The sequence below is a fragment of the Paenibacillus planticolens genome (genome assembly GCF_013141725.1).
Taxonomy (GTDB): domain Bacteria; phylum Bacillota; class Bacilli; order Paenibacillales; family NBRC-103111; genus Paenibacillus_E; species Paenibacillus_E planticolens.
The window spans coordinates 1-57,671 of sequence record NZ_WHNZ01000018.1; the positions used below are offsets into that span (position 1 = coordinate 1).

Annotated in this window: 45 protein-coding genes (1 of these 45 running past the window's edge); 16 read left to right on the forward strand and 29 right to left on the reverse strand. The window is 49.5% G+C overall.

Annotated features, from left to right (window positions below; translation table 11 throughout):
• A partial coding sequence (locus GC097_RS33870) for a hypothetical protein (protein ID WP_216625723.1) occupies positions 1–259 on the forward strand: 259 nt, incomplete at its 5' end.
• 106 nt (positions 260–365) lie between these two features.
• On the opposite strand, the gene ligA is transcribed toward GC097_RS33870, so the two are convergent.
• The 11 genes from ligA to GC097_RS10500 all read right to left on the reverse strand — a co-directional run bounded on the left by ligA (position 366) and on the right by GC097_RS10500 (position 15,712).
• The gene (ligA, locus tag GC097_RS10450) at positions 366–2,387 is read right to left on the reverse strand and encodes an NAD-dependent DNA ligase LigA (RefSeq protein ID WP_171683280.1); all 2,022 of its coding nucleotides are present in this window, start codon (positions 2,385–2,387) and stop codon (positions 366–368) included.
• A gap of 57 nt (positions 2,388–2,444) precedes the next feature.
• Positions 2,445–4,799, reverse strand: coding sequence for a DNA helicase PcrA (gene pcrA / locus GC097_RS10455; RefSeq protein ID WP_171683281.1), 2,355 nt, complete (start codon positions 4,797–4,799; stop codon positions 2,445–2,447).
• 4 nt (positions 4,800–4,803) lie between these two features.
• Positions 4,804–5,505, reverse strand: a complete 702-nt coding sequence (pcrB, locus tag GC097_RS10460; protein WP_171683282.1) for a heptaprenylglyceryl phosphate synthase — start codon at positions 5,503–5,505, stop codon at positions 4,804–4,806.
• A 182-nt stretch (positions 5,506–5,687) separates the two neighbouring features.
• Complete coding sequence (locus GC097_RS10465; protein ID WP_171683283.1) at positions 5,688–6,152, reverse strand: DUF6130 family protein; 465 nt, start codon at positions 6,150–6,152, stop codon at positions 5,688–5,690.
• A 192-nt stretch (positions 6,153–6,344) separates the two neighbouring features.
• Entirely contained in the window at positions 6,345–7,130 is a 786-nt protein-coding gene (locus GC097_RS10470) for a spore coat protein (protein ID WP_171683284.1), read from the reverse strand.
• Between the two features lie 26 nt (positions 7,131–7,156).
• A complete protein-coding gene (locus GC097_RS10475; RefSeq protein WP_171683285.1) occupies positions 7,157–7,381 on the reverse strand; it encodes a hypothetical protein in 225 nt (74 codons plus the stop codon).
• Between the two features lie 753 nt (positions 7,382–8,134).
• Positions 8,135–9,067, reverse strand: a complete 933-nt coding sequence (locus tag GC097_RS10480) for a DUF4340 domain-containing protein (RefSeq protein WP_171683286.1) — start codon at positions 9,065–9,067, stop codon at positions 8,135–8,137.
• Positions 9,064–10,452, reverse strand: coding sequence for a GldG family protein (locus GC097_RS10485; protein ID WP_171683287.1), 1,389 nt, complete (start codon positions 10,450–10,452; stop codon positions 9,064–9,066). Before GC097_RS10485 ends, GC097_RS10480 begins: the two co-directional genes overlap by 4 nt.
• 5 nt (positions 10,453–10,457) lie before the next feature.
• Positions 10,458–11,174 (reverse strand): ABC transporter permease subunit, encoded by a 717-nt coding sequence (locus GC097_RS10490; protein WP_171683288.1) that lies wholly within the window; start codon positions 11,172–11,174, stop codon positions 10,458–10,460.
• A complete protein-coding gene (locus GC097_RS10495; protein ID WP_171683289.1) occupies positions 11,167–12,213 on the reverse strand; it encodes an ABC transporter ATP-binding protein in 1,047 nt (348 codons plus the stop codon). The genes GC097_RS10490 and GC097_RS10495 overlap by 8 nt, the downstream gene beginning before the upstream one ends.
• Before the next feature lie 955 nt (positions 12,214–13,168).
• Complete coding sequence (locus GC097_RS10500) at positions 13,169–15,712, reverse strand: U32 family peptidase (protein WP_171683290.1); 2,544 nt, start codon at positions 15,710–15,712, stop codon at positions 13,169–13,171.
• 272 nt (positions 15,713–15,984) lie between these two features.
• Between GC097_RS10500 and GC097_RS10505 the strand changes: the two genes are divergently transcribed.
• The 6 genes from GC097_RS10505 (at position 15,985) to GC097_RS10530 (ending at position 24,008) form a co-directional block, all read left to right on the forward strand.
• A complete protein-coding gene (locus GC097_RS10505) occupies positions 15,985–19,191 on the forward strand; it encodes an FG-GAP repeat domain-containing protein (RefSeq protein WP_171683291.1) in 3,207 nt (1,068 codons plus the stop codon).
• A 55-nt stretch (positions 19,192–19,246) separates the two neighbouring features.
• Entirely contained in the window at positions 19,247–19,504 is a 258-nt protein-coding gene (locus GC097_RS10510) for an acyl carrier protein (protein WP_145668275.1), read from the forward strand.
• Between the two features lie 6 nt (positions 19,505–19,510).
• A complete protein-coding gene (locus GC097_RS10515) occupies positions 19,511–20,710 on the forward strand; it encodes a class-II aminoacyl-tRNA synthetase family protein (RefSeq protein WP_246294130.1) in 1,200 nt (399 codons plus the stop codon).
• A 109-nt stretch (positions 20,711–20,819) separates the two neighbouring features.
• Positions 20,820–21,743: a hypothetical protein gene (locus GC097_RS10520; RefSeq protein ID WP_312875646.1), complete on the forward strand. Its 924-nt coding sequence runs from the start codon at positions 20,820–20,822 to the stop codon at positions 21,741–21,743.
• A gap of 93 nt (positions 21,744–21,836) precedes the next feature.
• Positions 21,837–22,991 carry an MBOAT family O-acyltransferase gene (locus GC097_RS10525; RefSeq protein WP_171683292.1) on the forward strand — a complete coding sequence of 385 codons (1,155 nt, stop codon included), beginning with the start codon at positions 21,837–21,839 and terminating at the stop codon, positions 22,989–22,991.
• A gap of 48 nt (positions 22,992–23,039) precedes the next feature.
• On the forward strand, positions 23,040–24,008 hold the full coding sequence (locus GC097_RS10530) for a sugar phosphate isomerase/epimerase family protein (RefSeq protein ID WP_171683293.1): 969 nt from the start codon (positions 23,040–23,042) through the stop codon (positions 24,006–24,008).
• Positions 24,009–24,117: 109 nt separating this feature from the next.
• Here GC097_RS10530 and GC097_RS10535 read toward each other — a convergent pair whose 3' ends face one another.
• From GC097_RS10535 to uvrB, 4 genes are all read right to left on the reverse strand, one after another.
• On the reverse strand, positions 24,118–24,321 hold the full coding sequence (locus tag GC097_RS10535) for a DUF2759 family protein (protein WP_171683294.1): 204 nt from the start codon (positions 24,319–24,321) through the stop codon (positions 24,118–24,120).
• A 296-nt stretch (positions 24,322–24,617) separates the two neighbouring features.
• Complete coding sequence (locus tag GC097_RS10540; protein ID WP_171683295.1) at positions 24,618–24,779, reverse strand: hypothetical protein; 162 nt, start codon at positions 24,777–24,779, stop codon at positions 24,618–24,620.
• 566 nt (positions 24,780–25,345) lie between these two features.
• Positions 25,346–28,228: an excinuclease ABC subunit UvrA gene (uvrA, locus tag GC097_RS10545; protein WP_171683296.1), complete on the reverse strand. Its 2,883-nt coding sequence runs from the start codon at positions 28,226–28,228 to the stop codon at positions 25,346–25,348.
• 37 nt (positions 28,229–28,265) lie between these two features.
• Positions 28,266–30,263, reverse strand: coding sequence for an excinuclease ABC subunit UvrB (gene uvrB / locus GC097_RS10550; protein WP_171683297.1), 1,998 nt, complete (start codon positions 30,261–30,263; stop codon positions 28,266–28,268).
• Positions 30,264–30,554: 291 nt separating this feature from the next.
• On the opposite strand from uvrB, the gene GC097_RS10555 reads away from it, so the two are divergent.
• Together GC097_RS10555 and GC097_RS10560 are read left to right on the forward strand one after the other, a co-directional pair.
• Positions 30,555–31,355 (forward strand): flagellar motor protein, encoded by an 801-nt coding sequence (locus GC097_RS10555; RefSeq protein ID WP_171683298.1) that lies wholly within the window; start codon positions 30,555–30,557, stop codon positions 31,353–31,355.
• Positions 31,339–32,160, forward strand: coding sequence for an OmpA/MotB family protein (locus GC097_RS10560; protein WP_171683299.1), 822 nt, complete (start codon positions 31,339–31,341; stop codon positions 32,158–32,160). The genes GC097_RS10555 and GC097_RS10560 overlap by 17 nt, the downstream gene beginning before the upstream one ends.
• Positions 32,161–32,206: 46 nt before the next feature.
• On the opposite strand, the gene GC097_RS10565 is transcribed toward GC097_RS10560, so the two are convergent.
• The 6 genes from GC097_RS10565 to GC097_RS10590 all read right to left on the reverse strand — a co-directional run bounded on the left by GC097_RS10565 (position 32,207) and on the right by GC097_RS10590 (position 39,472).
• Positions 32,207–33,490, reverse strand: a complete 1,284-nt coding sequence (locus GC097_RS10565) for a PDZ domain-containing protein (RefSeq protein ID WP_171683300.1) — start codon at positions 33,488–33,490, stop codon at positions 32,207–32,209.
• A gap of 128 nt (positions 33,491–33,618) precedes the next feature.
• Complete coding sequence (locus GC097_RS10570; protein ID WP_171683353.1) at positions 33,619–35,082, reverse strand: S41 family peptidase; 1,464 nt, start codon at positions 35,080–35,082, stop codon at positions 33,619–33,621.
• Between the two features lie 91 nt (positions 35,083–35,173).
• Positions 35,174–36,364, reverse strand: coding sequence for a murein hydrolase activator EnvC family protein (locus GC097_RS10575; protein WP_171683301.1), 1,191 nt, complete (start codon positions 36,362–36,364; stop codon positions 35,174–35,176).
• A 274-nt stretch (positions 36,365–36,638) separates the two neighbouring features.
• Complete coding sequence (ftsX, locus tag GC097_RS10580) at positions 36,639–37,556, reverse strand: permease-like cell division protein FtsX (protein ID WP_171683302.1); 918 nt, start codon at positions 37,554–37,556, stop codon at positions 36,639–36,641.
• A complete protein-coding gene (gene ftsE / locus GC097_RS10585; protein ID WP_171683303.1) occupies positions 37,546–38,232 on the reverse strand; it encodes a cell division ATP-binding protein FtsE in 687 nt (228 codons plus the stop codon). Before ftsE ends, ftsX begins: the two co-directional genes overlap by 11 nt.
• Positions 38,233–38,434: 202 nt before the next feature.
• Complete coding sequence (locus GC097_RS10590; RefSeq protein ID WP_171683304.1) at positions 38,435–39,472, reverse strand: LacI family DNA-binding transcriptional regulator; 1,038 nt, start codon at positions 39,470–39,472, stop codon at positions 38,435–38,437.
• Between the two features lie 363 nt (positions 39,473–39,835).
• Between GC097_RS10590 and GC097_RS10595 the strand changes: the two genes are divergently transcribed.
• From GC097_RS10595 to GC097_RS10625, 7 genes are all read left to right on the forward strand, one after another.
• Positions 39,836–41,938 (forward strand): amylo-alpha-1,6-glucosidase, encoded by a 2,103-nt coding sequence (locus tag GC097_RS10595; protein WP_171683305.1) that lies wholly within the window; start codon positions 39,836–39,838, stop codon positions 41,936–41,938.
• A 30-nt stretch (positions 41,939–41,968) separates the two neighbouring features.
• Positions 41,969–43,282: an ABC transporter substrate-binding protein gene (locus GC097_RS10600; protein ID WP_171683306.1), complete on the forward strand. Its 1,314-nt coding sequence runs from the start codon at positions 41,969–41,971 to the stop codon at positions 43,280–43,282.
• 77 nt (positions 43,283–43,359) lie between these two features.
• Positions 43,360–44,259 (forward strand): carbohydrate ABC transporter permease, encoded by a 900-nt coding sequence (locus GC097_RS10605; protein ID WP_171683307.1) that lies wholly within the window; start codon positions 43,360–43,362, stop codon positions 44,257–44,259.
• A 17-nt stretch (positions 44,260–44,276) separates the two neighbouring features.
• Positions 44,277–45,110 carry a carbohydrate ABC transporter permease gene (locus GC097_RS10610; protein WP_171683308.1) on the forward strand — a complete coding sequence of 278 codons (834 nt, stop codon included), beginning with the start codon at positions 44,277–44,279 and terminating at the stop codon, positions 45,108–45,110.
• 145 nt (positions 45,111–45,255) lie between these two features.
• The gene (locus tag GC097_RS10615) at positions 45,256–46,695 is read left to right on the forward strand and encodes a VanW family protein (RefSeq protein ID WP_171683309.1); all 1,440 of its coding nucleotides are present in this window, start codon (positions 45,256–45,258) and stop codon (positions 46,693–46,695) included.
• Between the two features lie 100 nt (positions 46,696–46,795).
• Positions 46,796–47,593, forward strand: a complete 798-nt coding sequence (locus GC097_RS10620; protein ID WP_171683310.1) for an HAAS signaling domain-containing protein — start codon at positions 46,796–46,798, stop codon at positions 47,591–47,593.
• Positions 47,594–47,596: 3 nt separating this feature from the next.
• Positions 47,597–48,484: a DUF4097 family beta strand repeat-containing protein gene (locus tag GC097_RS10625; RefSeq protein WP_171683311.1), complete on the forward strand. Its 888-nt coding sequence runs from the start codon at positions 47,597–47,599 to the stop codon at positions 48,482–48,484.
• Positions 48,485–48,542: 58 nt separating this feature from the next.
• Here GC097_RS10625 and argH read toward each other — a convergent pair whose 3' ends face one another.
• The 8 genes from argH to GC097_RS10665 form a co-directional block, all read right to left on the reverse strand.
• Positions 48,543–49,958, reverse strand: a complete 1,416-nt coding sequence (gene argH, locus GC097_RS10630; protein WP_171683312.1) for an argininosuccinate lyase — start codon at positions 49,956–49,958, stop codon at positions 48,543–48,545.
• A gap of 75 nt (positions 49,959–50,033) precedes the next feature.
• Positions 50,034–51,272 (reverse strand): argininosuccinate synthase, encoded by a 1,239-nt coding sequence (locus GC097_RS10635; RefSeq protein WP_167055114.1) that lies wholly within the window; start codon positions 51,270–51,272, stop codon positions 50,034–50,036.
• A gap of 34 nt (positions 51,273–51,306) precedes the next feature.
• Positions 51,307–52,266, reverse strand: coding sequence for an ornithine carbamoyltransferase (argF, locus tag GC097_RS10640; RefSeq protein WP_171683313.1), 960 nt, complete (start codon positions 52,264–52,266; stop codon positions 51,307–51,309).
• Positions 52,267–52,294: 28 nt separating this feature from the next.
• On the reverse strand, positions 52,295–53,491 hold the full coding sequence (gene argD / locus GC097_RS10645) for an acetylornithine transaminase (protein WP_171683314.1): 1,197 nt from the start codon (positions 53,489–53,491) through the stop codon (positions 52,295–52,297).
• A 21-nt stretch (positions 53,492–53,512) separates the two neighbouring features.
• Positions 53,513–54,283: an acetylglutamate kinase gene (gene argB, locus GC097_RS10650; RefSeq protein WP_171683354.1), complete on the reverse strand. Its 771-nt coding sequence runs from the start codon at positions 54,281–54,283 to the stop codon at positions 53,513–53,515.
• Positions 54,284–54,327: 44 nt separating this feature from the next.
• Positions 54,328–55,551, reverse strand: coding sequence for a bifunctional glutamate N-acetyltransferase/amino-acid acetyltransferase ArgJ (gene argJ / locus GC097_RS10655; protein WP_281364284.1), 1,224 nt, complete (start codon positions 55,549–55,551; stop codon positions 54,328–54,330).
• A gap of 28 nt (positions 55,552–55,579) precedes the next feature.
• Complete coding sequence (gene argC, locus GC097_RS10660; protein ID WP_171683316.1) at positions 55,580–56,629, reverse strand: N-acetyl-gamma-glutamyl-phosphate reductase; 1,050 nt, start codon at positions 56,627–56,629, stop codon at positions 55,580–55,582.
• Between the two features lie 640 nt (positions 56,630–57,269).
• Positions 57,270–57,671 carry the 3' portion of a YitT family protein gene (locus GC097_RS10665; RefSeq protein WP_171683317.1) on the reverse strand. It continues 471 nt past the right edge of the window, so 402 of the gene's 873 nt are visible here — the last part of the coding sequence; its start codon lies beyond the right edge, outside the window — the gene reads right to left on this strand; it ends in the stop codon at positions 57,270–57,272.

Here is a 57,671-nt window from a genome sequence, read left to right on the forward strand (position 1 = left end):
AGTCGCTTACGCGACAGATTTTGCTGATGTACTTCATCCATTTGTTCAGTTTTCAAAGAGCTTTATTGCGTTACCGTTTAAAGCGTTAATGCATCGCTCTTGCGGTGACAAGAACATATACTATCAGGTTTTAAAACGAATTGCAAGCGTCTTTTTGAATACATTTTCTTACAGTTCGAGAAGCCCCGTATTTACTGCATTTCGGCGCCAATATTCGTTAGTTTACCCACATCGGTTAATCTTACTCGAAGCCATGTAACCGTGAGATAGGAAAAGGACGCTATCGGACATTTGAACTGCCAATAGGTCCTTCATATTAAGCCACACCGGTATTCTGCCGGCATGGCGCATTCCTCTTTTCCTAATTAACCTTCACCCAACAGCTGCAAAAGCTCTTGTTCATCATCAATAACCCGAATGCCGAGCTCTTGCGCTTTGGTCAGCTTGCTCCCTGCGCTTTCCCCTGCAATGACGATGTCCGTTTTCTTAGAAACACTGCCGGTTATTTTCGCCCCTAGCGCTTCAAGCTTCTTGGCGCATTCGTCCCGCCCCATCGTAGACAGCGTACCCGTCAGAACGACGGTTTTGCCAAAGAACGGACTGTCCGGACTGGCCAGAACAGCCGCAGGCTCCTCAGCGACCGGGTTGACGCCGGCAGCCAACATGCGTTCAATGCTGGACACCATCACAGGGTCACGGAAGAACGTATAGATGCTATCCGCGACAATACCGCCTACATCCGGGAGCGTGATAAGCTCCTCCGGCGTTGCCGCCATAATTTTGGCTAGGCTGCGGTAATGATCGGCCAACACTTTCGTCGTCGTCTTGCCGGAGTTGGGAATCCCAAGCGCATACAGGAACGACGCGAGATCGCGGGCCTTGCTTTTCTCCAGAGCGCCCAACAGGTTGCGGGCTTTCTTCTCTCCGAAGCGGTCAAGCTTCACGAGATCGTCGAATTGCAGCGTATAAAGATCCGCAGGATCCTTGACGCCAAGCTCTTGATGCAGCTGCGAGGCCGTCATTTCGCTGAAGAATTCAATGTCCATCGCATCGCGCGAAGCAAAATGGGACATACGCCCAACGAGCTGCGGAGAGCAGCCGAGGCGGTTCAAACAGAACAGATGCGCACCGCGCATCTCCAGCTCACTGCCGCAGGAAGGACAATGCGTCGGCGCGACAATTTCCCCACCGTCATTCTCCTCGGTTACTTTACCGAGAATTTCGGGAATGACGTCATTGGAGCGCCGGATGTAGACGAGACTACCCAAGGCGTGCTTGAGGTTTTTGCGTTCGATGTCGCCGATGTTGTTCAGCGTACAGTTCTGTACGGTGACGCCAGCGAGATCCACGGCTTCTACACGGGCTAGCGGCGTTATTTTGCCGGTGCGGCCCACTTCCCAGGATACGCTTTGCAGGATCGTAGTCGCCTCTTCGGCCTCGAACTTATACGCAATCGCCCAGCGTGGGAATTTCTCGGTATAGCCGAGGACTTCGCGCGTCCGCATGTCCGTAAGCTTCACGACACTTCCGTCAATGAGAAAATCAAAGCTTGACCGCTCTTCCGCGATCCGCTCCAGCTCTGCGCTAACTTCTTCGATCGTATTGAAATACCGTGTACGGTTGCTTATTTTGAAATGGTTATCCCGCAGAAATTGAACCATATCCGCATGGTTTTCGAATTGAATATGGTCAGAGTAACCTATGTTATAGAAGAAAGCGTTCAGTTTGCGTTCTGAGGTTATTTTGGGATTCAGGTTGCGCAGCGCTCCCGCTGCCGCGTTTCGAGCGTTCTTGAGCGGTTCTGCGGCCGCCTGGTTATACGCTTCAAGAACAGACAGGAACATCATCCCTTCGCCCTGCACTTCAATCGTCCCTTGATCGTACGGGATTTCAAGCGGAATGGACTTAATCGTCTTAATCTGCGCTAAAATACCCTCTCCCACCGTACCATTACCACGTGTAGAAGCTTGCGTAAGCTGTCCGTTTTCATAGGTAAGGTTGAGAGTAAGTCCGTCAAACTTTAATTCCACGACATAGGTAGGGTCTGGCAGAGGAGTTTCCGGGTTTTTGCTGTTGTAGTCTGCAATCAGCTTAAGTACGCGCGTGTGCCAGGTTTGTAGATCTTCGGCATTTTGTGCTTTATCCAAGCTCCATAGACGAGCTAGATGACGGTGCGGGTCGAAACCCTTTAGGATGCCGCCGCCGACACGCTGGGTCGGGGAAGAAGGCAGGATGGTTCCTGTCTCCTTCTCCAGCGTTGCTAATCTATCATATAAAGCATCCCACTCGGCATCCGAAATCGTCGGTTGATCGAGCGTGTAATAATTATGGTTGTGCTTGTTAATTTCTTGGATGAGGGTTTTCATTGCCGCGATGGCATCTGTCATTACGGGCTCTTCCTCTCTAATGGGAAATGTGTAATCCAAGGCTGAAATGTCCTGCCCCTACACTTTGGTAATCGGGGCGAATTTCGCTAGCAGGCGCTTAAGTCCATTAGGCGCCGGAAAAGCAATCTGCAGCTCGGTGTCGTCACCCGAGCCTTTCACGGACACAACGGTGCCGACGCCCCACTTGCCATGCGACACTTTGTCGCCGGCTTTGTAGTCCGGCACCGCGCCGCCTGCGGCAGGCTGCGGAGCCCGGAACGCAGGCGGCCTCGCAGCCGCTGCAGGGCTTGGCGCTGCCGCGCCCGCACTTGGCCGTCCGAAGGAGGACGGCGTGCCCCAGGCAGACGAGCCGGTGGAACCACGGCTCGCCGAGGAGGCGGCGGCGCTGCCGCCTCCGCTGCTTCCCCACGAGCTGGTGCGGCCAGCTCGGGAGAAGCCTCCGCCGATGGAACCCCCCATCGAGACTTTCTCCAGGAGTTCCGGCGGAATCTCCTGCAGGAATCGCGATGGCGCGTTAGCGGCGGTGCGGCCAAAGAGCGTGCGCATGCGCGCGCACGTGAGGAACAGCTCTTCCTCGGCGCGCGTGATGCCCACATAGGCCAAACGGCGCTCCTCTTCGAGCTCCTCGTTATCCGCAAAAGCCCGGCTGTGCGGGAAGACGCCTTCTTCCATCCCGATGATGAACACAACCGGGAATTCCAGACCTTTGGCGCTGTGCATCGTCATTAACACGACAGCGTCTTGCTCTTCCTCTGCTTTGTCTTTATCCAAAGAATCGATATCGGCAATAAGCGCCAAATCGGTCAAGAACGAAATGAGGGACTTGTCCTCGTTGCGTTTCTCGAAGTCCATCGTTACGGACAGGAACTCTTCAATATTTTCGAGACGAGCTTTGGATTCAATCGTATTCTCCCGCTGCATCTCCACACGGTACTGAGATAACTCCAGCACCTTCTCGGTAAGCTCTGTTACAGATAAGTATTCGACCATCCGGTTCAGATTATCGATCATTTCACGGAAATCGGCTAATGCGTGCTTGGCCTTCGTATTGATTTCCAGAACATCAATTTCCTCCAGCATAGCAAATAACGAAATGCCCCGGCGTCCCGCCATATCCGCGACCTTATCCATCGTGGTGTCGCCAATGCCCCGTTTCGGTACATTAACGATCCGATTCAAGCTGATATCATCGTTCGGATTGGAGATAAGACGCAAGTAAGCCAAAATATCTTTGATCTCTTTACGATCATAGAACTTCACGCCGCCAACAATCGTATACGAAATGTCGGATTTAATGAGAATCTCCTCTATCACCCGTGATTGCGCATTCGTCCGGTAAAGAATGGCATGATCGGCGAATTTTTTTCCTTTGGACTTGTTTTTGTTAATTTCACTTGTTATGAAATAGCCTTCTTCATGCTCCGTGTCGGCTTGATACAGCTTGATGCCAGCGCCGCCCTCTTTGTCGGTCCATAAATTTTTGGGCTTACGGCCCGTATTGTTGGCGATGACTTTATTGGCCGCGTTCAAAATATTCGAGGTGGAGCGATAATTTTGCTCCAAGAGAATAGAAGTGGCGTCTGGGTAATCTTTTTCAAAATTAAGGATATTCGTAATGTCGGCGCCGCGCCAACGGTAGATGGACTGATCGCTGTCCCCGACGACGCAGATGCGCTTATGTTTGGCAGCAATCATTTGACACAGCATATACTGCGCCCTATTCGTATCTTGATACTCATCGACGTGAATATATTGAAATTTGTTTTGGTAGTAATCCAGAACCTCTGGTACTTCTTTAAACAAATGAATGGTAGCCATAATCAGGTCATCGAAATCCAGGGAGTTGTTGCTTCTCAGCTTTTTTTGGTAAAGCGTATAAATTTTTGAGGTCAGTCCGTCGAAGTAGTCGCCGATTTTATCTTCAAATTGTTTAGGAGAAATAAGTTCGTTTTTGGCTGTAGAGATCGCCGCTTGAAACGTCTTGGGTTCGTACTTCTTCGTATCGATGTTAAGTTCCTTGCAGCAGGTTTTGATCACGGAGAGCTGGTCGCCTGAATCCAGAATCGTAAAATTCGAGGTGAAACCGATTCGCGAAATATCTCTGCGCAGCATACGCACACACATGGAGTGAAACGTGGAAACCCAGATATCGTTCCCGCTCCCGCCGACCAGTTTGCCTACACGGTCCTGCATCTCACGCGCCGCTTTGTTCGTAAACGTAAGAGCCAGAATGCTCCATGGCGCCGCTTTGCGGGTGCCTATCAAGTAAGCAATCCGATGCGTGAGCACGCGCGTTTTCCCGCTTCCCGCTCCAGCCATAATCAAAAGTGGACCGTCAACCGCTTCAACCGCTTTGCGCTGCTGGGGATTCAACCTTTTAATCGCATCTAAGATATTGACTGTCTCGTTCATTAAGTTACCTTCCTGTTCTATCAAAATTCACGTTCACTGTCTGAAGCGCCTGCTCCAAATCACTATAGATAATGTTGCCCACGACAATGGTGTCTGCGACTTCCGCCGCTTGCTGCGCTTTGGCCAAGCTGTCGATGCCGCCCCCATAAAATAAACGGGCGTTCTCCAGCACTTGCCGCGTCCGCCGGACCAGCTCCATATCCCCGAAGACACCACTGTATTCCAAATATACAATCGGCATATGAAATAACTTGTCCGCCATGCGCGCATAAGCCGCAACATCCTTAGCCTCCAAGTTCGTTCGAGCTTGCGTCAGTTTGGCAGCCGCAGCCTCGCCATTGAGAATCACGTAGCCTTCGGCTACAATTTCATCCCAGTTCAGCAGCGAGCCATACTCTTTCAACGCTTCATGGTGATGTCCGACAATCCAATTCGGATCTTCCGCATTCAACACCACCGGTATGAAAAAGAGATCGAATCCAGGTACGATAGCCTCTTGGCTGGAAATTTCCAGTACACAAGGCAATTCATACTGACGAATCCGGGCCATAAGATCCACCGTGTTATCAAATGTTACGCCTGTTGAACCTCCGACCATAATCGCATCCGTTCCCGACTGACAAATAAGGTCCAGCGCCTCATCGGATATGTCCCGATCCGGGTCCAGCTTAAAAACATGTTTCCACTTCCGTATATCGACGATCAATTGTTGTTTCCCTCCGATTAGGCGGCAATACTGCCATACTATCAACAGTCTATGCTACGCGTTCGGGTGTGTCAAATGACAAAAGACGGGCAATTTGCCCGTCTTTTCAAAGAATATGCGTGCAGCGTGTGCTGATCTTCACCCAAGCTTGTTTTCCGCCCGAATACGCACAAATGTTCTTGTTATTTCACTTCAATATTAAGAATTTTCTCGACATTGAGGTTTTTGTGGTCATTTTGCTGAAGCTCCAGTCGAATCTCATGCTTGCCGGCAGCCAAGTTGTTTAGCGTTAACGGCCCTGTTTTGCCGATCATAGCCTTCTGCTTGCCATCCACATACAGATGCAGATGTCCTTGTCCCTGCACATTCGCCTTATCCATACTCTCGTCGGATAATTGGAAATTCGTTGTCTGGTACGTAATCGTGACGTTCCTGCCGTCTACTTTAGAAACTTGTGCGTCAATGGCCGGTTTAGCGCCTGAAGTCACTGTTTTCACACTGCTTTCTGCCTTCCCGCCTGCCACTGTCGTCGCTACTTGGGGACCTGCTCCGGTAGTACTAATGACTTCATCTTTAGAACCGCAGGCCGTTGTCACTGCTCCAAGTAATATTAAAGTAGCTGCGCCGTAAATCCACGTTTTTTTCATCCGCGTTTGCACCCTTTTCCCATAAGTTTGGACATCCTTGTTCCTTATATATGTGTGACAAGCCGGTTCCATACCATGATTATGAGAAAAGTTGGACAAAATAAATGATTTTACGCTCCGCGCAAGTAAAAGACGAAAAGACAAAGACGCCCGAAGCTCTGCGCTGCGGACGTCCTTTGGGGAGGGAAAGTACTAGAAGCTGTACTTGCTGCCCTCTGTCATATTGGAGGATTGGCGAGAAGCGATGTTTGAATTGGCCGACTTGCCCGTTAGGCCGGCATTGTCAGAGGTACCGTAACCGGTTGATGCCGTATAGCCTTGCGAGTAGCCGTAGCCGGTTTGTCCATAGCCTTGATGGTCTTGCTGCTGCCCTTGCATACTGTTGAAGGCTTGATGTTGATTAGCTGCTGCGTATCCTTGCCCCTGATTGTTATATATGGCATTCGGATATTGCGACGTTGTAATCATCGGTTGGACAGGCGCCTGGTGTAAGGCCGCAATCATGTTCTGCTGCTGACTTTGCTGTTGGGGCTGAGGGGGCTGTTGCTGCGTCTGCTGGGAAATCGTCTCCTGCTGGTAGCTCGCAGAAGGCGACATAGTCAAATTGTGCTGAGCAAATGACTGCAGTTGGGCAGCGGTCTGGCTCATCTTCTGCAGCTCCTGCTGAACTTGCTGCTGGGGCGCAGCCTGAACCTCATAATAACCGAGCTTTTGAGTTTCCTGAAATAAAGCCGCCTGATCTTGAAGCGTCTTTTGGAGTAACGTTTGGAAGGTCTGTCTGATCTGCGGATTGACCGCTTCGGTTGCCGCTGTCGTATATTCGCCCGCGCTGCGCTTTAGTTCGGAAAGAACGAAGTTCGCGAAATCCTGCTCTTGCATGTGAACTTGTTGTTGATGCTGTTGTTGTTGTTGTTGTTGTTGTTGTTGTTGTTGGCCTTGTTGCTGCTGGTATGAATTTTGCTGATTTTGTTGATACATGCTCTTGCACCTCCTCTATGTACGTGTTAGTGGGTCATGCCTGATTGCTGCTGAAGCGTGTTAATGAGGATACTGGCACTATGGAGACGCTCCTGAGAAAGCTGAGACAAAGTTTGTGCTAGTGATGGACTTTCACAGTTAACCGCTCCTTGTACGCAAAGCTTTGCTAATAAATCCTCGTTTTTCAGCGCATCCGCTAGGTACGAGAGTTCTTTACCTGTAATGGTGTGATTCCCTTGATTGTTGTACATGTGAATGTTACCCTCCTTTCCATTCCTTCCTTGTATGTTTCCCAAAATATTCCGTTTTATGTACAGTTGGTAAAAAAAACCTATTGGAGAGGCAGTGTCACTAGGAGGATTACGAAACAGGTACGGGATTAGTGTGGAAATCGAAGCATCCAAGCCTAGTCGCAAGTTCCATATTCCACGTCCCAGGTTGCACTTTATACAACAATATCACTGCAAATGGGAGCAAACTGCTTCCCTCATTGTACTTATTACAACCATTTAAGGAGGTTTGTCCCTTAATTGAGGCAATACCGTCCAATACGTTGTATTTCATACAACGAGCGGGGGCCAATGTGGTAAAAAGCGATGATTTCATTGCACATAATACAACGTAGCAGCTGTGTGGAAATCTTCATGGCATAAGCAGGAAGATTAGCTGTCTCTCGGGGTGGAACTGCTGACTACCGAGGAAGAGGCTGTCTATGGAGGGAGTTGCCTTCGACGCTTCTGACTCGGCTAGCCGATGTTAGGTGGCCTCGTTGGACGAAATCCAACGAAAACAACCTCACGAGGCACAAATTCCGCGTTTCATTGGATGAATTCCAACGGCACTCCGTAAATTTTCCCCATAAAGATGCCAAATGGCACGCCTAATTGGATTTACTCCAATGAAGTCAATATTTTAACCGCCAAATCAGCCTGCTCGTTGGATCCCCTCCAACGAAATCATAAAAGGCCCCGCCACAGCACATGACTGTAGAGGGGCCTTATCATCTATGAGGCGGGCTGCGCCGGTTTGCCGGCATACGCATCCGCTAATTTCTGAATATCTTCAACCGGAAGCTGGTAGGACCATTCCCCGCCCTGCTTAGCCAGCCAGACTTGGTCTTGGCTAATCTTACCTTCGTAGACCTCGGTAACGTCTTTGCCATCCACGGACAAGCCAAGCTCGACTTTGAACTCGCCGCCTGCCGTCGGCTTCTGAGCCAGCGGCTGCGGCAGCTCCATGCTGTGAAGGAAGACCAGCTCATCCAGCAGAGGACTCGCATCCGCGCCTTTCAGCTCCTTATCGCCAAGCTTCCAGTTCGCTTCAGCTGCAACTTTGTCCTTGTCTGTTTTGGCAAGTGTCCAGGTCTGACCTTTCCACGTGACCTTCACGGTCTGCACCTTATCGTTCTCGATTTTGAACGGACTCGTTTGGGCAAAATCCACGGGAGCCTTGCTCAGCGAAGACAGCGTCTGATCGCTAACTTGATACACAGCCGGAGATCCTTCCACCTGAACGTAGGAAAAGCCTTCTATTGGAAGGGCCGTTCCAACAAGAATTCCCTTCTTGGAGCCGTCCTTCAGCGTAACTTCATAGGTACCAACAGGCTTATCCAAGCCGTAATTGGCCAGATTGTCCGTTTTCTCCTCCACAACCTTGGTGGAAGTAACCAAACCAATCGCATCCAACCACAAATCCACCTGATTCGAATTCAGCGGCGCTGCAGCCGGTTTTTTCATTTCCCAGCCACTGTCTGTGCGGTTCAAATCAATCTGCTGCTCTTCGGTTTTCAACGAAAGAGACTGTACGTCTTCCTGTTTGAGTGTGAGAAGGGTTTTCGGTTCTTCTTTTTTCTCTTGAAAGAAGTCTTTGCTCGAAGCGTACCAGAAACCGCCGATACAAATAACCACTAACAGAATCGTAGGAATAAACCGTTTCATCCTCTTCTCCTCCTCCACCAGATTAAGCCGCCGATGATTAAGAACAAGAGAGGTAAGAACACGATCGTGACTAAGAAAATCGTATTCGCCTGGCTAGGCGTAATCATCGCCTGCTGGAACGCGTCCCCTTGACGAGGGCGGATCGTAATTTGATCCTTCTGCTCCTGCAGCCAGCCAATACTGTTCATGGCAAAATCTTTGTTGCCTTGGTTCTGAATATCTTGATCCAATACGAATGTCGAACCACCCAGAATAACGGCCTTCGGCTTGTTATCTTTGTTCGAAATCGCATACCCCAAATTCAGCGGGCCTTTGACATCCGTTGCATCCTGTTTCGTCTTGGACTGCGCCAGCAAGTTGATATCCGTTTCGCCATAAGCTTTATCCGTCGTCTTCAAGAGCAGGGATTGCGTGTAATCCGGCGCACTCTCATCAGCGTTCAAGCTAACCGCCAGCGAAAGCATGGTAACGAGATTATTGCTGGAAAGCTTGTTGGTAATATCATGAGGACCATAGTCCGGAATGATCGTTAACGGATCATACAGCGACGTTTGTTTCGGTTCAATCGCAATCGCATGCTGATCCTGGATGCCGTAAGTTTTCATGATCGCATCGATATTTTTCCACTTGGTCGCCATATCCTTATTAAAGCCCAGCGCCAAGTAGATTTTGCCTTTATCCTTCAAATAAGCCTGGATCAACTCTGCTTCTTTGTCGTTCAGGTCGTTTTGCGGCCCAAGCAGCATAAGCATCTGCGCATCGTCCGGTATTTTGCCTTCAACGTACAGATTGAGATCCTTCACTGTGTAGTTTGCGGCCTCCAGGCTGCTTTTCAAAATCGTCATCGCATTAAGCGGATACTCCTGATGACCGGAAAGCAGATAGACCGTGTGCTTCTCCGTGGACGTTAAGCTGGTAATCGCTTGAGTGAACTTCTCTTCCCCTGAAAACGTATAAGATCCGTCCTGTTGACCCACGAACAGCTCGTAAAAATTCACGTTCTGTTTCTTGGTGCCCATTTCAAAAACGAGCGTACCGCCTTGATCAACGCCATATTGCTTAGCCATAGACGGCTGTTTCAGCATATCGTATTCGTCATACGTAATTTTGCCGGTTTGCTTTTTGTACTCCTGAATCATATCCGTGACTTGCCGTGTTACAAATTCATTGTTATCCCCACTGTTGGTGAAGGCAATGACATGTATGTCTTGGTTCAAGTTTTTGAGCGTCGTTACTGTTTGCTCCGATAGCGTGAAGTTCTTGTTTTTCGTCAAATCGACCTGAAAGCCTTTCAGCGAGTGAAGGAAAATGGTCAGAATGATGAAAATACCGATCACCGCGATGGATAAAACTGTCGCATTCGTTCCCCGTATCCACTTGTTCATCCCGCTCACCTCCAACGCTTTCTTTCAAGGACTTGTATGCTTAGAACGAGAAACACAGCTGTTATTGTGACATAAAAAAGGATGTCGCCGCCATGCAGAACGCCTTTTTGCAGGTTCGACAAATGGCTCGTCAAAGAGAACTGACCGACGTAATCCTTCAATTTGCCTGTCATGCTGGAGCTAACCCAATCAAGCAGCCACAGCAGCAGCAAAATCACAAAACCGGTAATGCCGGCAACCATCTGGTTGTTAGAAAGGCTTGACGCGAATAGGCCGATAGCCATCATCGCACAGCCTAATAAGAACATGCTTAGATAAGACAGCCATAACACCGGTTTATCCATCTCACCGAAGGTGGACATGATGAGCGGATAAATCAGGGAAATCGCCACAAGCCCTACCTGCACGATAAAAGCGGACATGTATTTGCCCATCACGATTTCGCCAATGCCTGCAGGCGACGTGAGCAGGAGCTCATCCGTGCCTTGACGGAACTCATCGGCGATCAGACGCATCGTCAATAATGGGATAATGAACAGATACACAAACGAGGTATTGCCCACAACGGAACGCGCATCAATAATCGGCGGCTGACCGCTGACAAAGTTGATGTAAAAGAAGAAGCTCGACAGCAGCACATAGAAAGCGAAGGCTACATAAGCAACCGGCGAAAAGAAATACATCTGCAGCTCTTTCGAGCAGATCGCCCAGATTTTACGCATCGGTGTCTACCTCCTCTTCCGCTTTGCCGCTCTCTTCAGCAGGCTCGTCCGTCGTCAGCTTGAGGAAAATATCCTCTAAGCTGAGGCTTTCCCGCTTCATTTCAAGAATCGGATAGCCTGCGCCAGCCAGGCGGAAGAACAGATCCTCCCGGATATCGGAACGATCCGCTGAGGTAACGAGCAGCTTCACGGACTCCGCTTTAGGCAATTCCGCTGCCGTATCCGCTTCAACCTCAGCGGCTGCTTCCACTGCCGGAGCTCCAGCCGAAGCATCCAGCTCCTTGACCGACGCAACCGTTCCCAGGCTGCGCAGCTCGGTCAAAATCCGCTCGCGAGGTCCCTTGACCTCGAGCGACACCTCGAACGTCTCGCCCATCGTGCGGCCGAGATTCTCAGGACGCTCGTCGAGCACGACGCGGCCTTGGTTAATAATGAGAACGCGGTTACAAATCGCGTTAATTTCCGGTAAAATGTGCGTGCTCAGCAGCACCGTGTGATTTTCGCCCAGCTCATGAATCAGCTGGCGGATTTCAATGATCTGCTTCGGATCGAGGCCTGACGTAGGCTCGTCCAGAATGAGCAGATCCGGTTGGTGCAGAATCGCCTGCGCGAGGCCTAAGCGCTGCTTGTAGCCCTTGGAAAGCGAGCGTATGATTTGCTTCTCGCGACCTTGCAAACCGAGCTTGTCGATCGCTTCGCCGACGCGCAGTTTTTGCTCCCGTGCCGGTACATCGCGAAGGTTCGCGATAAAGCGCAGGTACGATTGCACCGTCATCTCCGGATAGAGCGGCGGCGTTTCCGGCAAGTAGCCGATTTTGCGGCGCGCTTTCTTCGGATTGTCCGCCATGGAGTGGCCATCCACCAAGATTTGGCCGTGCGTCGGATTCAAGTAACCCGTGATCATGCGCATTGTCGTTGTTTTGCCAGCACCGTTAGGCCCTAAAAAGCCAACGATTTCACCGCGCTGCATCGAGAAGTCGATGTTATGTACGCCGCGATCATTTTCGTACAGCTTGCTGACCTGTTTGACCTCAAGCATCCAAGATCCCCCATTCATTCTTTCGTTCATACTAATCATCATCACTATACCCGTGGAACAATAAACCAACCTTAAGCAAATCTGAAAAATACATTAAAAAATTGTGTCCAAATTGTGAATGAAACGGGCTGTTTAGACCTTTATTTTAGTCTAAACCAGCAAAAGTTAAGTTAAACACGGAGAATAAAATACTTCTGCGTAGGGCAAGCGCGATAGGACCGAGCTGCATGGCGGAGTGGGTTGGTCAGAGCAACGAAGGTTAAGCGTGCTGACCGGCTATCTAGGGAACTACAGTCCGCTATTTTCGCGATATGCGGGGTTTTCGCTGATTATGGGGAACTACAGGGCCTTATTCTCTGAATTGGGCGGAACTTCAGCCCAGGAGGTGGAAATAGAGGATCATAGTTCCCCCTATTACCTCAACAGGTCGAGTTTCGCAGAAATAGCGCCCTGTAGTTCCCCCAACGCTTCCCGAGGGACAGTTGAGTTGGATAGATATGTGAGGGGGCCGGAATCCCCTCAATAACTTAGCTTGTTTAGGAGCGTTCTATCAGCGACTTTTGACGGGTTGAGAGATTAGCAACGCGAATACTCCGCGTTACTATGCTGCATTGCGGAGCGGCATACGTCAGCACGGCGAAAGTTAAGTTAAAGTCAGCCGCCTGGCCGTCTTTGAGGAACTACAGTCCGCTATTTTCGCAATAAGCGGGGTTTTCGCTGATTATGGGGAACTACAGGGCCCTATTCCCCTGAATTGGGCGGAACTTCTGCCCAGGAGGTGGAAATAGAGGATCAAGTTCCCCCTATTACCTCAACAGGTCGAGTTTCGCAGAAATAGTGCCCTGTAGTTCCCATCGCATCAGGATGCAGGTGGGAGACACGTGTCGGGACAGGAAGGGCGAATAAAAAAAACAGACCATAAACGGCATCCGTCTATGGTCTATTATTCGACAATTTATTTCACCAATTGACCGCGGGTAACGCCCAACTGATTCGTGGCTTTCAGGGAACGCCACACTTGCGTACCGCTGATTTCTCCGTTAATCGCACGGCGGTACAAGCCCAGAATCTCATGCACCTTGTCCGGCGCTTCTTCAAGAAACTCCACGCGGAAGGAACGAATGCCCAGATCCATGAAATGGTTCAAATATTCCGCACCGGATTGATCGACGGCATTGTAAACCGTATTGCGGCAGCCTTCATCCACGCGCACGGGATGCGACATGCCGACGCGGTCCTGTAAAGACACGTGATGGTCTTCGCAAGGACGTCCGCAGTTCGTAAAGTCCGTCCCTTCGCTCAAGAACGTACAGTACACGCAGTGCTCCGTGTGGAACATCGGCATATGCTGATGAATGACAACTTCTAGCTTGGAAGTTTCAGCGCGGCGAAGCAGATCGACCATTTGTTGAATGTTCAAATCGTAAGAAGGCGTAACCTTCGACAGACCTGCTTCCATGAACAAGGAGGCTGTTTTGTGATTAGCTACATTCAAGGAAAAATCACCGATAAGCTGAGGCTTAGGGCCATTCGGATGCTCCAGCTGATGCTTCAAGAAGAAGTAGGCTGCGCCTGTATTCCGAATTAGCACGGCATCAGGGTTAAGCTTTAGAATATTGTTAAAATAGCCCGTTTCCCCCGGCATATGAATTCTCGGCGTCGCCAAGGCGATTTTGCGCCCGGCCGCATGCACCGCTTCAACAGCCGCAGGGAACTGCTTAATAAATTCGAAATCTGCGTAAATCAACTGAACGTCGTCCGTTTCGAGCACAGCCTTCACCTGATCCAGGTTGCGGCAAAGTGCCGTAAGGTGCACGCTGCTGCGATCCGCCAAGGACAGCGCAGGCGCTTGCCCCGCAGCTTGACGCTCTGCAACAGGCTGCGGCACATCGTCATAGACGCCGACCTCACGCTTCATGTACGCACGCGGCTTCTGTCGCTCGTCTTCCATAAGCTCTACTGCGCTACGGCGCATAGCGTTAAGTTCGCGCATCGGCACGATCAGCTCGCCATTCAACTGCACATCGAGCTCGCTAAGCGCATAAATCGTGCCGCCAAGGCGACCGAACTGCTCGGTGAAGAGCTGCTCGTCCATCGGTCTTTTCTCCGCGCGCACAAGCGGAAGCTCGGATTGTACGAAGACGGTGTGACCGCCCTGCACATCGGTCCACCAGCTTTTCAGCGGCTCGCCTTCTGTGCCGGTAATCTTGATGCTAACCGGGAACGTCCGGTAAGGCTTATCGGTCTCGAACGTCTGGCGCAGACGTTTGTCCAAGTGCGGATCGTTCGTTTTCCAGATCCGGTCGCCAACGTGCAGACGGCTAAGGTCCACATCATTGCGTCCCGCAATGATTTCGATGATGCCCCCCTCGGCTTCGCCTTCGATTTTCTCGCCTTTGCGGCGCAAATCGTAGATACGGCCGCCTTCTTCCTTCTTCGTCGGATCTCCGGCATCGAAAACGATCCCGTCCCCGCGCTTGATCGGCGCCTCAAGCTCACAAACGACACCGTCGCGTAGAATCTGCTTCACGCGGCCCACAAATACCCCGCGGCTCTTCGGAAACGTACCGTCGACGAGCTGTTTATTGTTGGTTCCGTTCAAGAAACCAACCGTGAAGCCGCGCGAGAAGCTTTGCTGCAGCTCGCGAACTTCCTCTTTCGACGGACGAGCGTCCACGCCATCGAAATAACGGTCAATCGCACTGCGGTATTTGCTCACGACGTTAGCTACGTATTCAGGGGTTTTCAGACGCCCTTCAATTTTGAAAGAGCACACGCCTGCTTCAATCAATTCAGGCACGATTTCAATAGCCGCCAAATCCTTCGGCGACAATAAATACGCCACGTCGCCCATCGGCTTTTGCACGCCATCGATCATCAAGTCATACGGCAAACGGCAGGCCTGTGCGCATTCCCCGCGGTTGGCGGAGCGGCCGCCCCACATTTCGGAAGTCAGACATTGGCCCGAGTAGGACACGCAAAGCGCGCCATGCACGAACACTTCCATCGGAAGCTTGGCTTGGTCTCCGATTTGTTTAATTTGTTTCAAATTATTTTCGCGTCCCAATACGACCCGTTCGATATCGAAGGGCTTCGTAAATTCAACCGCCTCAGGCGATGTAATCGTCATCTGCGTTGAACCGTGAATCGGGAAATCCGGGGAGATTTCACGAATCATTTTCACAAGACCAAGATCTTGTACGATAACTGCATCTACTCCCGCATCTACACAAGCTTCAATTAATTGCTTCGCTTCGCTTAGCTCTTCCTCAAATACTAGAATATTAAAGGTCAGAAAGCCCTTAACGCCATATAGATGAAGGAACGACATAATATCCGGCAGCTCAGCCATCGTGAAATTGTGCGCGCGCGCTCTAGCATTAAATTTCTCCACACCAAAAAATACGGCATCCGCCCCATTGGCAACAGCCGCTCTCAAACAATCCCAGTCCCCCGCAGGGGCTAACAATTCTATATCTTCTCTGCGTATCGTACGCATGGCAGCAAATCCTTTCAATAATAGATCCTCGGGTAACCCTCAAAGTCTTCTCTTTAGTGTAACAGAAACGATAGGTAGGAATCTAGGGCGCGAGCAATTCCAAACCCAGCCAATATCCGACAACCTCCGCATAATTGGAAAACCTTACCTAGTTGCCTGCCGGCCCTTTAAAAGTTAACAAACTTACCCATGAATGCTATAATATCAAGGATAGTGACCTTTTTAGCAATTGAGGGATCCTTTTGATTTTGTCGAAAATACGTATTTTAAAAATGGTTATCGTATTAGGCCTCGGTTTCCTGTTGGTAGTGGGCCTGCTTCTATTTTTGCCAAAAACAGAGGAAACCAAGCTCCTCTATGCAACAAGCGGTGATTCTTACGACACGGCGGCTTATGGAAACTTTGAGCAAACCTTGCAGGCCGGCATTTCCATCGATAAACAGAAGCTAGCGGCTTTATCCGCCAGAAAGCTGAGTGCTTACGATGCGATTTATCTGGACCCTGCTCTTGCGCAAGATGCCGCATGGACGGAACAAACGGCGAAGCTCACAAGCTATGTGAAGCAAGGCGGGCATTTGCTGGCCGAAAATGGGTTTGCTGCCCGCTTACCGCTCGATTTCCTTGGTGCTACGGAGCTCGTTGACTTGCAGAAGGTGCCGCTTACAAGTGTTGGCGCACCGCAATTGGCCGCGAATATGCAAAGCCTCAGCTTTCCCAAGGTTTCTATGAATCTGCAAGGCTTGCAGACAACCTTTCAATTGTTTACCGAAAGCTATCTCAAGCATCACACGATGGAAGACCTTCCAGGCTTTCATATGGGATATGGCTTTATACCGTCCACGGGACAGACGCTTGTGGCGATGAACGTATCCGGCAAACCTGTCTCACTGGCTATGCACAATCGTGTGGGGAAAGGCAGCGTGCTGATCTCCAGCAATTTTTTGCCTAACCGCTATTTCCCAACGGGATACGATATGCAGAGCGGCGCTGATCCGGGTTTAGGCTTCGCTCAGTTGGCTGCCAAATATCAAGCCGCAGGCAAAACGACGCCAGGGACGACATACTTTAACAAAAGAGCTTTACCGCTTGACCCTTACTTTAACTTTGATTTCGCAGCGGCCAACATGCAGTACCGCAGTGAGCTGCTCTCCTATGTAGCGAAAGAAACGCTGGGCTACAGCGTGCGTAAGATCCTTGGCCCGTATGGCAGGCCAGCTATGGCCTTTCAGAATCACTTCGAGGCGATGCCGGCCATCCAGCAAAAAGACGGCATCGCCTGGGCTGAGGAGCTCAAAAAGTATAACGAGATCCCGTCGTTCACCCTCGTACGCAATGCCTTCTATTGGGGGCAATGGCGAGAGAGCTTGACGGTGCAGCTCAACACCGGAACGAACGCGCAGCCGAAGTTCGTCGGGGAGCTGCCTGGCTCCGGCTACGCGAGCGGGCTGCACGTGATGTCTGCCGGCAAGCCGCTGCGGCAGGCGCTATTCCCGCAATATCGCGATCTGTCGAGCGCGATCGAACTGCCTTACCGCGCGTACCCGGCCGCCGCGGATTTGAACGGCGACGGCCGCACCGATTTGCTGGCCGGCAGCGCGGACGGATTCGTGTACGTCTACACGAATCAAGGGGCCGATACGGCGGCATACGCGAGCGAGCCGCCGCCTGAGGGCATGGCGCTGCCGGACACGTTCGGCGCGCCGCAGAAGCTGCTGCTGGAGTCCGGCGTGCCGCTCCAGCTCAGCCCTTACAGTACCGTTCACGCCGCAGACGTGAACGGGGACGGCCGCCCGGACCTCATCGTCTCCGACGAGTCCGGGGCCGTGTATGTGCTGCCGCAGCTTGCAAGCGGCAGGTTCGGGAAGCCCGCGGCGGTTCTCGCGGGCGGGAAAGCGCTGCAGCTGCCCGGAGGGCCTGCAGCGCCGCTCGTCGCCGATATGGACGGCGACGGCAAGCTTGACCTCGTCCTGGGCGGAGCCGATGGACGAGTGTGGCTCTTCAAGGGCCGCAGCGCAGCGGCCCTTGCCTTAGACGCAGGCAGCGTGATCTTTACGCTGCCGCGCAACGCCGCGTACGCTGCGCCAGCCGCACGCGACATGAACGGCGACGGCCGACTCGATCTCGTGGTCGGCAGCAGCGACGGGGACCTGCAGGTGTATCTGCAAAGCGCCGATGGCGCTTGGACGAATGCGGGGCCCCTGGAAGGCACAACGTTAAACCAAGTCGGCAATCACGCGTTGGTAGCCGGACATAATTCCGTTCCGCTTTGGTTGGATCTCAATCACGACGGCAAAGACGATCTCGTCGTCGGGGGCATCGAATTCGGGTCCCCCGTAGCCATTGACGATCCGCAGTTTCCTTATCAAGCCGAGCTTAAAGAGTTCATCCAATATGCGCGCGATAACCATTTGGACTTAGATCCGCACGTGTTCGTGCATAATTTCAAAAACGCCGGGCAAGAACAGGCTGAGATTGCCTTGCATAAGCAAGCCTTCGCCAAGCTAGGCATTCCTTGGCTCCATCCCGGCACGAATCAGCACACATGGCGCGTGAATAACGAAGATCATCAGCAAACGCTGCGAAGCGAAGAGCAGAGCGGAATGTGGTATAACTTCGGCTTCCTGCCGTCGGAATCGCCGGTCATCGCCCGTCCGGAGTCGATATGGTCGCTGCCTTTCCTGCTGCAGGACAAGCAAGGCAGCACAGAGCGCACGATGCTGATTCATACGCCGACACCGGTGCTGCGAACAGGCGACTATGCTACGACGGATGTGTTTGAATCTATGGTAAAGCTGGATATGCCGATTGATTATTTCGAGCACATCGAGTACCATTTTCCCGTACCGTCCAAAGTTGCTGATTTAACGCAGTTCGCTGACTATTTTGACAAGCTTCGTACGAAGCATGACTATAATTTCATGACCGAGAAACAAATGGCCAAATCCTTCTTGAACACAATGAAAAGCGAAGTTCGGATTAGCCAATCATGGGCTTTCTATTTATGGGACAGGCTCAAAGATCGTTTAGCCGGCGGCAGTCCGCACTTCCATGCAACCTTGACGCCGAATGCGTCGGGAGTGCCTGGCCTTGCTGATGAGTATGCCGGAACACTCGGAGTCGTCGTCGAGAAAGGCGAGAAGCTGGCCTTATATTCCCTGCAAAGCGACTCAGACACGTACACAACGATAGACAACCGCTTCTATGTAGGATTGGTTAAGCCAACCGCCATTGGCATTGCACCGGCCAAAGAACGGCTGCACATTGTGCGCGCTAATGTACCTTTTGAGCTGACAGGGCAAGGATCTGCCCGCCAATTGGTACTGAAAGCAGCCGGCTTGCAGCAGGTAAAGTTGTATAGTCCTACGGAACTTGAATTCGCAGGCGATGCCAAGATCGATTATGATGCCGTGAACCATCTATATACCATTACCCGCTATGGGGATACAACAACGATATCTTTCACCAACAAAGCACAGTGACACTTTCTGCTTTCTAGGCAGCATTACATTTCAATAAACCAGGAGGCTTTCCCACATGTCTAACGAAGACTTGCTAGCGCAGCTTGAACAGCATATTCGCGAGCGTTATGAAATTGCCGAGGACGATGACGATTTCGGCGTTGATGTTCACTTGTTCGATTACGGGTTTATCGATTCCATTGGCGCTACGGCGCTCATCGCCCACATTGAGAAGACGTATAACATCCAAGTGACGAACCAAGATCTCATGCTGTACTCCATGAATACGGTGAGCGAAATTGCCGATTTTATTTCCAAGAAGACTGCGAGGTAACATCTCATGATGACATGTAAAATTTCGCTCGCGGGCCTGGCCGAGAGCCAGCACGGACAAGTCAAGTACGCGTCCGCTTTCGCCGACGAGCACATTCAAGATATCGCTCTGATCGACGGTCATATCGTGATCACGCACAACTCGCCAAATGGCAACGAGGGCATTACCGAGCGGGTTAGCCGTCTGATCGAGCGTTTCTCCCATGGCGATTTCGGCTTTAAAGAAAATATTTTGTTCGAAAATAAAGTAGAAACTCCTTATGAAGGCGATATTATCGCTGAATTGGTGGAGCGTAAAGCGATTAAGATTTTGGAACCGGGCTTGTTTATTTTCCGCGAACCTTTTTCCAGCTTAATGCGCTTTCTGGACTACTCCTTCGTTACGAAGATCGCCAAGCGCTTCGAAGGCATGCAGGAAGAGCAATATCCGGCCGTTATTCATAGTCACACGTTGAATAAAACGAATCATTTTACATCATTCCCGGAGCATATTCACTTCGTTACGCATTTGCGCGAGGATTTGGACGTCATTGAATCGTTCTCGCAATCCATTCGCGATGCCGGCGGTTGGAAGCAAGAGGAGCCTTTAGCGCTTGATCCTAATATGGTGAAGCCTAACTTCATGATGAATCCTTCTACTTGCTACCATTGCTATGAAGGCTTGGAAAATGAAACGCTTGAAGGTGAAGGAATCGTCGTCACGGCGATCGCCAAATGCCACCGCTTCGAGTCCAAAAATCACAGCGATTTCGGCCGTTTGCTCGACTTCTCCATGCGCGAAATTATTTTCGTCGGCAAGCCGGACTTCGTGAAAGAAAATCGCTTGAAGTCGATCGAGTATTTGAAAGAATTAGCCGTGGAGTGGAATGTGGACTCCATGCTGGAGATCGCGAACGATCCGTTCTTCACGAACGATTTCCAAGTAAAGGCCTCTTTCCAACGCAATCAAGAAATGAAATACGAGCTGCGCCTGACGATTCCGCATGTGAAGAAATCGATTGCTTGCTCCTCGGTCAATTTCCATAGCAACACGTTTGGCAATGCGTTTAATATTAAAATGGGCAAACGCAACGCCGTAACCGGCTGTGTCGGCTTCGGCATCGAGCGCTGGGCGTTTGCGTTCTTAGCGCAGTATGGCTTGGATGAGCAGCAATGGCCGGCAGCTTTCCGCGAGCAGTACCACGCTTGGCAGGAAAAAGCTCTGTAAGCCTGTTTATAACACTTTTTATACTATTAAAGTACCCTTACGGGCCCACATGCCGACCTTAACCCGAGTGAAGTCAGCTGTGGGCCTCCATCCTAATCAAAGATAATGAGTGATTCCGTTGAAAGCAGCCACTTTTCTTAAAAAGAATAGCTTCGTTCTCGGCCTGCTGCTGGCGATCGTCGTTTCCGACTTTCTCATCTCCTGGTGGAACCCGATGGTTAGCTCACGCCGTTTCTACAAAAACGACTTTACCAAAACACTCTACCACCATGGCTGGTCCCAATCGGGTCCGGTTTTCTTCGGTAATTCGGCCGTAACTGGCGCTTACATCGAAGAGAAGTCCGATGCCCATTTGGTGGAGATGGGCCTTTCCTACGGAAAGCTGACAGATCTGAAAGGGATTCTTTCACACAATCTGTATCAGATCGACAGCGAGCTCGTAATCGGCATCGATGTGCACACGATGCTGGATCCACTGGAAACGGACCCGACCTATCAATGGTTCAAGCCATGGTACCAGCCTTATGTATACACGTACCGCGACTATTTCCGTGATTCCGGCGAAGAGTTCGCCCGTAATTTGAGCAAAGGAAGCCTTGCCTACGAACCGCGCTGGATTGATAAAGAGCTCTATCCGGGCCGTAAAGACGATGCCTTCCTCCGGACAAAATGGGATGACTACGACAAGCGCTTCGGCGCTATGACATTGAAGGATTTTCAAGACAATCTGGACGCCTTGCAGTGGATCATTCGTTATGCCGAGGAGCATCAGCTGCCCCTGCGGGTTGTTTGGATGCCTTGGAACAAAGGATATGCCGATCCGCCTTACATGACTTCTTTGAAGGAAGCAGTGAACAACCAACTGAAGACTGCTGATGTGCCGGTGCTGGATTTAATGCATACGTATGATCCGAAGTACTTTCATGATCTTGTTCACTTGAACCGCGAAGAGGGCGCTCCGCTATTTACGAAGGAGGTTGACACATGGTTAAAATCCTTAGGAAAACCGTCGAAGTCCTCATCTATCTCGTAATGCTCTATTTGGTTTTCATTTATTTTACCGGCAAGGGCTTATTTATTTACGAGAAATTCTAATCGAGCTTTCCAAGCGAGGAGTTCAAAGCTTATGTTTTATATGCACATGAACGCAATTATCGCTATGCTTGGCATGGTTGCCGTTCTGATGCTCACCCGCAAGTGGGCCGACAACAAACGCATTCTGATGATTATTTTCAGCCTCTGCTTTTTACTGCTGTACAGCCAGAAACTGCTAGTTTTCTATGGTGCATTTACAGTGATTAATTACATTGGCTTTGTGTATTTATGCCGAACAACGGTATGGAGGAAAGCGACCTTTATTTTCGCCATTGCCGCTAACGTCATCGGGGTTTTTCTCGGTGTCCGGCTGTTCGTCATGGGCATTTTCCACAATTCGCTGTTCGATGCCGTCATTTATTTAGGTCTTATTTATAATGTATTAAAAGTTATAGACGCTTACTATTTCGCTTATTTCTTTGGCAAAGAGGGCCAAGTGCCTGCCATTGATTATGCGAATTACCTGCTGTTCGTCCCGACGTTTACGTCAGGGCCGATTCTGAAATTCCGCGATTTTATGGCCGATAGCAAAAAGCCCTATACCGTAGACGCCGCTCTCTTCGAAGACAGTGTCAAACGAATCATTATGGGCTTGTTCAAAAAAATCGTTGTCGTCACCTGGATGACTAGCGTCTTCGACCAAGTACTGAAACAAGACCTTCACACGCATCAGTCGTTGTTTCTGCTCATTTGGTTCTATGCGCTCATCTACTTCGATTTCTCCGGCTATTCGGATATGGCGATCGGCTTTGGGCGGTTGATGGGCTATACAATGCCCGAGAACTTCAAACGTCCTCTCTTCTCGCCTTCGATGACACAGTTTTGGCGCAATTGGCACGCCACCCTGGGCGATTTTTTCCGTGATCACATCTTTATGTTCTTTTCACGTACGGCTCCGTCACGTTGGGTAGCTTCCAGCTTATCCGTGCTCATCATGGTTTTGATCGGTCTATGGCATGGCTTCACTTGGCTGTATTTCTTCTACGGTCTCTATCACGGGATTATTCTTGCCATCGAAAATATATTTAAAATTACGACGGTAAATAAAAAGAAAGTTTCCAAAACCTACTTCTACTTCCGCTGCTTTGTGACACAAGCCTTGGTGACGTTCTCGGTTATTATTTACAGTTCGAATTATGAGACGGTTCTTCGGATTTACAAAGGCTTGCTTCATTTTACAGGATGATAGTGGTATAATTTGTGTGGTTGTTTACCATTTATGGAGGTGTACCTAATGAAATTAGGCGTTTTTATGGTTCTGTTCGGTGGAAAACCTTTAGAGGAAGCTCTTGATTATGTCGCTTCTAAAGGCTTAGAAGCTGTTGAAATCGGCACCGGGGGATACCCTGGTAATGCGCACTGCAACCCCATCGAGCTGCTTGCTGATGCCGGGAAATTGAAAGCTTTTAAACATGCGGTGGAATCCCGCGGTTTAACGATTAGTGCATTGAGCGTACACGGAAACCCGCTGCACCCGCAAAAACAAATTGCTAAAGAATTTCATGATGCTATTATACAAACGATTGATCTTGCAGAACGCCTTGAAGTACCTGTCGTTAATACGTTCTCTGGCTGTCCTGGAGACCACGAGGATGCGAAATATCCGAACTGGCCTGTAGCTCCATGGCCGAATGATTTCCAAGAGATTTTGGACTGGCAGTGGGGAAATAAAGTCATTCCTTACTGGACGGAAACAGGCAAGTACGCCTCTGACCGCAATGTGAAAATCGGCTTGGAGCTGCACGGCGGATTCTCCGTACATACACCGGCTACCCTTCTCCGTTTGCGCGAAGCTGCAGGCGACGCCATCGGTGCCAACCTTGACCCAAGCCATATGTGGTGGCAAGGCATTGATCCTGTACAAGCCGTACAAATTCTGGGCCGCGCAGGGGCAATTCACCATTTCCATGCAAAAGACACTTCCATGGATGTTAACAACGTAAACCGTTACGGTGTTACGGACATGCAGTCTTACGCGAACATGCTTGACCGTGCATGGCAGTTCCGTTCCGTTGGCTACGGCCATGACATGAAGGTATGGGCTGATATCATCAGCGCACTGCGTCTTGTCGGTTACGACTACGTCGTGAGTATTGAGCACGAAGATGGATTGATGTCCGTCGAAGAAGGCTTCTCCAAAGCCGTTCAAAACCTTCAACAAGTCCTCATCAAGGAACCACTTGGTGAAATGTGGTGGGTATAAGCGCTTAGCCGCTAACCCTCTCAACACATCAAAAAAGCCCGCTGGCACCGTTGATCTTACGATCTTGGTCCTGTGGGCTTTTATCTTGTGAAGCTTGGTTAGCTCTGAATTACCAGCCTGTGATCATGACATAATCCATAAGGCCGAATACGAGCAAGGAAACTCCCGCGAATCCTAGGGCGAACAAATTTCTTTTTGGAGAGATCAATTGTCTGATGAACGCAATGGCAATAATCACTGTGAAAATCAAAACGTAAATATCAAAGCTTGTATACGTGCTTGTTGATGCTGCTGCTTCTTCCGCGAATAACATGGTGAAACCCTCCTTCTAATAACTCGGTGCAAGGCACACGTCCTGCTATTTTAATTCTATGTTAGCTTGATTGGACACTAGATGCAAGCGATTAGGCGCATGTGTAACAAGTTTGTCACCTTTTGATTAGATTGACCATCTTTTGCGGAAAATATTACACCCTTAAGGTTAAAATCCGCTTCTTTTTGTCCGTCAATATAAACGCTTTCAAAACCGAACCGGCTAAATATCAAAGAACCCGAGTATCCATAATGGATACTCGGGTATCATCTCTCTTCTATAGTGTGGAACATTTCCTATACCACTAATCCAAATGCAGACATTGCACCTTTTTGCTCCTCTATCGGCGTGTGCAAGGGATCCTTTTGCGCTAATTCTTTTTCCTGCCAGGCCAAAAAACGGAAGGGGTCGATCCCTAGAGCAGAAACAATCTCTTGTAACTCTAACGTCGGTTTCATAGCAAGCCTCCATAAAGTAAATAGATTTATACTGCTTATATCTCTCAACCTTGTATAGTTAGCTAGGATGATCTAGTTGCAATCACTATCTTAATTATAGGACTATTCGCTTATTTCTTGATAGAGGGTTAAATTGTCGAATCTAATTAAGTCTTAACAAAACAAACGACTAATTAGTCGGATTTAATAAGATCTTGACGAATAGAGACAATGACTTCCAAGTCGGTGTAATATAAATCGTCCAATGATCGTAAAATAGAATAACCGTGAAAGAGAACTTCAGGGCGCTATTTGAACGAAATGAGCTTGTTTCGGGTTCAAGAGGGAACTAGAGGATCTTATTAGACAAATAAAGTTTTATTTTAGTATACGTTTGGAAAAATAGAGGAATATAGTTCCCCTCCTTAAGAGGAAGTAGAGATATGGTGGAAAATAGCGGACCCTTGTTCCCGCTTCATTACGAAGAACCTTTGAAACACTCCGCTAATCCGACCTCCCCGCTCCATCTCCCGAATGAAAAAGGTCCCACGGCACTCGTCCGTGGGACCTCGCTGCGAACCGGTCGCTTAGCCGACCGATTCCTCCAACACTTCTAACCGCTTCGCATAGTTCTCCGAGCGCTCCCGATCCCGTTCGAGGATCGGTTTCAAATACTGGCCGGTGTAAGATCCGGCCACTTTAACCACATCTTCCGGCGTACCGGAAGCCACGATCAGGCCGCCTCGGTTGCCTCCTTCGGGGCCCAGATCGATGAGGTGGTCCGCCGTCTTGATCACATCGAGGTTGTGCTCGATGACAAGCACAGTTTCACCGCTCTCCACGAGGCGGTGAAGCACCTTCAGCAGACGATCGATATCGTGGATGTGGAGCCCCGTTGTGGGCTCATCCAGGATGTAGATCGTCTTGCCCGTGCTGCGGCGGTACAGCTCCGCCGCGAGCTTCACGCGCTGGGCTTCGCCCCCGGACAGCGTCGTTGCCGGCTGGCCGAGCGTCATGTAGCCCAGCCCCACATCCAAAAGCGTCGTCAGCTTGCGATGAATCCGTGGCAAGTTCTTGAAGAACTCGCAGCCGTCTTCAATCGTCATCTGGAGCACTTCCGAGATGCTCTTTCCTTTATATTTCACTTCCAACGTCTCGCGGTTGTAGCGCTTGCCCTTGCACACTTCACATGGCACATAAACGTCTGGCAGGAAGTGCATCTCAATCTTAATAATGCCATCACCACGACAAGCCTCGCAGCGGCCGCCCTTCACGTTAAAGCTAAAGCGACCTTTCTTGTAGCCGCGTACTTTGGCTTCATTCGTATTGGCATATACATCACGAATATCGTCGAAGACGCCTGTATACGTCGCTGGATTCGAACGAGGCGTACGGCCAATCGGCGATTGGTCAATATCAATGACCTTATCGACATGCTCAAGCCCAATGATCTCTTTATGTTCGCCAGGGCGGACCTTAGCTCCATTCAAGTCGCGAGCCAGCGTTTTAAACAAAATTTCGTTAATTAGCGTACTTTTCCCGGATCCGGATACGCCTGTCACGCAGGTGAACACACCCAAGGGCACTTTAGCCGATACGTTGCGCAAATTGTTTTCTTTGGCCCCTTTGACTTCGATCCACTTGCCATTCGGCTTTCGGCGCGCAGCGGGAATCGGAATGAACTTCTTGCCGCTCAGGTACTGCCCTGTAAGCGAGTTGTCGTCCGCCATCAATTCTGTCGGCGTGCCTTGAGCAATGACTTGCCCGCCATGGATACCCGCTCCTGGTCCGATATCGATAATATAATCCGCTGCCATCATCGTGTCTTCATCGTGCTCTACGACAATCAGCGTGTTGCCAAGGTTGCGCATATGTTCCAGCGTCTGGATCAGACGTGTGTTATCCCGCTGATGCAGCCCAATGCTGGGCTCATCCAAAATATAAAGAACGCCCATTAAGCTGGAACCGATCTGTGTCGCAAGTCGTATCCGCTGTGCTTCTCCGCCTGACAGCGTACCTGCCGAGCGGTGCATCGTTAAGTAATCAAGACCTACGTTCACAAGAAACCCTAGACGCGCTCTGATTTCTTTAAGAATCAGGTTGGCAATCGTCAGCTCTTTCTCATTCAAGTTCAGCCCTTTGAACCATTCCTCCGCTTCTCCGATCGAGAGGGAGGTCGCATGCGCGATATTTTTGCCATTGATCGTCACGGCAAGCGTTTCAGGCTTCAGTCGCTGCCCCTTGCACTTCGGACAAGGCTTCGTGCTCATATATGTCTGAATGTGTTCTCTGATGCCCTCAGAGAACGTATCTTTGAATCTGCGCTCCAAGTTGCGGATGATACCTTCGAAAGGAACCAACGCCTCTTTGGTCGCTCCCATATCGTTCTCATAGCGGAAGCGGATCTTCTCTCCGCCGGTGCCATAAAGAATAACCTTCATTTGTTCACTCGACAGCTCAGCTACAGGCACTGTCCGCGAAATCGAGTAGTGTTCACACACTGCGGCAAGAAATTGCGGATAATAGTTGGACGTGCTGCCGGCCCAAGCTTCAAACGCACCCTCTTCAATCGTTAGCTTCGTATCCGGCACGAGCAGATCAGGGTCTACAATCATCTGACTGCCAAGTCCGTCACACTCGGAGCAAGCCCCAAATGGAGAGTTAAAGGAAAACATTCTCGGCGCCAGCTCTTCCACGCTAAAGCCGCATTCCGGACATGCTAGATTCTGACTAAACATGAGCTCTTCTTGGTCGATAACATCAACAATAACTCGTCCGTTCGCAAGTTTTAGTGCTGTTTCTAGCGAATCAGCGAGACGCGTTTGTACATCCTCTTTGATTACGATTCGGTCAACAACAACATCGATCGTGTGCTTTTTGTTCTTGTCGAGTTCAATCTTTTCCCCGAGATCCATCGTCTCGCCATTCACGCGAACCCTGACGAAACCCTGTTTCTGAACGTCGGTAAAAAGCTTGGCATGCTCTCCTTTGCGGCCTGAAACAAGGGGAGCCAGAATTTGGAGCTTTGTGCGCTCCGGGTACTCCATGATGCGGTCTACCATTTGCTCCACGGTTTGCGATGTAATCTCAATGCCATGTGTCGGGCAATGAGGCCGTCCAATACGAGCGTATAGCAAACGCAGGTAATCATAAATTTCTGTTACGGTCCCAACGGTGGAACGCGGATTCCGGCTTGTTGTCTTCTGATCAATAGAAATAGCCGGGGATAGACCATCAATGGAATCTACGTCCGGCTTATCCATATTGCCTAGAAATTGTCTGGCATAAGCAGACAACGATTCAACGTATCTGCGCTGCCCCTCGGCATAAATCGTATCAAAGGCCAGCGACGATTTGCCCGAGCCGCTTAATCCCGTTAAAACGACGAACTTATCGCGCGGAATCGTGACATCAATATTTTTCAGATTATGAGCCCTAGCTCCTTTAATGACGATTTGATCTCTAGACACGGGTAACCTTCCTCTCCTATGTGGAGCTGAAGCCCTTTTAGGCTTCAGCTTTCATTTCCAAAATAGCGTCACGCAGCTGTGCCGCCCGTTCGAACTGCAGATTCTTCGCTGCTTCTTTCATTTCGCCTTCCAGGCGCTCGATCAAGGAAGCACGATCCTTCTTCGACATCTTCGCACCCTTTACATCGGTCAAATAATCAGCTTTCTGTTCAGCCACTTTCGTCGCTTCGATCACATCGCGAATTTTCTTAGCGATCGTTTGCGGCGTGATTCCCATCTTCTCGTTATGGGCTTCCTGAATGCTGCGGCGGCGATTCGTCTCGCGGATCGCTTTATCCATGGAATCCGTAATCTTGTCTCCATACATAATAACCCGGCCATCTGCGTTACGCGCCGCACGGCCAATGGTTTGAATCATGGAGCGCTCAGACCGCAGGAATCCTTCTTTATCCGCATCGAGAATGGCGACAAGGGATACCTCCGGCAAATCAAGGCCCTCCCTAAGCAGGTTAATCCCAATAAGCACATGGAAGGTCCCTAAGCGCAGATCACGTAAAATCTGCATCCGCTCAAACGTTTTAATATCGGAATGTAAATATCGGACCTTAATGCCGATTTCCTTGAAATAGTCGGTTAAATCCTCCGACATTTTCTTCGTCAGCGTCGTAACGAGCACACGCTCGTCTTTCCGAATCCGTTCTTGAATTTCCGCAATCAGGTCATCGATTTGGCCCTTAGTCGGTCTGACTTCAATAATAGGATCCAACAAGCCCGTAGGTCGAATAATTTGCTGCGTCATATACGGGCAATGCTCTAATTCGTAAGGCCCTGGTGTTGCCGATATATATAAAATCTGGTTGACTTTCTCCTCGAATTCCTCAAAACGCAATGGACGGTTATCCAGCGCAGAGGGCAATCGGAAGCCATGATCGACCAGCACTTCTTTTCTGGCTCTGTCCCCGTTATACATCGCACGAATCTGCGGCAGCGTCACATGTGACTCATCGACCATAAACAGCATGTCGTCCGGGAAATAATCGATAAGCGTGTAAGGCGTAGCTCCGCGCTCACGGAATGTCAGCGGCCCTGAATAGTTCTCAATGCCTGAGCAAAAGCCCATCTCCTGCATCATTTCCATATCGTAGCGCGTCCGCTGTTCCAGCCGCTGCGCTTCAAGCAGCTTCCCTTGCTCCTTAAGATCGGCAAGACGCTCTTCCAGCTCCTGCTCGATGTTCACCAGCGCGCGCTTCATCGTATCCTCTTGCGTCACAAAGTGAGACGCCGGGAAAATCGCGATATGATCTCGTTCGCCAACGATCTCGCCCGTAAGTACGTTGATCTCCGTAATCCGTTCGATCTCATCTCCGAATAATTCGACCCTTACCGCCTGTTCGCCATGCGATGCCGGGAAAATCTCAACGACATCGCCACGCACGCGAAACGTCCCGCGGACGAAATTCAAATCATTCCGCTGATATTGAATATCGACAAGTCGGTGCAAAATCTCGTTGCGTGACTTCTCCATCCCTACACGTAAAGAAAGCAGCAAGTTTCCGTATTCGATCGGAGAACCCAAACCATAAATACAGGATACACTCGCAACGATAATAACGTCACGGCGCTCAAATAAGGAGCTCGTCGCCGAGTGGCGAAGCTTATCGATCTCTTCATTGATGCTGGAATCTTTCTCGATGTAGGTGTCAGAGGAGGCAATGTAGGCTTCTGGCTGGTAGTAATCATAATAACTAACAAAGTAGGAGACGGCGTTGTGGGGGAAAAACTCTTTGAATTCGCTGCACAGCTGTGCGGCTAATGTTTTATTGTGCGCAATAATCAAGGTAGGACGGTTCAATTTGGCAATGACTTGCGCCGCAGTGAACGTTTTCCCTGTCCCCGTAGCTCCCAGGAGCGTCTGGTGTCTGTTGCCGGCTTGAATACTCTGAACAATTTCCTCAATTGCTTTGGGCTGATCCCCTTGCGGAGCAAAATCAGAAACAAGCTCAAATTTCTTAGAGCTCTTAACAAGTTCACTCATCACTAATCACCTACACTTATTGGTAATATATCGGACTTTTAGCCTATTCATTTTCGTTTTTGTCTTTCCGATAAAGAAGGTTATGGAACATGTCGTACATATATGATGGCAATCATTGGAATCATCATAAGAATGTTTGTTCTGGTTTTTCCATTATACTCTTTTTGAATCTTTGATGCAAACGGCAATATCTGCTACGCCTGTGTACACCAAGATGAGGTGCCAACGCGCTTTCATCAGGCTTCCAGCAGGGCCCCCAATTCTTTTTATGCAAATAGGAGTGGTACAGTCATGGATTTGACAACGGTTTTAGGCTTAGTCTTAGGTCTTGTAGGATTAATCGGAGGTTACATGTGGGATGGCGGCCACATTAATTCATTGATTATCCCGAGTGCGATGTTAATTGTTTTCGGAGGAACTTTTGGGGCTGTAGCGGTCAGTTTCCCCCTTTCGATTTTAGCCAAAATTCCCAAAGCGCTAGGCATTGCCTTCAAAGAAGTAAAGAGAGACCCCGCAGCTACGATTGAAGAACTGGTCGATATGGCTTCCATCGCCAGAAGAGAAGGCGTACTGGCTCTCGAACAGCGCGCTCAGGAGCATACCAACCCTTTTCTTAAAGACGGTTTGCTCATGGTCGTAGATGGAACAGATCCTGAATTAACCAGGCAAATTCTCGAACTGGAAATGGATGCGATTGAGCATCAGGTCGATAATATGGCCAAAGTATTCGAAGCCGGAGGCGGTTATGCGCCAACGATGGGGATTGTGGGAACGGTTATGGGACTCATTCATGTTCTCGGCAATCTCGAGGATCCTTCGAGTCTCGGTCCTGCTATCGCAGTCGCTTTCACAGCGACCCTATATGGTGTTATGAGCGCCAACTTAATTTATCTTCCGCTTGCAACCAAAATCAAAGTGCGCGGCAAAGAAATGGTTGCCGAAATGGAACTGATGCTTGAAGGCATTCTTGCCCTGCAAGCCGGTGAGAATCCGCAATTAATTAAGAAAAAGCTGACTTCCTTCCTCCACGATAAGTCGTCCAAAAAAGCACCGATTGCAGAGGAGGAAGCCGATTATGGCGCGGAGAGGTAAAAAGCAGGAAGAGCATGTCAATCATGAACGATGGCTCATTACCTATGCTGACTTAATCACCCTTCTGCTCGTTTTCTTCATCATTATGTATGCGATGAGTAAGGTCGATGTTCAAAAGTATGCCGTTCTGGCGCAGGTATTAAACATGCAGTTCCAGAAAGCCGATTCCGTACTGGACAAAGGGCAAGGCATCAGCGGTCAAATGACCCCGAAACAGGGCGATTCCGACAGCAAAGACAAAGACTACACCAAGCAAAATCTGAATGATCAGAAGGAAGAAAAAGATAAATCCAAGCCCGATAACAATGAGAAAGAAAAACGCGAGAAAGAGCTTCAAGATCTTTTGAAACAAGTGCAGGCCTATATCAAAGACCAAAATCTGGAGGCGCAGGTGTCTGCCAGCGATACAGATCGAGGTGTAGCTATTACGCTTAATGATTTGTTCCTGTTTGATCTCGGAAAAGCAGATCTGAAAGCAGGTTCCGCACCTATTCTGCAAAAGCTCGCTTCGCTCTTCCCAACGCTTAACAGCAAGGTGAGCATCGAGGGACATACGGACAATTTGCCGCTCGCAACAGGCTCTCCTTACAAAGATAACTGGGGACTCTCATTCGCTCGTTCCCTTTCGGTGCTGCGCTATTTCAGCGATACCGCCAAGCTGGATGACAACAAATTCATTGCCACAGCCTATGCGGATACGATGCCCAAAGTTCCAAACGACAGCGATGAGAACCGCAGCAAAAACCGCCGCGTTGAAATCGTCGTTCTGCGTGACGGACTAACGCCAGCCCATATAGCCAAATAAACGAAGACCCTGCCTCTCCACACAAGAGAGATAGGGTCTTCTTTCCTTACATCGATTTCGTCGAATCATTGGATAACAAACCGGTTAATTTGCCGCGCAGATAGGAAAAGAGATGTACGGGCCTATACTCCGTGAAGTAAAGCGCCTCCTGATCCGGGGCTAAAATAATACCCAGCTGATGATGATCCCCGGCAAAAATCGCCCGCTGCAGAAAGCGGACCTCGCCTTCCTCATTCAGCACCTCCAGCTTGCAGAACGCCGAATTAAGTCCCATGGCTACGTGCAAATCGGTCTTGGTTTTAATTTTGTGACCATTTACTTTATGAATGATTTCACCGGTTTGAATCCCCAGCTCCTGCGCCGGGCTGTTCGGTACAACGGACAGTACCATGAGCCCCCGCGACGAGTGCACATAGAAAGGAAGACTTTTCGCTTCCGTCCATCGGTTATAACGGATCAATCCTTCGTGCAGCGCAATGCTCAGCAAAGCGCCTACCAGCATAATCGGCGACCAAAAGTGAGCGGCAACCGCAGCAGCCAATAGGACAAGGCCGTACAAGTAGAGCAAGTTTGCGCTAGCTCGCGCTTGTTTGCGGGGCAGCTTCGAGATCGTTAATTCCGTAAAACCGATCATTGCCGGAAAAGCAAGAAGCGTCCAACCTGAGGCAAGGTTCGCACCGAACAGCGTTCCCCAAGGAAGGCTTAGCCCGCTCCCGTCTGCCATAGGGACGAGCAAGAATAAAGGGACAGGCCAGAAGCCTTGCAATTGTTGGGCTCCAATGATTTGCCCCCGCTTCCCCTCCAGGAATAGCGGAGTCGCCATACGCGCTCCTTGAAAGTTGGTAAGCATCCCCTCCAGGAGATGAAGAATTGCGACCACCGCCAGCAAAGAAGGAATGTCGGCTTTTTCGACAACATCCAGCATGGGCAGCGTCTCTTTCAAGCTTGCGGTATCCGGCATCCAAGATACAATCGCTTGGACGATTCCCAGAATTCCGACCGCATAAGCCAAACACAAGAATCTCACCCGAAGCAAGATCAAAATAACGGTTATCGCCCACAATAGAATAACCACATCGGCTTGAATATTCACCCCAACGAACAGCAGGAGCACAGAGGCGCTTAGACCGCCAATCCATCCCCAAAGCACGGTTCGCCATGTCTCATTCAACAAGGAATGAAGCCGTGTATGAAACAGCTTACGCTCCAATTGAATTTGCTTACGGTAATGGAGCACGATAAATAAAATGCCTATATAGTAGAAAGGATTCGCAAACAACTGACCCGCAGCGTAAAGCAGTCTGTCCAAGAGTTGAATCAGAACATCCATAACGATTCCGGTCTCCTCGATAAAAAGAAATAGGAAGGATGCCGAAGCACCCTTCCTATAACATTTCGACTGCGAGGGCTCATTTCCTGCCTTGCACCGTCATTTTCCAGCATCTCACCAGTAATTAATTACTTCCCGAGCTGCTTTTGAATTTGCCCGATCGCAGCCTTCAGCTGCAAATCGTTCTTAGGCTCGCGAATCTGCACCAACAGCAGCTTCTCGATTTTATTCGCTGTCTCCGTATCTACCTCGCCGGTCATCGGCAAGCCGTTCGTCCGTTGGAAAGCTTTCACGGCTGTCGCTGTCTTATCGTTGAAGTAACCGTCTGAACGTTCAGGATTAAAACCAAGACCTGCAAGCATCAGCTGTAGATTTTTCACATCATCGCTTGTCATGTCTTGTTTCAGCACGCTTTTCTTGGAAAGCGGAGCAGCTTTGAAATAGCCTGGTTGTTCCACTGCGATATCCGGTTGGATGCCTGTTTTATGAATCCAATTGCCGTTCGGCGTCAACCATTTGTATACGGTCATCTTGATGTTGCTGCCGTCGCCCATCTCCTTCTCGAAAGTGACTTGAACCGTCCCTTTCCCATAGGATGTTTCCCCGACAATTTTGCTTCCGACCGCTTCCTGGAACGCGCCTGCCAAGATTTCCGAAGCACTCGCGCTGCCCTTATTAATCAGAACGGTAACCGGATAATTCTTGCCTGTCCCCGTAGATGGCGTCGGCTCACGCTTGCCGTCCCGGTTCTCGACTTGAACGATCGGCTTGCCGCTTTTCACGAAAGGATTGACGATGTCGACAACTACGTTCAGTAGACCGCCCGGATCATTGCGCACATCGATAACGAGTCCTTTCATGCCTTTAGCTTCAAGATTTTTCAGTTCTTCTGCAAAACGCACCGCCGTATTGGAAGAGAATTGACGAATTTCAATCTTCCCGATCTGATCCTGCAGCATTTCGCCATACACAGTCTCAACGTCAATATTATCCCTAACCACGATCACTTGAACCGGGTCGCCTGCGCCTTGACGAAGTAAATCAAGCTTCGCTTGCGTCCCTTTCGGACCGCGGATTTTCATAACCGCCTGATTCAACGTGAGGCCATCCAGCTTCTCGCCGTTCACCGAAACGATGACGTCTTTGGCCTGAATGCCCGCCTTCTCCGCAGGAGAGCCCTTAATCGGAGACACGATGACGAACTTGCCTTCCTCAATCGATACCTCGGCCCCTATGCCTTGAAAAGAGGATGTAATACTCTCATCGAACTGCTTCGCTTCCTTTTGATCCATATATACCGTGAACGGATCTTCCAAGGATTCCAGCATGCCGTTGATCGCGCCGTTAACCAGCTTATCATGATCCGGCTGCTTCAAATATTTACTTTCGATCAATTGAAAGGTTGTTGCGATCTTGTTCAAATCCTTGTTCGAAAGTCCGGACGATGATCCTAGAGAGGCGGATGCGCTGCCCGCCGGCTTTTCATTTCGCCCCCATGAAAAGGATGAATCCACAATCGTCAATGTGACAATACTGCTTGCAAACATAGCTAACAAAACAAATACAATGACCGTGCGTCCTTTGAATTGCAAAGCGTGATCCACCACCTTTTTCCTAAAACCCATTCGGGTTCGCTTGCTTGTAGTATATGACAAGCTCTTCCCGTTTTATAACCAAGTTGTCCTATCGCAAGAACGGTTTAGGATCGGTTGGAACCTCATTCAGCCTAACCTCGAAATGCAAATGGTTCCCTGTCGATTGCCCCGTCGAGCCAACGCCGGCAATTTTCTCGCCGCGTTTGACAACATCGCCGACTTTCACATAAATGCCATCGTTCATAATGTGACCGTACAGCGTCCATAGCCCATTGCCGTGATCGACGATTACGCAGTTTCCGTATCCGTTCATCCATGATGCATAAATGACCGAACCGTTCTCGGCGGCCAGGATGTTTGTCCCTTTCGGCGCGCCGAGATCAATGCCTTTATGATTCTCCGCTTTGCCCGTAACCGGATTGATCCGCGATACGAAATCCGACGTAAGCGGTGCCTGCGCTGCCAAAGGATAACCCAGCTTGCCTCCCGCATAGGTGAAGGGCGACTTGGCTTTGGTCGCTGCGCGCTTCTTCGCCTGCAGATCAGCCTCTTGCTTGGCTAATTGGGTAATTAACTTATCGTTTTCTTCGGAAATATCTTCAAGAACTCTCTCTTGTTTGGAGAGCGAAGCAATTTTCACTTCTTTAGCCTTTTCCTTCGCCTGGAGGTCGCTCCTCAGAGCATCTGCATCAGTGTAAAGCTTTTTGACCTTCACGAGCTGCTGCTCCGTCTCTTCTTTCTTCTGAGCGACGACCTCTTTATCTTTCTTGTTCGCCTCTAGTACGACTTTATCTTGATTTACAATAGATTTCAAAGCTTCTATACGGTTCAAGAAATCAGAAAAGCTGGTCGCGCTAAGAACCACGTCCATGTACGAAACAAAACCGTTCATATACATCAAGCGCAAGCGGGATTTCAGCATCTGATCGCGGCTTTCCACTCGCCCAATCGCCTCATCCAACTGCTTCGCGTTTTCCTCTAAGTTATTGGAAACCTGATCAATTTGCTCATTTAGCTGCGTAAGCTTCTTGCTGGCCTCATTGACCTGTTCGACAAGCGTCTTCATATCCTTCGTGGCTTGGTCTTTCTCTGAATGAACCTTATCTATCTGATTCTGGGCGTCATTCGACTTTTGCTGTGCTTCTGCCTTCTGCTTCTTAAGCTGAGTCAACTGCTGATCGATCTTATCCGTTGTGGATGCGGCATAACCCGCAAATGGAACCGCTAACGAAGCCGCAATCCCAAGTGTCAACACCAAGGGTAGAATCTTCTTCTTCAAGCACGTAGCCTCCTCATCATCAAAAACATGATGCTTATTTGGAAATCTCTAAAGCTTGCAATCTCTTATTCTATGTATCTTTGAAAACAAAAATAAAAGCTTTAAAAGTCGGCTTTCAGAACCGAGAAGGTTGGACGAAAATGGGAGTAGGAGGAACGGAGTGCAGCAAGCTGCATAAGTACCGGACTACCCCATTTGCGTTCAAGATTCGACGCCGAATAAGCTACTATGAGAAACTTCGTTATCAAAGCCGGCTTTTTTAAGCCACCTTAATTTAGACGCGAAGGAATTTGCGTACGGAGATTAGGGAACCCCAGACTCCGATAACGATCCCAATACCTAACAACAAAGTTATCATCGTCGGGGCAATTTCCCCGAACGGTGTCAGTTTAATCATCAACAAGTTCAAATTTAATGAACTCAAATTCAGCAGCTTCCAATATCCGCCTAGAATTAACGCCGCGGGAATCAGAGAACCTACGAATCCTAACAAAGCACCTTCTATAAAAAACGGCCAACGAATAAAAGAATTCGTCGCTCCTACCATTTTCATAATTGAAATTTCTTTCCGGCGGGCTAAAATCGTAATTTTAATTGTATTCGCAATCAAGAAAACCGCTGTAAACGAGAGCAAAATCACGATGCCGAAACCGACCCAGCGTACAATTTGCGTTACCTTGAATAACGCTTCAACAGTCCCTTTGCCATAGTTCACTTTATAAATAGGTTTTGGATCCTTGCCTATATTAAGCGCACTAATTTGATCCGCAACTGCGGCTACATTTCTCGGATCGTCCACTTCAATCGTGAACGCGTCATTGAGCGGATTGTTTTCGCCTTCAAAGCCCTCCAGCAAAGCTTTTCCGCTTTCCCCCAGCTTTTGCCGCAAATAGACAAGCCCCTCTTCTTTCGAGACGAACTTCACCGTTTTGACTTCATGAATTTCTTGTATTTGGGTCTCCAACGCTGTTATTTGATCTTGAGGCGTGTTCACTTCCAGGTAAACGTTAATCTCAACTTGATCTTCAATTTGACTGGCAATATCGTTCACATTCAATGTAATCAGTACGAAGATGCCTAGTATGAATAAAGAGATGGCAATCGAACTGATCGACGCAAACGTCATCCAACCGTTCCGGACAACATTTCTCGTACCCTCACGTAAATGCCGGGAGAATGTACTAATCTTCATAGCCGTATTCCCCCCGTACCTGGTCACGAGCAATAAGGCCATTCTCGATTGCAATGACGCGTTTACGCATCGTATTAACGATCTCTTTGTTATGCGTAGCCATGACGATTGTCGTACCGCGGAAATTAATTTCCTCCATCAGCTTCATAATGCCCCATGACGTCTCAGGGTCGAGATTTCCTGTCGGTTCATCGGCGATAATGACGGATGGGTTGTTGATTATTGCCCGGGCAATGGCAACGCGCTGCTGCTCGCCGCCGGATAGCTGTGAAGGCAGCGAATTCGCTTTGTCCTTCAACTTTACAAGCTCAAGCACCTCCATGGTGCGCTTCTTGATCTGTTTCTTCGGTGCCTCAATAACTTCCATGGCAAAAGCCACATTCTCGAAAATAGACAGTTTTGGAAGCAACCGATAGTCTTGGAAAATAACTCCGATATTTCGACGTAAATAGGGTATTTTACGCTGCTTCAGCTTTTCTAAATTGAACCCGTTCACGAAAATCTGACCCTTTGTCGGTCTTTCTTCTCTATACATCAATTTCATAAATGTCGATTTACCGGCGCCGGATGGTCCGACGACATAGACAAACTCGTTGCGGTCTACTTTTACATTAATCCCTCTCAATGCATGAGTACCGTTGGAGTACGTTTTCCATACGTCCTGCATTTCGATCACAATATCACATCCTAGTATAGGGATCTTTGAGCGGAGCCCAAAGTCTCTCTGCTGTACAGACAGCTTTTAAGAGTTCGACACAAAAGCGGAAATTCCTTCTAAAATCGTTCTGAATTTTATGGGGAATACCGTCATTATAACATTTTCTTGTAGATTTAAAGAACATACGCAAAAACCGCCCTATATAGGACGGTCCCATTATTTATTTAGTTGTCATTTTCGTTGTCTTTTTAGGCGCCGCTGCACTTGCACGGATCAGAAGCTCAGTAGGAAGCACCAATTGCTTGGTAACTTGACGGCCCTCCAGCATATCAATGATCATCTGCGCAGATTGATACCCGATTTCATTGGGATTTTGGCTAACTGTCGTTAAAGCAGGGGAACAATACGCGGAGATGCTGATGTTGTCGAATCCGGCAACAGAGACGTCGCCAGGAATATCAAGCCCAAGCCCGCGAAGCGCTTGCATCGTCCCGAGAGCCATGATGTCGCTGGCGCAAAAAATAGCGGTTACGTCCGGATGCTGGGACATCAGCCTATAAGTAGCATCACGCGCTCCCTCATCCGAGAAGCCTCCGTCGAGTACAAGTTCCGGATTAAAAGCGATGCCGGCTTGCTTCAGCGCTTGCTTGTAGCCGTCCAGACGCTTTATGCTGACATCCGCCTGCGCATGGCCATTCACGAGCGCCACCTTCGTATGCCCTTGTTCAATTAAGTACTGTGTCATGCGAGACGCGCCCTGAACATTGTCCGAGGTCACATAGCCGACATTGCTGTTCTTAAAAGGAATATCGATCAGTACGCAGGGCAGGCTGGAAGTGACAATTTCTTTGAGATAAGGGTCATCCAGCCGAATGCCCATAATAATGACGCCATCTACCCCGCGTTCCTGACAGAGCGCTTTGTATGACTTGGCCGCTTGCTTCTGCGGAGTCGTACTGAATAAGATAAGATCGTAATTCAGCTCGCCTGCCCGGTCGTTCATGCCGCAAAGAATTTCAAAAGCTATGCTGTCCTTGGAGCTGCTGCGGGTAATACCGGATAGCAGAAGTCCGAGTGTCTGGGTTTTCTTCGAAATCAGGCTTCGTGCCGCCATATTAGGACTATAGCCAAGCCTACTAGCAATGAGCTGAATCTTCTTTCGGGTATCATCATTAACATCATTGTATCCGTTAAGCGCTCGAGATACCGTCGTGACAGACACGCCTGCTTCTCTGGCAATATCTTTAATTGTAATCATTCGTAGCGTGCTCGCTCCTCGTCCAAAACGTTTTGGAGTGTATTTTACGGATTTTTATATAATTTCTATATTAATATATTCCCCTTAGAGTTTCAATCTTAAATATTAACTAATGTAAACGCTTAAAAAATGAATAAAAGGGATTGAAAATGGTTACATCGTTATGTATAATCAAAAATGTAGTTTACCAAAACGTTTCGGAAACACTTCATTGGTTTATTTTCAAAAAATGGAAAAGAAAATTTATCAAGCTTATGCCTTGCTGAATTTAATTTCCTTTTCTTTTTGCTTGGACCCGAAACGTTTCGGAACGAATGAAACTTGAAAAATCATCAAGAATAACAGAGAAAAGGGGTGGCCTGAATGGATTACCGCGTCATCAAGGAGAACGATCTCTTCCTCATGACCGATAAAACCGGCGATATTCCGGCTGGGAATGCTGCAGGACACGGTTTATATACGAAAGATACCCGCTTTTTAAGCGCGATGGAAATTCGTATTAACGGCATGACGCCGATTCTGCTTAGTTCTTCCGCAGGAACGAACTATATCGCCACCATTCGTATGACTAATCCTCATATGGAATCGGATGGGCAGTTGATTCTTTGGAGAGAATCGATCGAACTGGAAAGACAACGTTTTATATATGAAGGCGCTTTATACGAAACAATCGCCTTCACGAATTTTTATCCTAAAGGGGTCTCTTTCGACTTTACAGCACGTTTCGAAAGCGACTTCGCCGACATGTTCGTCGTTCGCGGCTTCCAGAACGGAACTTTCGGTGACATGCTCCCTGACCTTCAGGAAGATCAGAAGCTGATCAAGCGCTACAAAGGTACAGACGGTATCGAGCGTCAAACCCATATTGGCTGGGACCGCAAGGAAACAACGGTTCAGGAAGACAGCACGGTAGCATTCAATTTTGAACTGGCTCCCAAAGAGCGTCAATCCGTGACCTTCTTCATCGCGCCTTATATCGATGGCCAAGGACCTAAGCAAGTACCTGCCGAGCAGGCAATTACACAGTTGAATGCTTCTTATCAAGAGTGGGACACGAACACCACATCTGTAGAAAGCAATCTGCCGCTGTTCAACCATCTGTACGATCGCGGACTGCAGGATTTACGCGTGCTCCTTACCGACCTCGGGCATGGACAATTCCCCGTTGCGGGACTGCCTTGGTATGCCGTTCCCTTTGGACGGGACAGCTTGATCGCCGCGCTGCAAATGCTTTCTGCCGAGCCGAATGTGGCGAAAGGCACTTTGCTGACCATGGCCTCTTATCAAGGAACCAAGCATGACGTTTGGCGTGATGAAGAGCCCGGCAAAATCATGCACGAAATCCGCTACGGCGAGCTGGCGCTGACGAATCAAGTTCCTTTTACGCCTTACTACGGAACAATCGATGCAACGCCTTTATTCCTGCTTCTTGCAGCGGAATATGTGCAATGGACCGGTGATACGGCACTGATCGAGCAGTTGATGCCGAACATCGAGCAGGCCTTGAACTGGATCGACGTGCATGGCGATGCAGACGGTGACCGTTTTGTGGAATACTACCAGAAATCATCCAAAGGTATCGCCAACCAAGGTTGGAAAGATTCCGGCGATTCTGTCGTACACAGCAATGGCGACTATGCCAAAGCGCCAATCGCACTAGCTGAAGTACAAGGCTACGTGTATCAGGCAAAGGTGAAACTTGCTCCAATTCTTCGCCAGCTGGGCAAAGAATCGATGGCACAGGAGCTCGAAAGCTCCGCCGAAGATCTTCGCCAACGCTTTGAAAACAGCTTCTGGATGGAAGAAGAAGGCTTCTACGCAATCGCGTTGGACGCTGACAAGAAGCAAGTTCAATCCGTGACGACCAATCCGGGTCATGTTCTCATGTCCGGCATGCTGCAACCGGATCGCGCTGCAGCTGTGGTGCAAAGACTGGTAGCTCCCGACATGTTCAGCGGCTATGGCATTCGTACGATGAGTACGGAATCAGCCGGTTATAATCCGATGAGCTATCATGACGGCAGCATTTGGCCGCACGACAACTCGCTCGTTCTGCTCGGTATGAGCCGCTGCGGCTACAAAGCCGAAACGATGCAAGTCATCGAAGGCCTAATGAAAGCAGCCGAAAGCTTTGAATACCATAGACTGCCTGAATTATATTGCGGATACGACGAATCTATCGGCGAGCCTGTCCCTTACCCGGTCGCTTGCTCTCCGCAAGCTTGGGCAGCCGGTACGCCGCTGGTCTTCTTGCAGACGATGCTTGGTATTGAGCCCGATACGCTGGGCGGTACCATTCGTTTGAATCCTGTACTTCCATCCGGCATGACGGAACTTACCGTTCGCAATATGACGGTTGCTCAAGGCAAGCTAAGCCTGTCTGTTCAGCTCAACCCGCAGACACAAACAACGGTAGTCCAAGTACTGCACAATACAACAGGGCTTCAAGTGACCCACCAATCATAACCAGCTGTATATAAAAAGGGAGGACTTACAATGAAAAAATGGCTTACTGGCATTTCACTCGCCGCTGTATCATCCATGATCGTTATTTCCGGCTGCGGCAGCTCAACGAACAACGCAACACCGTCTCCATCCGCGCCTGCAACATCTGCTGCAACAACTAAGCCTAAATCGGGGGAACCAGTCACCATCACTTTGAACGGTTGGGGCTCCAGCCCGGAAGAAACAGCTTTGTTTCAACAAGTTTTGAAAGATTTCCAAGCTAAACATCCGAACATTACAGTTAAGTTTGACGTTATTGCCGATCAATACATGGATGTGATCAAAACTCGTCTAGTCGGTGGCGAAGGCGCTGATGTCTTCTTCCTTGATGCATTTGAAGCTCCGGGCCTCATTGCCAAAAACGTGCTTGAACCGCTAGACAGCTATGTAAAGCCTGAATTTGACGTTGCTGATTTCGAAGAGCCGCTTGTGAATGCGTTCAAAGGGAAAGACAACAAATCCTATGGCTTCCCGAAAGATACCTCCACACTAGCTCTTTTCTACAATAAAAAAGATTTTGAAGAAGCAGGTATCACGAAAGTTCCTACAACTTGGGAAGAACTTCAAGATGCCGCTAAAAAATTAACAAAAGCTGACGGCGGCAAAGTATCCCGCTACGGATTTGGCGCTGCGCCTGAACTTGCCCGTCAAATGTTCATGATCCAAGCTGCTGGCGGTAAAGTATCCGACGATAATGGCAATGCGGCTTATGCTTCTCCTGAAGCTTTGAAAGGTCTGCAGCCTGTTGTCGATATGCATTTGAAAGATAAGTCCGCAGGCGAGCCGAAAGACATGGGCGCTGGCTGGGGCGGCGAAATGTTCGGTCAGCACAAAGCTTCCATGGTCATTGAAGGAAACTGGGCAATCCCTTACCTGCAAAGCACGTTCAAAGATCTAGACTTTGGCACAGCTGAGCTTCCTACCACTTTCGGCAAAAAAGCGACAATGGCTTACACGGTTGCTTATGTGATGAACAAAAACTCGAAGCATAAACAAGAAGCATGGGAACTTATTTCCTACTTGACTGGCAAAGAAGGCATGAAAACATGGACCAGCAAAGGCTTAGCGCTTCCTTCACGTAAATCCGTATCGAAAGAACTCGGATTCGACAAAGATCCGCTTCGCGCTGCGTTGGTAGCCGGTAACTCCTACTCCATTCCTTGGCAAGCCAAAGAAACATTGCCGACAATTATGAACAACTTCAACAATCAATTTATTTCCGCTTATCAGGGTAAAGTAACCTTGGAAGAAGCGCTCAAAAAAGCGCAAGATACAGCCAATAAAGAAATTGCCGCTGCGAAGTAATTAAATAAAGCATAGCAACGTAAAAGAGGAGAACCTTCCTCTTTTACGTATTTTTTCAGGAAAGGGGGAGCTTTATTATGAAACGACGCTGGAACCGCCGCAAATGGCGGGACGTGATTTCTGGATATTTGTTCGTTTCTCCGTCCCTGCTTATACTTGGGGCCTTCTTCTTGCTGCCTATTCTGTACGCCGTGTTCCTCTCTCTACATAAGGTGGAACTGCTCGGCGGCGTAAGTTACAAATTCATCGGACTTCGCAACTTCGCTCGAATTGCCGACGATGACCGTGCCTGGATAGGACTCCGCAATACCGTTGAATATGCAATATATGTCGTTCCGATACAAACCATCGTCGCCATGCTGATGGCTTCGGTGCTGAATTCAAAAATTAAGTTCCGCAACTTTTTCAGAGTTGTTTACTTTATGCCGACGATCACTTCGTCCGCGGTTTTAACGCTCATTTTCATGTGGCTTTATAAATCCGATGGATTATTAAACGATTTGCTTAATTTAATAGGCATGGACAGCTACAACTGGTTGGGAGACCCGAGTGTCGCCCTCAAAGGTATTATGATCATGAATATATTTTCCACAGCGCCTCAATTTATGGTGATTTACTTGGCTGCGCTGCAGGATATTCCCGATACGCTATATGAAGCTGCTGAGCTGGATGGCGCAGGAACTTGGCGCCGATTCATCTCCATTACAGTCCCGATGCTCAAACCCGTGACCTTCTTCGTCGTTACGATGGGATTGATTGGAACATTCCAGCTCTTCGATCAGGCCTATATCTTATCTAACGGCTCTGGTGGCCCTGATAATTCTACGCTGACCCTGGTTCTTTTGATTTATCAATATGCCTTTAAAAACTTAGACATGGGCTATGCTTCCGCTTTAGCCTTCATGCTAACCTGCGCCATCATGGTTGTGACGTTGATCCAACGCAAGCTGTTCGGTGGCGACGAGAAATTGAACTAAGAGAGGAGAGACCCGATATGGTAGCAACCAAAACCCGCTCCATTGCACGCGTGCTGACCTATCTCATGCTGGCTTTTTATGCGGTAATCACGATCATTCCGTTCTTGTGGGCGCTCTCCGCTTCGTTCAAGACGCTAGCGGAAATCTCTACAACCGGATTATCGTTTATTCCCAAGCATTTTACACTTGATAATTACAAATACATCTTCACAAGCGAGCAAATGTTCCCGCGCTGGTTCCTAAACAGTGTCCTGGTGGGCGTCTCCGTTACCCTGCTCAATTTGCTGCTGAATTCTCTGGCCGGGTATTCCTTAGCCCGTTTCGACTTTCCCGGCAATAAACTTATTTTCTTCTTTATTTTAACGATTCTGATGGTGCCGGATAAAGTTACGCTTATTCCGCAATATTTGATCATCAAAGACCTCGGATGGCTGAACAGCTTTCGCTCTTTGATCATTCCAGCCGCGGTGCAAGCCACTTATATTTTCATGATGCGCCAATTTTTCATTAGTTTCCCTAAGGAATTAGAGGAAGCAGCCGAAATGGACGGCATGAGCCGTATCGGCATGTTCTTCCGGGTAGCGCTGCCGCTGGCTGGACCGCCGCTCGCTGCTATGGCAATTTTCACCTTCATGGGTTCGTGGAATGAATTCTTGAAACCATTGCTCTTCATGTCAGAGCGCGCTATGTTCACCCTCCCGCTAGGGTTGAATACATTCAAAGGCCAATACATTTCATATTGGAACTATATCATGGCGGCATCCATGATTTTCACATTGCCAGCTCTGCTAGTATATGTATTCGGTAATAAGTTTTTCATCAAAGGCATTACCTTTACAGGAACCAAATAAAACAAAACACGAAACCGCCGATACTCCTTTTCGGCGGTTTTTTTGATGGCTTGAGCGGGTAGAGCAAGTACTAAAATCTCTTTGTTCACGATACATATGGTAGTACAGGCTTTTCACTCATTCGTATGTAAAGGAGCCGCTGTACATGCCACTCTACATCAGAAAAGCAATCTTCTATGTATCGGTCGCCCTCGGATTGTTAAGTATTATAAGCATCTCTTTATACATTTATGGCTCTCAAAGCACATTGCCTCCTAAATTCACTGTGGCTGGCTGGCGGGTCGGCGGCATGCCTTACGATAAGTTTCAAGAACAATTCGAAGAGAGGTTGCGGCTACTCTCAGCCTTTCCCGTTCAATTGCAAACCTCATATCCGAACATCGCCAATCGACAATTGACCCTGGGACAGCTAGGTGTCGAATATCATAACGACAGATTGACCCAATCTCTTGAAAAGTTGTTTCAAGCTCCGCCCCTCGAGCGAATAAATGCCCGCTGGCAGCTTCGTCATACGGATATTCCGCTTGAGGTCGAGGTTAATCAAACACAGCTGAGCGCTTCGGTTAAAGAGGCTTGGAAGGATCTCTACAGTCAGCAGCCTGCTCCGGCCAAACGAATCGTTACTGCCCAAGACACGCTCAACTACGAAGCGGAGCGCAGGGTGCTTCGCATCGATACCGTACATTTGGGGGAACATTTGAAAGAAATCGCCCCCTCCATTTCCTATATTCATAATGCCGCTCCAATTCGGTTGACGCTTCCTTTGTACGAACAAAGCCCTGCAGTAACTGTGGACACCTTGAAGAAGCAAGGCATCGATCGCAAAATATCCGAATTCACAACCACCTTTCCCGCTTCAGGCGAAGGGAGGATTCACAATATTCGTTCCACCGCCGCGTCGATTCAAGATTTGCTCATGGCTCCGGGAGAAACGTTTGATTATAGCAAAATCATCGCCCAAACCGAAACCCAATTCGGCTATAAGGAAGCTCCGGTTATTCTAAACGGCAAGCTCGTACCAGGCATCGGCGGCGGCATATGCCAAGTTTCGACAACACTGTACAATGCTGTTCTGCGAAGTGGACTGGCCATTGTAGAAAGGCGCAACCACTCCCTGCCTGTCAGCTATGTGACACTCGGGCAAGATGCGACTTTTGCCAACGGATATATCAATTTCAAATTCCGCAACAATACAGATGCGTACCTATTGATACGTACAGTGACTACGGATCGAGATGTTACCGTGAAGCTGTATGGGCACATGTCCCCTTCGGTAAGCTATGAGATTGAATCCAACATTGTAGAAACGATTCAGCCCCCCGTCAAATACTTGCATAATGCAAGTCTGGCTCCAGGAGCGACGCGGCCTATCAGCACGGGCAAACCCGGCTATAAGGTAGAAACCTATCGGATCAAAAGGGAAAATGGCGCCATCGTCAGCAAAGAACTCGTCTCGAAAGATCAATACTCTCCCGTACCGACCCTGGTGGCCTCTAACCGGGGTGACATTAAACCGGAAGACGGCGCCGCCGACCCTCCCCAGCCCATCCTAGAGGATGGCGTCAAAGGGCCTTCTTTCCGATAAAGCGTAAAACTTTTAAAGGTCATGTGACTGTAGTTACTAGGTCACTATGACTTTTTTTTATTATGATAAGAATACGCAATACGAATAAGGAGGATGAACGATGAGCAAGATTGATTACTTCAAAGAATTACACTATCGACTGCGCGGACTTCCAGAGAAGGAGCGTCAAAATATATTATCGGTTTACGAGGAATTGTTTCAAAAGGCGATTGAGAACGGCAAACACGAGGATGAGGTGGCACAATCGCTTGGCTACCCTCGCGTACCGAACTGGGATGCGCAGAAGGACGTGCCTGCCGCGACCAATCCGGAACCTGCGAAGAGCGCAGCCAAGGAGCCCGCTCCATTAACTCCGCAAGCTCCAGCTCCACAGGCTCCACAGGCTCCACAAACGAAACAAACTCCTCCAGCCTTCCAAGCACCGCCGTTAGAAAAAACATATACCAAACCTGAGCCGACAGCACCGCCTAAACATGCACCCGAAACAGGAGGCTTTCCCCCCTACACACCGCCTCCTCAGGGGAATCCTTATTACGCGCCTCAACCTCCTTACCCCTATCCGGTTAAGCAGGAATCAGGCATTAAGGCGATTATCGTTTCCATTGCGCTTGGCTTTTTCAATCTTTTGTTTGTTGTAGGCCCATGGTTCGGTATTCTCGCAACGTTAATTGCGCTTTTTGTCTCGGGCTTTGCGCTGATCATCGCTCCCGTCGCCGGGATGGCGGGCAGCTTCATGGGCACGGTCGGCAGCGATCTGCAATTCATCGGCTTCGCCATGCTGGCTTGCTTCGGCTTAGGCGTTATCCTGACAACGCTCAGCACCTGGCTGATCAAAGTATTTTTCAAACTCAGCTGGTCGTACATCCGATTCAATGCCAAATTAATTAAGGGGGCTTAAGCCATGAAACGTGGATATAAATTTTTCTTGCTGATCGGCTTTGCCTGCGTGGCAGTGGGTCTTGTCGGTGCGGCCGTTTCTTTCAAAACTCTGGATCTCGACGCAGGCATTGCCAACATTGATTTTGAGAAAAAAATTTCGTCAACAAACATCGACACGCTTATTATTCAAAATGACGACTCAAGCGTAACTTTCATCCCCTCAAATTCCGATGAAATCAAAGTGCGGCTGGTCGGTACGATGCGAGAGGCTAACGCGCCTAACTGCACTATGGAAGCAACGACAGAGGGAAGCAACGTTTGGCGGGTCGATGTCTGTACAAAGACGAAAAATCATTTCAATTTTGGTTTTGATATTAGCGAACTCAAAAATCTAATAGCCGGCCGCAGCTTCGGTCTCAAAACCGAAGTCTCTCTTCCAGATAAAATGTACAAATCCATCACCGTTTCTTCCGATACCGGGAATATCAACTTTAAGGACCTAAAGTCGGAAAAACTGACGGCCAGTACGGATACCGGCAACATTTCAATTGACCGCTACGAAGGTAAACAGATTAATTTTCAAGCGGACACAGGGAATATCAATATCCAGCAAGGTCAAGGTGATGTAAAGGTAAAAACCGATACAGGCGGCATTACGGCAAAATTAAGCGATATTGGCGATTCCGTCACTCTGGAATCCGATACCGGCAGTATCCGTCTTACACTGGATCCGACGCCTAAGAATGTCAGCTTCGATTTGAGCACAGATACCGGCAGCACCAATCTGGATGTGCCTGGTCTAACCGTAGATCGCAAAGACCGTCACTCCGCCAAAGGCACCCTTGGGGACGGCAGCAAAAAAGTGAAAGTCAGCGTGGATACCGGGTACGTTTCGGTCACAGGCAGATAAACGGCAAAAAGCCTTCAATTCATCCAAACGGATGGGTTGAAGGCTTTTTGATAACCGCTTATTTACTTTTCTCTGCATACTCTTGCAGCCACTCATTAGACTGCGCCAGCACTTGCTCTGCACGGGCAATGGCTTCGGATACTTGATTGCTTGCCGTTCCGCCGTAGACATTACGCGCATTAACGACTTGCTCCGGCTGCAGTACTTCATAAATATCGGACTCAAACAACGAGGAAAATGTTTTGAATTCCTCGATGCTCATATCGAGCAAATATTTTTTGTTCTGAATGCAATACAGCACCGTTTTGCCGATGACTTCGTGCGCTTGACGGAATGGCAGCCCTTTGTTAACAAGATAATCGGCAATATCCGTAGCATTCGAGAAATCTTGATTCACGGCTTGTCTCATGCGATCCGTGTTCACTTTCATGGTAGCGACCATCGGAGCGAACAGTTGAAGCGCACCCTGCAGGGTACGAACCGTATCGAACATGCCTTCTTTATCTTCCTGCATGTCCTTGTTGTACGCCAGCGGCAGCGACTTCAGTACGGTCATCAGACCGAACAAGTTGCCGTAGACGCGGCCTGTTTTGCCACGAACTAGCTCTGCCACGTCCGGGTTTTTCTTCTGCGGCATGATCGAGCTGCCGGTACAGAAGGCATCATCCAGTTCGACGAACGCGAACTCGGTGGAAGACCAAAGCACCATCTCCTCGCTGAAGCGAGAAAGGTGCATCATGATCATGGACGCATTCGAGAGGAACTCCAGGATGAAATCGCGGTCGCTGACCGCATCCAAGGAGTTCTCGTACACGCGTCCGAACCCTAGCTGCTCCGCCACGAAATGGCGGTCGATCGGGAACGTCGTGCCGGCGAGCGCGCCAGCGCCGAGCGGCAAAATGTCTACGCGCTTGTAGCTGTCCTGCAGGCGCTCAAGGTCGCGCTGGAACATGCTGACGTAGGCCATCATATGATGCGCGAACAAGATCGGCTGCGCACGCTGAAGATGCGTATACCCCGGGATAATTGTATCGATGTTTTTCTTGGCTTGATCAAGAAGAGCTTCCTGCAATTTGATGAGATGTCCGACGAACTCAACCACCCGTTTGCGCAGGTAAAGATGCATATCCGTTGCCACCTGATCGTTACGGCTGCGGCCGGTGTGCAGCTTGCCGCCGACAGGTCCGATCAAATCGATCAGCGTCTTTTCGATATTCATGTGAATATCTTCATTCTGAATCGTATATTCCAGCTCGCCGCGGCGAATCATGCCTTGCACCGCATAGAGGCCATCTTTGATTTTCTCGACATCTTCCGCAGGAAGAATGCCGCATTTCCCAAGCATCGTAACATGGGCCAAGCTGCCTTGAATATCTTCCTCGGCTAACTCTTTATCAAACATAATCGATGCTGTATATTCTTCAACCAATTGGTCGGTTTGTTTCGTAAATCGTCCACCCCATAGCTTTGACACGTGCACCACTCCTCTCTGATTTACAGCCCAAAGGCTTTCCACGAGGGAAAGCCCGGTTTCACAGCCTATATTGACTTATTTCTTTGCGTTTTGCTCGACACCCGAAGATACTTTCAAACGAAGTGCATTCAAGTGAATGAAGCCAGTCGCATCGCCTTGATCGTAAGCTTTCGTCGGATCAGCTTCCATCGTCGCAATATCCGGATTGTACAAGGATACCGGACTTTTCACGCCAGCTCCGATTACGTTGCCTTTGTACAATTTCAAGCGAACTGTACCGGATACGTTCTTTTGGCTTTCTGCAACAAGCGCTTGAATCGCCAAACGCTCAGGAGCAAACCAGAAGCCGTTGTATACAAGGCTTGCGTATTTGGAAATCAGGGAATCACGAAGGTGCATCACATCGCGGTCCATCGTCAGGGATTCCATTTTGCGGTGAGCCGTGAACAGGATCGTACCGCCCGGAGTTTCGTACACGCCGCGGCTCTTCATGCCCACGAAACGGTTCTCAACCATATCTACACGGCCAATACCGTGCTTGCCGCCGATTTCATTCAAAGTTTCCATAACTTGAAGCGGAGTCAGCTTCGCGCCGTTAATCGCAACGCAGTCGCCTTTCTCGAACTCAAGCTCAATGTATTCCGCTTGATCCGGCGCATCTTCAGGAGCTACGCTCAGAACGTACATGTCTTTATTGCTGTCAGCCGCTGCATCGAACCAAGGATCTTCCAGCATGCCGCTCTCGAAGGAGATGTGCAGCAGGTTGCGATCTGTCGAATACGGCTTCGCAGCGGAAGCTGTTACCGGAATGCCATGCTTCTCGGCATACGCGATCATTTCTGCACGGCCCGGGAACTGCTCGCGGAATTCTTCCAAACGCCAAGGCGCGATCACCGAAATCTCAGGTGCAAGCGCCGCAGCTGTCAGCTCGAAGCGTACTTGGTCGTTTCCTTTGCCGGTTGCGCCATGCGCAATCGCCGTAGCGCCTTCTGCGCGGGCGATTTCAACCATGCGCTTCGCGATCAGCGGACGCGCAATGCTCGTGCCGAGCAGGTATTGCCCTTCATATAGAGCCGCCGCTTGGAACATCGGGTTGATGAAATCCTTCGCGAACTCGTCACGCAGGTCGTCGATGTAGATTTTGGATGCGCCGGTTTGAAGCGCTTTTTCCTCTAGACCGTCCAACTCGTCTTTTTGCCCAATATCAGCAGTAAAAGCAATAATTTCGGCGTCGTAAGTCTCCTTGAGCCATTTCAAAATAACCGATGTATCCAGTCCGCCGGAATAAGCGAGTACGATTTTTTCCTTAGCCATGTCTACTAATCTCTCCGTTTCCTCTATCTATTTATTATATCATGGTTGCGGCCATAATAGCCTTTTGCGCATGAAGACGATTCTCTGCTTGGTCGAAAATAATCGAATGCGCGCCGTCAATGACGCCCTCGCTCACTTCTTCCCCGCGGTGTGCAGGCAAGCAGTGCATGAACAAGTAATCCGATTTGGCATACTTCACAAGATCTTCGTTGATTTGGTAATTTTTGAAAGCAATCTCACGCTCTTGCTGCTCGGCCTCGAAGCCCATGCTAGCCCAAACATCCGTGTAAACGATGTCCGCATTCTCGATCGCTTCGCGAGGGTCGCGCGTCAGAAGCACGCTGCCGCCATATTGCGCAGCATTTTCCTTAGAATTCTGAATCACTTCTTGGTCAGGATCATAACCTTCCGGTGAAGCAATCGCGAAGTCCATCCCTAATTTGCTCGCGCCTACCATTAAGGAATGCACCATGTTGTTGCCGTCCCCAATGTAGGCCACTTTAATGCCTTTCAGGCGGCCCTTTTTCTCAAGCACAGTCTGGTAATCGGCCATAACTTGGCAAGGATGCGCATAATCCGTCAATCCGTTAATAACTGGAACAGTTGCTCCGCGAGCAAGGTCAATGACTTTGCGGTGCTCGTACGTACGGATCATAATGCCGTCCAGGTAACGGGACAGTGTTTGTGCCGTATCCCAAACGGTTTCTCCGCGTCCAAGCTGCAGGTCGTTTTTGCTCAAGAAAAGCGCCTGACCTCCAAGCTGGTACATTCCGACTTCAAAAGAAACACGCGTGCGCGTCGAGGATTTCTCGAAAATCATCCCGAGCGTTTTGCCTGCCAGCACAGCATGAGGCTCTCTAGCCTTTTGCTTGCGCTTAAGTTCAATCCCATAGTGAATTAAATATTCAAGTTCTTCCGGTGTATAATCAGCCAGAGCAAGAAAATCCTTGCCTTTCAACTGGGCGGCCATTTCTTCTTGTAAGGTAACGTTCATTTCATTCAACCTCTCTCCATGTTACTCACTAGATGCTGCTGATCGTCGATGCCTTCTCTGCGAGGACAGCGCACAGCACATCCAGCCCTTGATCCAAATCGGCTTGCGGTATATTTAACGCTGGCACTAAACGAATGACGTTCGGCCCGGCAGGAATAACAAGTACGCCTCTTTTATGAACTTCACTAATAATTTCACCTGCTGGCTGCGTGCACTCAATCCCGATCAAAAGCCCAATACCGCGAATTTTCGCGATGAGCGGATTGCCGGCAAGCTTGCTTTCCAGCTTCTTAATCGTGTACTCGCCTACTTCCGCCGCACGCTCAGGCAGTTTAGTCGAAATAATCGTATCCACCGCCGCAAAACCCGCAGCCGTCGCAATCGGCGTACCGCCAAACGTCGAACCATGGCTGCCAGCGCTAAACGCTTCAGCAAGGAAAGCTTTCCCCAGCATAGCGCCAATCGGGAACCCGCCGCCTAGGCCTTTGGCCAATGTGAAAATATCCGGCTCAACTCCATAGTGCTCATAGGCAAAAAGCTTGCCAGTACGCCCAACGCCCGTTTGGATTTCATCCGCAATTAAAAGCAGATTCTCCTGCTTGCACAGCTCTGCCAGTTGTTTCACGAACTCAGGATCAGCCGGCAATACGCCGCCTTCCCCCTGTACCATTTCCAGCATGATGGCGCATGTTTTGTCGTTCACGAGACTGCGGACAGCCTCGATATCGTTATAGGGTGCATAGACGAAGCCCCCAGGAAGCGGATGGAACCCTTCCTTCACTTTGTCTTGACCTGTAGCGGTCAACGTCGCCAGTGTCCGTCCATGGAACGACATGTTGAACGTGATAATCTCATACCGACCGTTGTTCAACACCTTTTGATTGTAACGGCGTGCCAGCTTGATTGCGGCCTCGTTCGCCTCTGCTCCTGTGGAACAGAAAAACACAGCATCTGCACAGCTGTTATCCGTCAGTAAGGAAGCTAGTTTCTCCTGGTTCGGAATATGGAAAAGGTTGCTCACATGCCACAGCTGATCCAACTGCTGGACAAGCTGCTCCTTCACTTCTTTAGGCGCGTGCCCGAGGTTCGCAACTGCGATACCGCTCATCAAGTCGATGTACTCTTTGCCCGTATCGTCCCACAGTCGGCTGCCCTCCCCCTTCACCAGTGTAATTGGATATCTGGCGTACGTTGGAAAGAGCGAGCTTTTACCCGTTTCACTCATGTACATTCCCTCCTTATAGTGTTATCGTACAATTCTTGTACCGATTCCCGTGCCCTTCAGCACTTTGCTAAGCACATTCGGCTCCGCTCCATTCACAATCACAACTTCCTGTACCTTGCCCTGAATGCATGCAATCGCTGCACGAACCTTCGGAATCATGCCGCCGTAAATGTCGCCATTAGCAATCATTTCTTCGATCTCTGCAACGCTCACAACAGGCAGCACCTGCTTCTCGCCGTCAACTGTCTTCATAATTCCCGGTACATCAGTCACGACAACCATCTGCTCCACACCCAGGTGGGAAGCAACCGCGCCAGCCGCCGTATCCGCGTTGATATTGTAACGCTGTCCGCCATCTTCCCCAAGCCCGACCGGCGCAATAACCGGAATGTAGCCCATGTTCACGATGCCCTGGATCAGCTCCGCATTCACCTTCGTCACATCGCCGACAAGGCCGACTTCATCGCTGTTCGCAACCGGCTTCGCTTCAATCAAATGTCCATCCACACCTGACAATCCTAGCGCTGCTGCGCCTGTCAATTGAATCCGGCGTACGATCTCTTTGTTGATCTGACCGGAAAGCACCATCTCCACAACGTCCAGCACCGCTTCGTTCGTCACCCGAAGGCCGTTCACGAAGCCGGATTCAATGCCCAGCTTGCCGAGCGTTTCCGAAATCGCCGGGCCGCCGCCGTGCACGATAACCGTTACAATGCCTTCCTCCTGAAGCTGACACATATCTTCAAAAAAGCTGGCAGGCAGCGCCGCAAGCGTGCTGCCTCCGCATTTCATCACAAAGCAATTGTTCTTCACTGCGTTCGTTCCCCTTTGCTTCCTTAGGTACGGTAAGCGGCATTGATTCGCACATAATCATATGTCAAATCGCAGCCCCAGCCCGTTGCCTTGCCATCGCCCATATGTAAATTCACATGAATTTGAATCGTGTCTGTTTTCAAATAAGCCAGTGCCGCTTCCTCGTCGAATTTCACCGGACGCGACTGCGTAAGTACGGCGATATCGCCCAAGCGGATATCGACCGTGTTCACATTCACGGGCTGTCCCGAGTAACCGACAGCCGCAATGATTCGGCCCCAGTTCGCATCTGCGCCGTAAACGGCGGACTTCACGAGGCTCGATCCGATGATCGACTTCACGATCTTACGCGCCGCCTCATCGCTCTCTGCGCCGATGACCGTCGTCTCGATCAGCTTCGTTGCGCCCTCGCCGTCGCGCGCAATCGCTTTGGCGAGGTATTCGCCAACGTATTGGAATCCTGCCGCGAAAGCTTCCCAATCCGGATGGTCCGGATTCAGTGTTTCGCCGCCGGCCAGCCCGCTAGCCATCACCACGACCATATCGTTGGTGGACGTATCGCCATCAACCGTGATCATGTTGAAGGTGTTGTCCGTGATCCTGCTAAGCAGCTGCTGCAGGTGTTCGCTCTCGATCGGCGCATCGGTTGTCATGAAACCGAGCATCGTCGCCATGTTCGGGTGAATCATCCCCGAACCCTTCGCAGCCCCGGCAATGTGAACCTCCTTGCCACCAACCACAAGACGGATACACGTCATCTTCTGCACAAGATCCGTCGTCAGGATCGCCTGGCAGAAGTCTTCGCCTCCGTCTAGTTTAACGCGCTGCGGCAGCTGCTCGATGCCTGTCAGCACCTTGCCCATCGGCAGAAGCTCGCCGATAACGCCCGTGCTCGTCACGCCGACGTGATGCTCTGCCACGCCTAGCGCCTTCGCACTGGCCGCACGCATCGCATATGCGTCGTCCTCGCCCTGCTGGCCGGTGCACGCGTTCGCGTTGCCGCTGTTCACGATCATCGCCTGCAGCTTGCCGCCTTGGGCGATGCTCTCTTGCGTCACGCGCAGCGGTGCCGCTTGAAACGCGTTCAGCGTGTACACGCCTGCCGCTGCCGCCGGCACATCACATACGATCGCACCTAAGTCAAAGCGCTCCGTCTTCTTTAATCCGCAGTGCAGACCGCCTGCGCGAAAGCCTTTCGGCGTCGTTACTGTGCCCTCCGGCACGACCGTGAAACTAGCTTTATCCAACATCCTCGTCTCCTCACATGTCCTCTTCTTATGGATATACCGGCGCGAACAGCAATCCGGTCGTTTCTTCCCAACCGTACATCAAGTTCAAGTTTTGAATGGCCTGCCCCGCAGCGCCCTTCACCACATTATCAATAACGGAAACGATCGTCACGCGACCTGTCCGCTCATCCACGGAAAAACCGATATCGCAGTAATTAGAGCCGTATACTTCCTTCGTCGAAGGGAACTTGCCTTCTTGACGAATCCGTACAAACTTCCGGCCTTCATAGAATTGGCGGTAAAGTTCAATAAACTCTGCGGCTGTATGCTCACCGTTCACAGTAGCGTACATCGTCGACATAATTCCGCGCGTCATCGGCACAAGATGTGTCGTGAACGTCGTCACCACCGGCTTACCCGCAACACGGCTGAGCGCCTGCTCAATTTCCGGAATATGCTGGTGTTTATTCACTTTATACACGTTCAAATTCTCATTAACTTCCGCATAGTGCACGCCGAGACTTACGCTTCGTCCTGCGCCGGATACGCCTGATTTCGCATCGATAATAATCGTCGAAGGATCGATCCAGCCCGCTTTGACAGCAGGAATAAGACCTAGCAGCGTTGCTGTCGGATAGCAGCCTGGATTCGCGATCAGATCGCTTCCTTTGACTTCGTCCCCGAACACTTCGGACAACGCATAGATTGACTTCGCCAAAATATCCTCGGAAGCCGGCTTCTTCTTATACCATTTTTCGTAGTCGCTACTGGATTTCAAACGCAAATCCCCGGAAATATCGATAACCTTCAGACCGGCAGCCAAAAGTTTCGGTGAAAGCTCTGCGCTTACGCCCGCAGGTGTCGCCAGGAACACGACGTCGGCTTTGCCTGCGATCAGATCAACATCGAGTTGATCCAGAATATCGACGACCACTTCCTGCAAATGTGGAAAATGATCCGCCAGCGGCGCTCCTGCATTCGAGGTCGAGATGACCGATGTGATTTTCACCAGAGGGTGCGCCTGCAGCAAACGGATAACCTCCGCGCCGCCGTATCCTGTAGCCCCAATAATAGCCGCTCTAACGTTATGACTCATATGAATTCCCCCGTTATTCCGAAAATATATGTATGATTATACAGTCATATACATGATAATTCAATGAATTTTTTTCTCCATTTTTCTCCGCTAAAACACATTTAGATCCAAGACGAATCAAGGGTTTTGCAGCTTTTTTGCGGAAAATCTTGCCGCGGTTTTCAATCGTGTTGTCGGATGAAAAAAATTTATAATATGCATAGACATTTCGTTCGAATGACGAACAGTTATATTATCCCAAATTAAACGTTAGACAAGCAACATTTTTTTGTGAGGTTAAACCCGCGTCGGAAAATTTTGAGCCATGGCACAATAATGCTCAGTCGGGGGGCTGGAGGCTAAGGATCGGTCCCCTATGTTGCACTTTGTGCAGCGTTATCTCTGCATTTTGCCCCTCGCATCCTCCTTCGTTGTACTTTGTGCAACCATTTCAGCTAAAACGGCTGATTTTGTTACCTTTCAGCTGAAATGGTTGTATTTTATACAACATAAGGAGAGAATGTGCCGGATATTCGTTTCTATGCTGCATAAAATACAACGAAGCCCTGGCGATAGACGGTAGATAAACCTCACCCCTCACAACAAAAAAAGACGAGCCAAAGCACGTCTCAATAACAACTCGCTGCCGATTTCCGGGTTACTAAGCATGACGCTTAAATCCCTCGCCCAGCACCTCATTCGTTTCACTCAAAATAACAAACGCCTGCGGGTCCACCGACTGCACCAGCGTTTTCAATCGACTCACCTCGTTCTGCTTTACAACGACCATCATCACCGTCCGAGATTCCCCGGTAAATCCGCCGGATCCGTTAAGCTCCGTGAGCCCGCGATCCAAATCATACAGGATTGCTTTGCGAATCGCATCCGTATGGTCCGAAATGATGAAAGCCACTTTGGCATAGTTGAAACCAAGCTGCACAATATCGATCGTTTTCGTCGTAACGAATAAGCCGATCATCCCGTACAGGGCATTCTCCGGGGTGAACGCCAGCGCAGAGGAGATAATCACAATCCCGTCAAATACCGCAACAGAGAAACCCAA

Coding starts and splice junctions, on each gene's coding strand:
- GC097_RS10560 (WP_171683299.1), top strand. CDS start 31,339: ATGGCGCGGAGAGGTAAAAAGCAGGAAGAGCATGTCAATCATGAACGA.
- GC097_RS10625 (WP_171683311.1), top strand. CDS start 47,597: ATGAAACGTGGATATAAATTTTTCTTGCTGATCGGCTTTGCCTGCGTG.
- GC097_RS10540 (WP_171683295.1), bottom strand. CDS start 24,779: ATGAAACCGACGTTAGAGTTACAAGAGATTGTTTCTGCTCTAGGGATC.
- argD (WP_171683314.1), bottom strand. CDS start 53,491: ATGAGTGAAACGGGTAAAAGCTCGCTCTTTCCAACGTACGCCAGATAT.
- GC097_RS10465 (WP_171683283.1), bottom strand. CDS start 6,152: ATGAAAAAAACGTGGATTTACGGCGCAGCTACTTTAATATTACTTGGA.
- GC097_RS10600 (WP_171683306.1), top strand. CDS start 41,969: ATGAAAAAATGGCTTACTGGCATTTCACTCGCCGCTGTATCATCCATG.
- GC097_RS10495 (WP_171683289.1), bottom strand. CDS start 12,213: ATGCTTGAGGTCAAACAGGTCAGCAAGCTGTACGAAAATGATCGCGGC.
- GC097_RS10605 (WP_171683307.1), top strand. CDS start 43,360: ATGAAACGACGCTGGAACCGCCGCAAATGGCGGGACGTGATTTCTGGA.
- GC097_RS10470 (WP_171683284.1), bottom strand. CDS start 7,130: ATGTATCAACAAAATCAGCAAAATTCATACCAGCAGCAACAAGGCCAA.
- ligA (WP_171683280.1), bottom strand. CDS start 2,387: ATGACAGATGCCATCGCGGCAATGAAAACCCTCATCCAAGAAATTAAC.
- GC097_RS10525 (WP_171683292.1), top strand. CDS start 21,837: ATGTTTTATATGCACATGAACGCAATTATCGCTATGCTTGGCATGGTT.
- GC097_RS10595 (WP_171683305.1), top strand. CDS start 39,836: ATGGATTACCGCGTCATCAAGGAGAACGATCTCTTCCTCATGACCGAT.
- GC097_RS10535 (WP_171683294.1), bottom strand. CDS start 24,321: ATGTTATTCGCGGAAGAAGCAGCAGCATCAACAAGCACGTATACAAGC.
- argB (WP_171683354.1), bottom strand. CDS start 54,283: ATGAAATGCGGAGGCAGCACGCTTGCGGCGCTGCCTGCCAGCTTTTTT.
- GC097_RS10475 (WP_171683285.1), bottom strand. CDS start 7,381: ATGTACAACAATCAAGGGAATCACACCATTACAGGTAAAGAACTCTCG.
- GC097_RS10530 (WP_171683293.1), top strand. CDS start 23,040: ATGAAATTAGGCGTTTTTATGGTTCTGTTCGGTGGAAAACCTTTAGAG.
- GC097_RS10615 (WP_171683309.1), top strand. CDS start 45,256: ATGCCACTCTACATCAGAAAAGCAATCTTCTATGTATCGGTCGCCCTC.
- ftsX (WP_171683302.1), bottom strand. CDS start 37,556: ATGAAGATTAGTACATTCTCCCGGCATTTACGTGAGGGTACGAGAAAT.
- GC097_RS10505 (WP_171683291.1), top strand. CDS start 15,985: ATGGTTATCGTATTAGGCCTCGGTTTCCTGTTGGTAGTGGGCCTGCTT.
- GC097_RS10480 (WP_171683286.1), bottom strand. CDS start 9,067: ATGAAACGGTTTATTCCTACGATTCTGTTAGTGGTTATTTGTATCGGC.
- GC097_RS10490 (WP_171683288.1), bottom strand. CDS start 11,174: ATGCGTAAAATCTGGGCGATCTGCTCGAAAGAGCTGCAGATGTATTTC.
- uvrB (WP_171683297.1), bottom strand. CDS start 30,263: ATGAGTGAACTTGTTAAGAGCTCTAAGAAATTTGAGCTTGTTTCTGAT.
- GC097_RS10635 (WP_167055114.1), bottom strand. CDS start 51,272: ATGGCTAAGGAAAAAATCGTACTCGCTTATTCCGGCGGACTGGATACA.
- GC097_RS10510 (WP_145668275.1), top strand. CDS start 19,247: ATGTCTAACGAAGACTTGCTAGCGCAGCTTGAACAGCATATTCGCGAG.
- GC097_RS10555 (WP_171683298.1), top strand. CDS start 30,555: ATGGATTTGACAACGGTTTTAGGCTTAGTCTTAGGTCTTGTAGGATTA.
- GC097_RS10565 (WP_171683300.1), bottom strand. CDS start 33,490: ATGGATGTTCTGATTCAACTCTTGGACAGACTGCTTTACGCTGCGGGT.
- pcrA (WP_171683281.1), bottom strand. CDS start 4,799: ATGAACGAGACAGTCAATATCTTAGATGCGATTAAAAGGTTGAATCCC.
- argF (WP_171683313.1), bottom strand. CDS start 52,266: ATGAACGTTACCTTACAAGAAGAAATGGCCGCCCAGTTGAAAGGCAAG.
- GC097_RS10485 (WP_171683287.1), bottom strand. CDS start 10,452: ATGAACAAGTGGATACGGGGAACGAATGCGACAGTTTTATCCATCGCG.
- argC (WP_171683316.1), bottom strand. CDS start 56,629: ATGAGTCATAACGTTAGAGCGGCTATTATTGGGGCTACAGGATACGGC.
- GC097_RS10610 (WP_171683308.1), top strand. CDS start 44,277: ATGGTAGCAACCAAAACCCGCTCCATTGCACGCGTGCTGACCTATCTC.
- GC097_RS10500 (WP_171683290.1), bottom strand. CDS start 15,712: ATGCGTACGATACGCAGAGAAGATATAGAATTGTTAGCCCCTGCGGGG.
- GC097_RS10590 (WP_171683304.1), bottom strand. CDS start 39,472: ATGATTACAATTAAAGATATTGCCAGAGAAGCAGGCGTGTCTGTCACG.
- GC097_RS10515 (WP_246294130.1), top strand. CDS start 19,511: ATGATGACATGTAAAATTTCGCTCGCGGGCCTGGCCGAGAGCCAGCAC.
- GC097_RS10620 (WP_171683310.1), top strand. CDS start 46,796: ATGAGCAAGATTGATTACTTCAAAGAATTACACTATCGACTGCGCGGA.